Below are 57,671 nucleotides of genomic sequence, written 5' to 3' on the forward strand. Positions count from 1 at the left end.
CCTGGCTGAGGTTGCGTACGACCAGCAGCGACCACTTGTCGCCGACGATGTCGAGCACCTCGCGGGTCCGGCACGGGTCCTCGCACTGGACCGGCTCGGAGTCGCTACGGGCTGTACTCATGGTCACCTCCAGGGAACCGGGGCACCGAAATGTGCCTTATTGATCTCGGCGCGACGGCGGCCCACGATGACAGTGGTTCTCAAAGAGTACCGAGGCACGAAGAGGAACCACCAGATCGCCGCGTTCCCGCGCCTCAGCGCCCCCCCCAAGAGGAAGATGAGACCCGCCATGACTACTTTTCTGCTGATACACGGCGCTTGGCACAGCGGCCGCGCCTGGGACCGGGTCGTCCCGCTGCTGGAGTCGGCCGGGCATCGCGTCTTCGCGCCTTCGCTGACCGGTTACGGCGACACAACGCACCTGCTCAGCCCCGAGGTGGGACTCGAAACGCACGTCGAGGACGTGGTCGGGCTGATCCGCGAGGAGGACCTGACCGATGTCGTCCTCGTGGGGCACAGCTACGCGGGGCTCGTTATCTCGTCCGTGGTCAACGACGTCCCCGAGCGGATCGCGCACCTGGTGTATCTGGACGCGATGGTCCCGGAGCACGGCGAGGCCGGCGTCGACGTCCAGCCCATCACCCAGAAGCTGATCGACCAGGCCGCGGAGTCCGGCAACGGCTGGCGCATCCCCCCGCTGCCCGAGATGCCGCCGCCCACCGGCCTGTTCGGGGTCACCGACCCGGCGGACGTCGCGTGGTTGCGCACGCTGCTCTCCGACCAGCCGGTGGGCTGCCTTCAGCAGCCGGTCCGGCTGGACAACCCGGCTGCGGCGTCGGTTCCGCGCACGCACATCCACTGCGTCGGAGGCGCGGTACCGGAAGGCATCACGCGGCGGCCCGTACCCCCGATACAGCCCAACGGCTCCCCGGCACGGGTGTGGACACTGCCGACCGGGCACGACTGCATGATCACCATGCCGGCGGAGCTGACCGAACTGCTGCTCAAGACCGCCCGCTGACAGCGCGCCGGGGGGGTGGGAACAGGCTCGTCGCCCGCGCGGCCTTTTCTGGCCGACGGAGCGAGGTGACGGAACGGGGTGGCGGTACGGGATGACGGAACGGGGGGGGGACGATTGTCAGCGCTCGCGTGCGGTCGAGCCGGTCCAGCTGGCCAGAAGGTCGAGTGCCTGACGTTCGGGTGAGTCGGGCTCGGGCGAGTAGATGGTGAGACAGAGCCCGGGGTCAGCGGGCAGATGGAGGGCTTCGTAGGGCAGGGCCAGGTTCCCGAGGAGCGGGTGGTGGAGTTGCTTCACGCCGGAGCGGTGGAACTTCACGTCGTGCCTGGCCCAGCGCTGGGCGAACTCGTCGCTCTTGGTGGAGAGCTCTCCGATCAGGTCCGTCAGGCCCTTGTCGCGCGGCGAGCGGCCGGTCTCGGTGCGCAGGAGGGCGACTGAGTCGTTGGCTGCTTTCTCCCACTCGGGCCAGAAATCGGCGGAACCGGGATCGAGGAACAGGAACCGCGCGGTGTTGACCGGACCACGCTGCGCGAACAACGGGGAATCGTAGACCGGGGCGTACAGGGCCTGGCCGAGAGAGTTGGCGGCGAGGATGTCGAACCGCCCGTTGCGGATGTACGCCGGCAGGCCGGTCATCGCGTCGAGCATCCTCAGGACCACCGGTCGGATTCGCGCAGTCGCAGCGGGCGGCCGACGCCCGGATGCCGTGAGCGGCCGACGCCCGGACGCAGTGGCCGCGCGGGCCAGGTCGTAGAGGTAGGCCCGCTCGGCATCGTCGAGCTGAAGCGCGTGGGACAAGGAGTCCAGCACCGAGTCCGAAGCGCCGCTCAAATTCCCGCGTTCGAGGCGGATGTAGTAGTCGATGCTCACCCCGGCCAGCAGCGCCACCTCCTCCCGGCGCAACCCGGTCACTCGTCGTTTGACGCCGAAGACGGGCAGTCCTGCCTGCTGGGGCGTAATGCGGGCGCGACGGGTACTGAGGAACTTCCGCACCGCGTCGGCCTGCTCATGTCTCTCGCTGTCGGTCACATCTCCACCGTAGGTCGTGCGGGCGGTGTGCTGGGAGGTACTGCCATTACCTGGAAGAGCAGTTACTCCCACCCGCGCACGAATACGGATTTCATGGCAGGGGGCGGCAAGGCAGAGAGACCCTGCACAGCTTCCCTCAATCACGACACCAACGCCTCAGTGCATCAATGCATCAACGCACCAACACATTAGGGAACTCAAAATGACGATAAGGCGAGTAGCCACCGGCCATGACGCGGAGGGCAAGGCTGTTTTCGCCAGCGACATGGAAATTGAGCACGACGGGGGCGGTGGCCCTATTTACCAGATTTGGGGCGGCGACTACAAAGGCGTGCACTTCCCCGACGCCGGTTCGGAGCCTGTCTGTGAAGACGAGTACTTCCCGAGGACGGGCGGGTTTCGTTATGTAATGATCACGCTGGCGCCGAATGGCGCAGACCCGTTGCCACTGCCGGAGCCGGCGCCGGGGACATTCACCCCGCGGCGGCAAATGCGTCACGGCTTCGACGGTGATTTCCCCGAAGGCGGCGGGATGCACAAGACGGCCAGCGTCGACCTCATGGTGGTCCTGTCCGGAGAGCTCACCCTCGAACTCGACGACGGCGTCAGCAAGACCCTGAAGGCAGGCGACACGATCATCCAGAACGGGACGAAGCACCGGTGGATCAATAATGGTGACGTGCCGGCGGTCTTCGCGGCCGTTATTGTCGGCGTCGACCACGACGACTTCGCCCAGTAATTCAGAACTGGTCGCTGGAGTGTCGCGGACCGGACACTCCAGCAACGGCCCGTGGAGCGACGGACCCGACCGGACCCGACGCGGCCGCCCCCGGCGCCCCCGACCGCCCGCGTTCTACTTGAGCGCCAGCCAGGCCACCGCCGCCACGATCACCACCGCGACGATCACCCCCACGATCACTCCGACGCGCGGGCCGGAGGAGGAGGGAGGGGTCACAGCGGCCGCGGGAGCGGCCGCTCGGCGCTGGGGCTCTTCGTCGACGAAGGCGCGGAACATCTGGGTGCTGCCGGCCGGGTCGTAGTTGCCCTGGCCCTCGGGGCCCTGCTGCTGGGGGTTAGCCATAGGGCAGGACACTAGCGAAGATGTGTGCGCCTCGACACCTCGGGGCTGCCCATGGGTGCCCCATCACCCCTGCCCCCAGAGGGTGTTCGCCCCGCCTTCTGCCCCTATATCCATCTCCGTACCCACCCTCACCACCCGCCCCCACCTGCGGTTTTACGAGGTTCGCACCGCACCTTGGGGTACTGCCTACGCGTCCTTTCCCACTCCTTTACCCCAGCGGGGCCGATTTCGTTTGCCTTCAGCAACCAAATGATTCTATGGTTGCCCTAAGCAACTGATCGTTCGGAGGTGGTGCCCGTGGCCGCTCAAGAGCAGTACGAGGAGCTGGCACGGCAACTCGGCACCGTCGACGCGATCAAGCGAGACCTGGGCCGGATGCTCCCGCTGAACTGCTCACCCGCCTCGGCCGTCCTGCTCTCCCTGCTCAACCGGTACGGCGAGATGCGGATGAGCAAGCTGGCCGAGCTGCTCGCGATCGACATGTCGGTGACCAGCCGGCACGTCGCGTACGTCGCCGAGCGCGGCTGGATCGAACGGCACCCCGACCCGCTGGACAAGCGGTCGCGGCTGCTGCGCATCAGCCCCAGCGGCGCCGAGCTGCTGAACCAGGTGTCCACCCTCTACACCGAGACGCTCGCCGCGTGCCTCAAGGACTGGTCCGACGACGACGTCGGCAGCCTCATCGACTTGCTGACGCGGCTGCGCGAGGCGTTCGGCGACTGCCGGGCGCGCGCACCGCACCCCCACGGCGCGGATTCCACTGCCCGTACACCTGCTTAGCGACGCGTGACAACGCGTAGCGACGCGTAAAGAACCGAAGGAACCACATGGCTTCGACCACACCAGCCGGTGTGCGGGGCGGCCACGCCAAGCACGGAGGCGGCCACCAGCCGGCCCCCGGCTCCGACGCAGAGCCCATGACCCACCGGCAGATCATGGAGGCGCTGTCCGGGCTGCTGCTCGGCATGTTCGTCGCGATCCTGTCGTCGACGATCGTCTCCAACGCGCTGCCCCGGATCATCCACGATCTGAACGGCAGCCAGTCCTCGTACACCTGGGTCGTCACGGCCTCGCTGCTCGCGATGACCGCGACCACCCCGCTCTGGGGCAAGCTCTCGGACCTCTTCAGCAAGAAGCTGCTGGTCCAGATAGCCCTGGTGATCTACGTCGGCGGCTCGGTGGTGGCCGGGCTCTCGCAGAACGCCGGCATGCTGATCGCCTGTCGCGTGGTCCAGGGCATCGGCGTCGGCGGCCTCTCCGCCCTCGCCCAGATCGTGATGGCCGCGATGATCTCCCCGCGCGAGCGCGGCCGCTACAGCGGCTACCTCGGCGCGACCTTCGCCGTCGCCACCGTCGGCGGCCCGCTGCTCGGCGGCGTCATCACCGACACCAGCTGGCTCGGCTGGCGCTGGTGCTTCTACGTCGGCGTGCCGTTCGCGATCATCGCGCTGATCGTTCTCCAGAAGACCCTGAAGCTCCCGGTCCTCAAGCGGGACGTCAAGGTCGACTGGTTCGGCGCGTTCTTCGTCGCCGCCTCCGTCACGCTGCTGCTGGTCTGGGTGACCCTGGCCGGCAAGAACTACGACTGGGTCTCCTGGCAGACCTTCGTCATGGTCGGCGGCGCGATCGTGCTCGCCCTGATCTTCGTCTACGTCGAGTCGAAGGCGAAGGAGCCGATCATCCCGTTGCGGCTGTTCCGCAACAAGACGATCACCCTCGCCTCCCTCGCGTCGCTGTTCGTCGGCATCTCGATGTTCACCGGCACGGTCTTCTTCTCCCAGTACTTCCAGCTGGCGCGCGGCAAGACCCCCACGATGTCCGGCGTCATGACCATCCCGATGATCGCGGGCCTGTTCATCGCCTCCACCGTCTCCGGCCAGGTGATCACCAAGACCGGCCGGTGGAAGTACTGGCTGGTCTCCGGCGGCGTGCTGCTCACCGCGGGCCTCGGCCTGCTCGGCACCATGCGGTACGACACCCCGTACTGGCACCTGGCCATCTACATGGCGCTCATGGGCCTCGGCATCGGCATGATGATGCAGAACCTGGTCCTCGCCACGCAGAACCAGGTCGCCCCGCAGGACCTCGGCTCCGCCAGCTCCGTCGTCACCTTCTTCCGCTCCCTCGGCGGCGCGGTCGGCGTCTCGGCGCTCGGCGCGGTGCTCGGCACCCGGGTCACCCACTACGTCCAGGAGGGCGTCGCGGACCTCGGTCCCAAGGGCGCGGCCCTGGGCCACGGCGGCACCGGCGGCGGGGGCATACCCGACCTGTCCCAGCTGCCCGCGCCCTTCCGCACCATCATGGAGAGCGCGTACGGGCACGGCGTCGGCGACGTCTTCCTCTACGCGGCGCCGTGCGCGCTGCTCGCCTTCGTCCTCACCCTGTTCATCAAGGAGGTCGCGCTGCGCAGCAAGTCCGGCACCGAGCGCGCGCTCTCCGGTGACGACTCGGCGCCGGCGACGGCCCCCGCCGCGGTCGCGGCGGCGAGCTCCGCCGACTCCTTCGAGAGCACCGCCGAGCTGGAGCCCGCCCTCGTCGGCGCGCCGAGCACGGCCGACGGCGACCAGGCACTGGCCCCGGCCATGGCCCCCGCCCCCTCCCCCGAGCCGCAGCACCTCGCGGCGTTCGCCTCCACCGGCGACGGCCCGCCCCCCGGCTCCACCGCGATCCGCGGGTTCGTGAAGAACGCCGACGGCCAGCCCGTCGCCCGTTCCGCGGTCACGCTGATCTCGCTGAACGGCAGCCAGCTGGGCCGCGCCGTGGCCCAGGGCGACGGCTCGTACACCCTGTACGCGCCGGGCTCCGGCTCGTACGTCCTGATCGCGGCGGCCGACGGCCACCAGCCGCAGGCGTCCACCGTCGTCGTCGGCGACGAGCCGCTCGGCTACGACATCCTGCTCTCCGGCACCAGCGGCCTCGCGGGCCTCGTCCGCGCCGCCGTGACCGGCGCGCCGGTGGACGCGGCGATGGTCGTCGTCACCGACGTGCGGGGCGAGGTGCTCGCCACCGGCAAGACCGGGCCGCAGGGCGACTTCACCTTCGACGAGCTGGCCCCCGGCACGTTCACCATCGCCGTGAACGCGCCCGGCCACCGGCCCGCCGCCCTCCCCGTCGAGGTCGGCCACCAGGGCGTCACCCGCATGGAGATCGAGCTCCAAGCCGGCGCCCGCGTGCAGGGCACCGTACGGGCCGGGGCCGACCGGCGCCCGATGCGGGACGCGCGGGTCACGCTGGTCGACGCGGCCGGCAACGTGGTCGCCACCGCCACCACCGGCGAGGACGGCGCGTACGCCTTCACCGACCTGGACGCGGGCGACTACACCGTCATCGCGAGCGGCTACCCGCCGGTCGCGGGGGCGCTGAACGTCGCCGGGCACGGCGTCGACGGGTACGACGTCGAGCTCGCCCACCCCGGCGACTGACGGCGCCGCGCAAGACCCCGGGGGCCGGGGCGCGGTTCGAGCGGAGACGCGCCCCGGCCCCCGGACGGGACCGGCACGGACGGTCCCAAGAACCCCGGCGGCGGCCGGCCGACAGGCAGGGGACGGCCTGCGGCCGCCGCCGGGATTCCACAGCAGACCGACGGCGTCCGGTGCCGCGGGCCCCATGGCCCCACGGCACATCCCACGTCACACCCCACGACATCCCCCCACACGTCCCCACACGTACGACGAGCGAGAAATCGGGAGCGGGAACGGCAATGACCACCACTGGGGCAGGACTGCGGGCGCGCGTGCGCACCCGCGACGGCTGGGCGGTGCAGCACGCGGTGCTCACCATGACCGACATGCAGGGCGCGCAGGTGCTGCGCGCCCAGGCCGACGACGACGGCGCGGTCCACTCGGACCAGCCGCTGCCGCCCGGCCCGTACACGGTCATCGCGACCGCCGTCGGCTACGCCCCGGCCGCCTCGACCGCCATCGTCACCGCCTCGGGGCGCGCCGACGTCGGCACCGTGGTCCTCGCCCGGCTGGGCGGCGTGGAGCTGCCGCCGCCCGGGGCGTGGACGATCGACCCGATGCACTCCTCGGTGGGCGCGGTCGCGCAGCACCTGGGGATCTCCAGCGTGCGCGGGCGGTTCACGGAGTTCGCGGGGCGCATCGAGATCGCCGAGAATGTCGCGGACACCGCCAAGTCGGCCGTGGAGGCCGTCATCCGGGCCGACTCCATCGACACCGGCAACGCCATGCGGGACGGCCATCTGAAGTCCGCCGACTTCCTGAACGTGGAGGCGTATCCGGAGATCACCTACCGCTCCACGGGGCTGGAGCCGGCCGGCGCCGACCGCTGGACGGTCCACGGCGAACTGGCCCTGCACGGCGTGGTGCGGCCCGTGGACCTCGATCTCACCTACCTCGGCACCGGCCCGGACCCGTGGGGCGGCACCCGCGCCGCGTTCCGCGCCACCGCCGAACTGCGCCGCGAGGACTTCGCGATGAACTACAACCAGGTCGTCGCGGCGGGCATCGCGGCGATCGGCACCACGCTGCGGGTCGAGCTGGACATCCAGGCGGTGCAGGGGACGGAGCTGCCGGGGCTGTAGGACCGGTGGTAACAGGGAAGGGGCGTACGGACTTCCGTACGCCCCTTCCCATTCCCGCGTCCTACGACCCCGCGTCCTGCCCGCTCCTGCGCAGCGCGCGGTCCCGCAGCACCTCGATGCCCGCGATGGCGCAGTCCAGCGCCACTTCGAAGTCGCGGGCGCGCATGGCCTCGACGTCGGTGCCGGGGCGGGAGTCCATGAGCCGCTTGGACTCCTCGAACTCCGACCGCCCGTCGACGACGGCCATCACCTCGGCGAAGTACTCGTCCTGGGTCAGCCCCGCCTCGCGGCAGCGGGCGGCGAAGCGGCCCTCGATGGTGCCGTAGCCGTAGACGAACTGGTAGACGAGGGCCAGGACGCCGGGGATCTCCTCCACCGGAAGCCCGCTGCTGATCGCGACGCGCTGCGCGGCGGTGGCGAACTTCATCGCGTGCGGGCCGATGTTGAGGTACTCGCCGATCAGCCGGGAGACCCAGGGGTGGCGCACGAGCATGTCGCGGTTGGTGGCGGCGAGCTGGCGCAGCTGTTCGCGCCAGTCGGCGTCCGTGTCCTCCGGGGGCAGCACCAGTTCGGCGGCGGCGGCGTCGACGGCGAACTCCAGGAGGTCGTCCTTGGTGTCGACGTACCAGTAGACGGACATGGCGGTGACGCCCAGCTCCGCCGCCAGCCGCCGCATCGAGAACTTCGTCAGGCCCTCGGCGTCGAGCAGCCGGACGGTGGCGGCGACGATCCGGTCGTGGTCGAGCCCGGCGGTCTGCTCGGCGGCGGCGCCGGCCGGTCCGGAGTGTTCCGCCCGGCGTTTGGGAGCGGGCCGTTCGTTCAGCCACACACTGGCCCGGATGGTGCGGGTGCGGCCGCTCGCCATGGCGCGCTCTCCTTCTGCGATGCGCTGGTGGTACGTATCCGATGCTAAGGCCCGGACCGGACGAAGCCGCCCGCGCGGTCCGGGCCCGGCGACACTCGCCGCCGCCGTCCGGCCGGGCCCGGCGGCGCTCAGCCGCCGACCGGTACGCCCTCCTCCGCTTCCTGCTCCGGCGGCGCCGCGTCGGCGCGCTCGGCCCGGCGCAGCAGCAGCGCGGCCAGCACGCCGCCGACGAGCACGGCGGCGGCGCCCGCCAACTGGCTTGTCTGGACGCCGGTTGAGAAGGCGTCGGACACGGCGGAGCGGTCCGCGCCCGTACGGGCGGCGGCGAGCGCGGCGGGCAGCGAGCCCGCCCCGGCGGCGACGGCGGGCACCAGCGCGGCGAACCGGGAGTTGAGGACCGCGCCCAGCACGGCTACGCCCAAACCATTGCCGAACTCGGTCAAGGTGCCGTTGACGCCCGCGCCGACGCCCGCCTTCTCCGGCGGGATGGCGGACATGATCGCGTTGGCCATGGCGGGCATCGCGAGCGCGATCCCCGCGCCCATCAGGACCAGGCCGAGCAGCATCCCGCCGTAGCCGTGCGCGCCGAGGACGGCGACGGCGGCGAGGCCGCCGGCCAGCAGGCCCATGCCGCCGACGATGGTCAGCGGCGTGCCGAGCCGGGGCAGCAGCCGCGCGCCGACCCCGGTGAGGTTGAGGGCGACGATGACGATCGCGAGCGGCGTCATGCGCAGCCCGGTCTCCAACGGGCTGTAGCCGAGCACGAATTGCAGGTGCTGGGTGAGCAGGAAGAACGAGCCGCCCATGCCGAAGGCGACCAGGATGCCGCCCGCCACGGCCCCGACGAAGCGGCGGTTGCGGAAGAAGTGCATGTCCAGCATGGGGTGCGGGGCGCGGCGCTCCCAGAGCACGAAGACGCCGAGGCCGACGACGCCGATGAGGGCGGAGAGCAGCACGGACGACGAGGTCCAGCCGTCCACGGGACCGGAGATGATCGCGTAGACGACGCCGGTCATGCCGATGGTGGAGAGCAGGGCGCCGAGCAGGTCGGGCCGGTCGCCCGCCGGGTTCTTCGACTCGGGTACGAGCTTGAGGACCGCGATCAGTCCGAGGAGCGCGACGGGGATGTTGACCAGGAAGATCGAGCCCCACCAGAAGTGGTCGAGCAGCGCGCCGCCGATCAGCGGCCCGGCGGCGAAACCGAGCGAGCTGACGGCGCCCCACAGGCCGATGGCCTTGGTGCGCTCGGCGTCGTCGAAGACCTGGACGATGACGGCGAGGGTGGTGGTCATCAGCAGCGCGCCGCCGACGCCCATGCCCGCGCGGGCGGCGATCAGCTCGCCGGTGGTCTGCGAGAGGGCGGCGGCCAACGAGCCGACGCCGAACAGGGCGAGCCCGGCGGCCAGCAGCTTCTTGCGTCCGTAGCGGTCGGCGGCGCTGCCCGCGGTGAGCAGCAGCCCGGACTGCACGAGCGAGTACGCGTTGATCATCCACTGGATGTCGGAGGTCGCGGCGCCCATCTCGGTGGTGAGGGAGGGGATGGCGACGTTGAGGACGGTGTTGTCCAGGAGGACCGTGAGCTGGGCTAGACAGATGACGCCGAGAATCAGCCACCTCTGGGGGTGGCCCGACCCGGCGGATGGCCGGATGGCGGCAGGCGCGGACAACTGAGCTCCTTGTACGGCGTATGACTGGGATTCGATTTACACCGTACAACAGCGATTCATACGCCGTACAAGTGATTTTTTACGGGCACGGGGCGACCGGCATTCCGCTTACCGTGGAAACGGCCGCCCCACCCGGCTTTCCCGCCGGCCACCGTGCTTCTACTTCTCCTTCGCAGCCGACGGCCGTGCTTCTACTTCTCCTTCACCGCCGGCCGCCGCCCTTCTACTTCTCCTTCGCCCCCTGCCCGGAAGCCCCCTGCCCGGAAGCCTTCTGCCCGGAAGCCTTCTGCCCGGAAGCCTTCTGCCCGGAAGCCCCCTGCCCGGACCCCTTCTGGGACTTCGGCTTCGTCAGGTCGTAGAGCGTGCTCTTGCCCGCCTTGACCTTCTCGAAATTCGCCTTCACCCAGGAAGTGATCGCGGGGCCGTAGCCCTCCTGCCGCTGGCCGCCCAGCCGCTCCGCCTCGGCGAAGTAATGGATCTTCCCCTGCCGGACGGCTTCCTTGAACGCCTCCAGCGTCGGCGACGGATCGCTGCCGTTGAACCCGCCGATCGACATCACCGGCTTTCCGCTGGCGAGCTGATAACTCGCCGCGTTCTGCGAGCCGACCGTGGCCAGCGCCCAGGTGTAGTCGTCGGCGTCCGCCTTCACCGCGGCCTTCGCCTTGGGGTCGATGTCCTGGCCGTCGAGCAGCCCGCCCACGCCCACGAGCACGGGCCCCTTGCCGCGCCGCTCGCCGCCGGCCCCGCCGCCCTGCGGACCTCCCTGCGCACCTCCCTGCGGCCCGCCCTGCGAGCCCCCTTGCTGCCCGGCCTGCTGCCCGCCGGGGGCCTTCTTGGGCTTCTGGCCGGCGCCGAAGAAGACACCGCCGGTGCCCTTCTTGCCGCGGATCACCATCCCCATCCCCGGCATCCCGGAGGCCGGACCCGCCGTCACGATCGACCCGCCGTGCGGGGTGCCGACCGTGTTGAACACGTACGCGACGGGCCCGCCCAGCGACGCGGCGATGCCCGCGCCCGCCGCCCACCACGCCAGCCGCCGCCCGAGCCGCGCCACGAGCAGCAGCGCGAGCGCCGCCGCCACGCCGCCGATCAGCACGGACCAGCGCAGCCACGGCAGCCAGTGCGCGGTACGCCCGAGGAGCACGTACGACCAGCCGGCCGTCACCGCCGCCGTCACGCTGAGCACCACCGCGGCGGCCCGGCTCGAACGCCGCCGCCACAGCACCACCGTGCCCATCGCGACGAGCGCGCCGATATACGGGGCCAGGGCGACGTTGTAGTACTGGTGGAAGATCCCCGACATGAAGCTGAACGTCAGGAACGTCATCACCAGCGCCCCGCCCCAGGCGAGGAACGCCGCCCGCTGCCCGGAGGGCAGGGCCGTGCCCTTGCGCCGCCCGCGCCAGGCCAGCCACACCCCGGCGACCAGCAGGATGAACGCCGCGGGCAGCAGCCAGGCGATCTGACCGCCCATGTCGGACCCGAAGAGCCGGTCGAAGCCCGTCAGGCCCCAGCCGCCGCCACCGCCGCCCCTGCCGCCGCCCACACTCCCGGACTCGTCCCCGGTGATGCGGCCGAAGCCGTTGTAGCCGAAGGTCAGCCCGAGGAAGCTATTGTCCTGCGAGCCGCCGATGTACGGGCGCGAGGACTTCGGCCACAGTTCGACGATCGCCACCCACCAGCCCGCCGAGACCAGCATCGCCAGCCCCGCCCACAGGAGTTGGGCCAGCCGCGTGCGCATCCGGACCGGCGCGCACAGCGCGTACAGCAGGGCCAGCGGCGGCACGATCAGCCACGCCTGGAGCGTCTTCGTCAGGAAGCCCAGCCCGAAGCAGACCCCGGCCAGCACCAGCCACCTCGTACGGCCGTCGTCCAGCCCCCGCAGCACGCAGTACACCGCGCAGACCATCAGCAGGCACAGCAGCGCGTCGGGGTTGTTGAAGCGGAACATCAGCACCGCTACGGGCGTGAGCGCGCAGATCGCACCGGCCAGCAGCCCGGCCGCCGGCCCGAAGTGCCGCTTCACGGCTGCGTACAGCACGCCCACGGTCGCGACGCCCATCAGCGCCTCGGGCACCAGCACCGACCAGGAGCTGAGCCCGAAGAGCCGTACGGACAGAGCCATCGGCCACAGCGCGCCCGGCGGCTTGTCCACGGTGATGGAGTTCGCCGCGTCGGACGAGCCGAAGAACATCGCCTTCCAGCTCTCGCTCGCCGCCTGCACGGCGGCCGAGTAGAACTGGTTGGCGTAGCCGGACGCCCCCAGGTCCCAGACGTAGAGCACGGCGGTCACGGCCAGCAGCGCCAGCAGACCGGGCCGCGCCCAGGCCGGGTCCTCCAGGCTGCCGCGCCAGACGCGGCCCGGCAGCCCGCGCAGCCGGGCGTACGGACCGGAGTCCGGCCCGTCCGCCGCCGGTACGGGGCCGGGGCGGCCGGTACGTCCGTGGCGCGGCTCGCCCGGCAGGCGCGTCGGCGGCATGGGGGCGTCGGGGTGGTGGGTGGTCATCGGGTGCTCCTCGGGCTCGTGCTCGGGGCGTAGTCGCGGCCGAAGCGGTTACCGCCGCCCGCGGAAACGCCGTTCGCGGGCACGCCGTTCGTGGCCGGCCCGCCCGTAGGCCCGACGCTCGTAGGCCCGCCGCGCGCACGCACGCCGCCCGCGGACGCGCCGCCCGCAGGCGTTCCGCGCACCGCCGCCGCTGACGGCCCGTCAACGATTGCGCCACCCTCACGCCCCGCCGGGAAGACCCAGGCGCGGAACAGCAGGAAGCGCAGCACCGTGGCCGCGAGGTTGGCGGCGACCAGGACCGCCAGTTCGGCGCCGTGCGAGGGGCCGCCCGCGCCGGAACCGCCCGCCGCCGCCTCCAGGGCCGCCAGCGAACCGCTCGTCAGGGCGAGCCCGATGCCGAAGACGACGAGGCCCTGCGCCTGGTGGCGCACGGCCCGTTCCCGGCCGCGCACGCCGAAGGTCAGCCGCCGGTTGGCGGCCGTATTGGCGAGGGCGGAGACCAGCAGGGCCAGCCCATTGGCGACCTGCGCGCCGACGCCGAGCCGGAAGAGCGAGTACAGCCCCAGGTAGAACAGGGTGCTCAGCACGCCCACCACGCAGAACCCGACGAGCTGCCGCGCCAGCCCGCCCGGCACGCCGCTCAGCTCGCGGTCGCGCGGGTCCGTGCCGAACGGGCGGCTGAGCCGGTCCAGCGGCAGCGCCCCGGTGGCCAGCGCCCGCCCGACCCGCCACACGCCCTTGAGGTCCTCCGTGGCCGTACGGACGATGCGCACCGTGCTGTTCGGGTCGTCCACCCAGTCCACGGGCACCTCGTGGATGCGCAGCCCCGCGCGCTCCGCCAGCACCAGGAGTTCCGTGTCGAAGAACCAGCCGGAGTCCTCGACCATCGGCAGCAGCCGGTCCGCGACATCCTTGCGGATCGCCTTGAACCCGCACTGCGCGTCCGAGAACCGGGCGGCCAGGCTGGAGCGCAGGATCAGGTTGTACGCGCGCGAGATGAACTCCCGCTTCGGGCCCCGCACCACCCGCGAACTGCGCGCGAGCCGGGAGCCGATCGCGAGGTCCGAGTGGCCGGAGATCAGCGGCGCCACCAGCGGCAGCAGCGCGTTCAGGTCGGTGGAGAGGTCCACGTCCATATAGGCGAGGACCGGGGCGTCGGAGTGCGACCAGACCGTGCGCAGCGCCCGCCCCCGGCCCTTGCGCTCCAGCCGGACGGCGGTGACCTCCTCCAGCGCGTCGTCGAGCCGGGCCGACACCTCGGGGGTGCGGTCGGTGCTCGCGTTGTCCGCGATGGTGATCCGGAAGCCGTACGGGAAGGTCGCCGAGAGGTGGTCGTGGAGCCTGCGCACACAGGGTTCGAGATCGGTCTCCTCGTTGTAGACGGGGATCACGACATCGAGCACGGTCGCCGTGAGCCCGAGGAGCAGATGCTCCCGGGCCGGCAACGCGTCGATCGGGGGATGAGTCATATTGCGACTCTCGACAAGCCCCCTGTATCAGGGGTGTGTTCAGCCTGTGGAACGACTGTGAGCGGAGGCGCTCTCCTTCACCGACCCGCCCTCTTCGGCCACGCCGCCGTCTCCCGCCGGACCGCCGTCTTCCACCGTCCCGGCCCCCTCGGCCGGACCGCCGTCTTCCGCCGACCCGCCCTCCTCGGCCGGCCCGCCCTCTCCCACCGGCCCGCTCCGCTCGCCGCTCCCGGCGGCGGCCGGCAGATGCACGGCGAAGACCGTACGCCCGGGAACGCTGTCCATCGTCACCCGCCCGCCGTGCGCCTCCACCACCGCCTGCACGATGGCGAGGCCCAGCCCGGTGCTCCCGGCGTTCCGGGAGCGCGAGGCGTCGCCGCGCGCGAACCGCTCGAAGACGTGCGGGCGCAGCTCCGCCGGAATCCCCGGCCCGTCGTCCTCGACGGACAGCACGAGCCGCTGACCGCGCCGCTCGACGCGGGCGGTGACCGTGGTGCCGGGGGGCGTATGCGTACGGGCGTTGGCGAACAGGTTCACCAGCACCTGGTGCAACCGGGCGGACTCGCCCTGGAGCAGCGCGGGCCGGTCGGGCAGTTCGAGCACCCAGGCGTGGTCCGGTCCGGCCGCCCGCGCGTCGCTCACGGCGTCGACCACGAGCGGAGAGAGGTCGAGCTCCGTGCGCGAGAGCGGGCGGCCGGCGTCCAGGCGCGCGAGCAGCAGCAGGTCCTCGACGAGACCGGACATCCGGTGCGCCTCGGACTCGATGCGGCCCAGCGCGTGCCGCGTGTCGGGGCCGGTCTCCTCCCGTCCCCTGCGCGTGAGTTCGGCGTAACCGCGGATGGAGGCGAGCGGAGTACGCAGTTCATGGCTGGCGTCCGCCACGAACTGTCTGACCCGCGTCTCGCTCTCCTGCCGCGCGGCGAGCGCCGAACCGACGTGCCCCAGCATACGGTTGAGCGCCGCGCCCACCTGACCCACCTCCGTGTGCGGGTCGGCCTCCGCCGCCGGTACGCGCTCGTGCAGAGCCACCTCACCGCTGTGCAGGGGGGTTTCGGAGACGCGGGTGGCGGTGGCGGCCACCCGGCGCAGCGGGCGCAGGGCGATCCGTACGATCGCGGTGCCGGCGAGGGCGGCGGCGACGAGCCCGGCGGCGGTGACGCAGATCTCGGCGACGATGAGGGTGCTGAGCGTGTCGCGGGCCTCACGCGTCGGGATGCCGACGAGGTACGTGCCGTTGACGCCGCTGGCGGACTTCACGCGGTACTCGCCCTGCCCGGGGATGTCGGCGGTGTGCGGCCGCCCGTCCCAGCTGATCGAGGTGAGCGCGCCGATCTGCGCGGCGGTGAGCGCTTTGCGCCCGACGGGCGGCGCGGTGCGCTTGGCGGACCTCTGCTGCACGCTGATGGCGGACTCGACGACGGAGCCGCTGTTGTCGAGGACCGCGCCTATGGTGCCGAGCGGCTGGCCGCCGCTGGAGACGAAGCGCAGCGAGTCGTCGGTGATCAGTACGGGCATCCGCGGATCGCGGGGCGGCCCGGCGGCCCGCCCCGCGACCTCGGCGAGGCGGGCGTCCAACTGGTCGTACAGGGAGGTGCGCAGCGCGATGGTGGTGACGGTGGCGATGACCGCGCAGACGACGGCGACCAGGGCGACGGCGGAGACGACGAGCCGCGTGCGCAGCGACCAGGTGCGGTGGGGGGACCGGGTGCGGCGGGCCGCCCCGGGTCCGGCGCGGCGTGGCAGCCGGAGCTTCACGGGCGCACGGCCTCAGCGGGCCTCGGCGGCGGGCTTGATGAGATAGCCCGCGCCCCGCCGCGTGTGGATCATCGGCTCCCGGCCGGCGTCGATCTTCCGGCGGAGGTAGGAGATGTACAGCTCGACGACGTTGGCCTGGCCGCCGAAGTCGTACGACCAGACCCGGTCGAGGATCTGCGGCTTGCTGAGCACCCGGCGCGGGTTGCGCATCAGGAACCGCAGCAGCTCGAACTCGGTCGCGGTCAGATGGATCTCCCGCCCGCCGCGCGCCACTTCGTGGCTGTCCTCGTCGAGCACCAGGTCGCCGACGGCCAGCACGGAGTCGCTGCGCTGGGCGGCGGCGCCGGAGCGGCGCAGCAGGCCGCGCAGCCGCGCGACGACCTCCTCCAGGCTGAACGGCTTGGTGACGTAGTCGTCGCCGCCCGCCGTGAGCCCCGCGATCCGGTCCTCGACCGAGTCCTTGGCGGTCAGGAACAGCACGGGCACCTCGGGCCGCTCGCGCCGCAGCCGCCCCAGCACCGAGAGCCCGTCCATGTCGGGCAGCATCATGTCGAGCACCACGGCGTCCGGCCGGAAGTCGCAGGCCGTACGGACGGCCCCGGCGCCGTCCGCGGCGGTGCGCACGTCCCAGCCCTCGTAGCGCAGCGCCATCGACAGCAGGTCGGAGAGCGCGCTCTCGTCGTCGACGACGAGCACCCGTACGGGGCTTCCGTCGTTTCGCAGCAGCTCGGTACGCCCCTTGGGCGAGGTCGCGGTCATGCTTCCGATCTTGGGGCGGCGGTCTGAGAGACCCCTTTCACCTGTCTGTGAATCGCCTGAGAATCCGCCGGGGCCCGTGCGGCGGGCGGGCCGGGAAATAATCGGGATCGCTCGCCCGGTTCCCCTGCCATGACTTCCACCACGCCCACCACAGCGACGGAATCCATCACCGGCCTCGGCCGGATCGGCGTCTGGAGCGCCGCGCTGCACTCCGAGGACCCGGACCGGCGCCGGGAGATCGCCGAGGCCGCGGCGGAGCTGGACGGTCTCGGCTACGGCACGATCTGGGTCGGCGGCAGCCCCTCCCCCGACGACATCGCCGCCGTGCTGGCGGCCACGTCCCGCGCCACGGTCGGCAGCAGCATCCTGAGCATCTGGCAGCACGAGGCCGCGGACGTGGCGGCCCGGCACGCGGAGCTCGGCGCGGCCCACGGCGACCGCTTCGTACTCGGCCTCGGGGTCAGCCACGCGGAGTTCGGCGACCGCGAGAACCGCCCGTTCGCCGGCCGCCCGTACTCCGCGATGGCCGCCTACCTCGACGCGCTCGACGCCGCGCCCCGGCCCGTACCGGCCGCCCGCCGCGCGCTGGCCGCCCTCGGCCCGAAGATGCTGCGGCTCGCCCGCGACCGCTCGCTCGGCGCGCTGCCCTACCTGACCACCGTCGAACAGGTCACCGAAGCCCGTACGGCCCTGGGCCCCGACGCCCTGCTCGCCCCCGAGCTCAAGGTCGTCCTCGACCCCGACATCGAACGCGCCCGCGCCACCGCCCGCGGCTACCTCACCGGCTACCTCGGCCTGGTCAACTACACCAACAACTTCCGCCGACTCGGTTTCGGCGACGACGACTTCACCGGCGGCGGCAGCGACCGCCTCCTCGACGCCGTCTTCGCCCTCGGCGACGCCCCGGCCATCCGCGACCGCGTGGACGCCTTCCTCGCCGCGGGCGCGAACCACCTGGCGATCCAGGTGGTGACCGAAGACACCCGAGGCGCCCTCCCCCGCCCGGAATGGCGAGCCCTGGCGGAAACCCTCCTGTAGGCCGCGGTCACGGCGTCCCCGCACCCCGGCGGCGGCTCGCACACGCAGGCGCAACTGCGCGAGACGCCTGTGGCACCCTGTCGCCCTGAGAAACGCCAAGGGCCCGGCACTGATAAGTGCCGGGCCCTTGGCCTTCAAGTAGCGGGGACAGGATTTGAACCTGCGACCTCTGGGTTATGAGCCCAGCGAGCTACCGAGCTGCTCCACCCCGCGTCGGTGAAATGAACACTACGCGATGATCGCGGCAGAGGGAAATCAAAGCTCCGCGCAGAGCGTTGAGGCGTCCAGGAACAGCAAGATCAGCACAATCGGCACGACCGCCACGACCGCCACATCCTGGAGGACTGGGTGACGAACTACACGGAGCATGTGGACGAGGCAGCGGGCTCCATCCGCCTGGCGTACGAGCAGGCGGGGCCGGCTTCCGACGCGGTGCCCATGCTCTTCGTGCACGGCGCGTCCTGCGACCGCTCGCACTTCGAGCCGCAGTACACGCACTTCGCCGCCGAGCGCCCGGTGGCGGCGCTGGACCTGCGGGGCCACGGGGAGAGCGACCGCCCCGATCCGTCGATCCCCGGCGCGTACGGCGTCGAGCCCTTCGCCGACGACGTACTGGCCGTGTCGGCCGCGGCGGGCTTCGACCGCCCGATCGTGGTGGGCCACAGCCTCGGCGGCCTCGTCGCCCTGGCCTGCGCGACCCGCCCCGACGCCGTACGGGCCGTCGTACTGGTCGACCCGGCCCCGATCTACGACGACCACCTCAAGGCGTTCTTCGCCCGCACCATCGACGACTTGGCGGCCGACGAGGACGGCTCCTGGCGCAGGGAGTTCACGTCCGGGATGCTCCCGCCGGGCGACACCTACCGCCGGGACGACATCGTCGACGGCTTCTCCTCCGTACCCGCCGCCATAGCCGCCCGGAACTGGCGGGCCGTCGTCGACTTCAACGGCCCGCAGACCCTGTCCAAGGTCCACGTCCCTGTCCTGGCCGTCTACGCCCGCGACCCGGAACCGGAACTCCGCACCCACCCCAACGTCACCACCGGCCAGACCGTCGGCTCCGGCCACTTCAACCAGCTCCAGGTCCCAGCCCAGGTGAACGCCATGATCACCCGCTTCATAGAGATCACAACGATGTAGCCGCCACGGCCCGCGCCCCCGCGCCCCCAGGGAGCAACCCCGCCCGTCAATCCCCGTCGGCCGCTGTCAGCGATTCGGTGATGAGGGCCTCCACGAGCCAGCTGTGGGATGCCCCCAAGGTCGGTTCGCTGCTGGCGGTGACGACGGACAGGTGCTGCCAGTACTTGCGGAACACGGGGACGGTGGTGCGGAACTCCGCCGCGATGGAGGCACGGTAGGCGGGGGTGTCCTCGGTGCCGCGGCCGCGGGCGCAAGCGGAGGCGAAGGTGCTCAGCGCCGAACAGCGCTGCGGCGGCAGACCGGCCGCGACGATGGGGGTGGCCTGTTCGGAGGCGTCGAGGAGCTCGGCGTACAGCGACGCCTTGTCGTCGACGTAGGGCGCGGCCCAGTAGAGCAGGAACTGCGGCTCCGTCACGAGAGCGTGGAGCTCGGCGTAGGCGAGAACGGTCTCGGGCGTGGGGGCGCTCGGCGGCTCGGGGATGCTCTGAGCGGTGATGGCCTCGGTCAGCCGCCTGGGCACGGACGCGGGCACGATGTGCCCCCAGGCCCGGGAGATGTCCGCCGCGGCCTGCGGCAGGCTGTGCACGCGGGCCAGCAGCCGGAGCCGCCGCAGCCGTTTGGCGCCGGGGCAGTCGTCCAACGCCCGCAACACGGCCTCCCGCCAGCGGAGTTCCCCCAGCCGGGTCCGGGTATCGCTGAGCTGCTCGGCCAGCAGATCATCGAGAGGCAGCTCCCCGTCGGCGACCTTGATGATGGACTCGATCGGAAGGTTCAGGGCGCGCAGATGCCGGATGAACCGCAGCTGTTCGAGCGCCTCGGGCAGATACCTGCGGTGACCGCCCTGACTACGGCCGGCGAGCGGCAGCAACCCGACATCGGAGTAGTAGCGAACCGTCTTCACCGACAGCCCCGCCCGGGCCGCCAGCTCCCCAATCGACCAAGTGTCCTGCATCACAGTCCCTTGAATCTCCCCTACACCGGAGCATCTAGCGTAGGAATCGCCGGGCCGAGGAGAACAGATGTCGGACGGGCGCAGCCGTCGGGCGGCCAGTTCGACGGCGGTAGAGGTATGTCTCCACGCCACGGCCCCGGGGCCCCTGGGACCGGTGCGCAACAGGGGAGCGCACCGTCCCCAGGGCCCCCACGACCACACCCTCCACCCCCGCAGCCGACCGCCCCCGCCCCCGGCCAGCCGCCCCCACCAACGCCAAAGGCCCCACCGATCTCCCAGGCGGGGCCTTCGACCTGCTGTGCGCTCGGCAGGATTCGAACCTGCAACCTTCTGATCCGTAGCTCTATGTGAGCCGGTCGGTGGAGGTCATACCGGTCGCTTCGGAGCTTCTCGCAGCCCCAACTGGCCACACCAGACAGCCTCTTCATGCGACGGGGGAACCATGTGTGCGGGCAGTGAAGTCACGCTAGGCTACTGGCGTCTGACCCGACGTCGCCCCAGCCGCCGGTGGCCCCGTGCTGCCGGATGCCTCCTTACACCGAGGAGGTGACTCATGACGACGAAGGGACAGATATGGCTAGTCAGCGAACGTCGGACGAGTCGCATGGGGAAGAGGGTCCGCAACCGCACCCACTTTGGGCTCGGGTTTTACTCGCCACCCTCGCGGCCGTGACGGCAGTCGCGGGCTGCGTGGAGACGCTAATGCGATAGCCAGTGAGAGCGGTCGCCGGCGAAATCGGGCTGCAAGCGAGCCCGGCCGCCTACCGGTCGGCCGGCCCCGCTCTTAACTCCACGCACGGGCCTGGTCGCGGTAGCCGCCGCTGCCAGGCCCTTTGCATGCAGTCAGCACACGGATCAACCTCAATTGTCCGAGGGCTTTCACCGTGCAGCAAATATAGCGGACTTACCCCCGCGAGCGCGGGGAGCTGATGCGACTAAATCAGCAGGTCACTTATGCACCACACGAAGCTAGTTAGCTCCTAGGTATGCCCACTGCCTAGACCATGCGCGCCAGTACCCCCACGCATGGGAACACAGAACGCGGCACCAGTAGCCCATATAGCCCGGCAAAACACCCCCGCTAACGCGGGGAGCACAGTTGAGTCCTCTCATGCACAACACGAAGCTAGGGACCACCCCCGCGTATGCGGGGAGCCAACGCCAAGAGCGTACGAGTTCCACGGTCATCTATCGAGCGGAAGCACGACACGGTCGATCAAGCAACCTTGGGCAAGGGCATTCCCGGACCTTCGGCTTCGGGTCTCGACCCGCGGCAGCCGTTAGACGGTGTGGATTCAGTTGCCGCAGCCCGCCCAGCTCCCACCCCGTCCACATACGACCGGCACACGCGAACGGCGCCCCTCCCATCCCGGAATCGGAGCGCCCCCGCCGGAGGCATCTGTTCTGAGGTCAAGCGGCTCTCCACCACTCTTGCGCGGCTGGGCGGACCGGCCCGGAGCGAGGCGGAGATAGGAGCGGCGGGGGGGGAGCCGGGCCGCGCGCGGTGAGCGGAGCGAGCCGCCTTGAACTTGTAGAGAAAGTTGTAACTCACCGGGTCGGGGATGGACTGCTGATGGTCTCGTATGGGGCGGGGCGGCTGGTGAACTGTTCCGCGCATGGTGGGAGTTGCTTGGACTCGCGGTCGGCCAGCGGTAGGAAGATGACGGGGCGGACGTACCACCCGATGCGGGTGTCCTTCTGTGTGAGGGAGAACGTCGCGGCCTCGTCCTGCTTCAAGGTGCGTTCCATGTCCAGGTAGCCGCCCAGGACCCATTCCCCCGCGTCTCGGTTGGCTCCTGCGTCGAGAGCTGAGGCGATAGTTCGCACGGTGTTGTGAATCCAGTGGGTTGCCTGACCGGGGCTGTCGGACGCGATGGAGGCCAGTACCGCCGGGTGTTCGCCCGTCGACGGGGAGAGGATCGTGCATTCGCACCAGTAGCCGTGGTGCAGGGGGATGTTCAACATGGTGCTGTTCCTGCCAGGGGGGTTCGGCCGTGGTCGTTGCCGGTGATGTCGAGTCGAGCCGCGAGGGTCATGACGATGCTCAGGCCCCGGCCGTGGGTGGCCTCATCGCCGGCATGGGTGACGCGGGGCTCCTCGGGGTGTCCGCCGTCGTCCGTGACCGAGATCGCGACGAATAGCGGGGTTACGGCCAAGGTGATCTGAAGCGTTCGGGCCTCGCTGCCGCTGACCATGTGGGTCAGGGCGTTGGTGCTCAGTTCGCTCACGATGAGTTCGGCGGCGGCGGCGCAGGGGGTGGTCGCTGAGGATGTCGCGTATCCAGCGGCGGCTGCGGGCTACCTCTTCCCCGGAACTTGGGCGCACTCTGCTCGTATACTCGTCCATACAAGCTACTCCGTGCTGGTAGGCGACTATGGATAGCGGTTTTGTGCTAGACGAGTCGCACGCCGCCGTGGGCGCGGACGGCCGGCGGGGACGTGTTGTCGAGCGCGTCCAGGACGCGGATCGCGTATGCCTCGTCGGCAAGCTCGGCGACCTCATCGCGGGCGGCCCAGCGCAAGGCGCGGGTCTCCGCTCCGGTGGTCGGGGTGCCATCTATCGCCTCACAGCGGAAGACCATGGAGACGATCAGGCCGGTCATGTTCTTGTAGACGCCGGTGAGGGTCGCGGGAAGCGCGATCTTGAGGCCGGTCTCTTCAAGGACTTCGCGTTGCAGGGCGTCGGGGATCGATTCCTCGCGTTCGAGCACGCCGCCGGGCGGTTCCCACTTACCGTTGTCCCGCCGCTGGATCAGCAACGCGCGGCCCGCTTCGTCGACGATCACCCCGGCGACGCTCACGGAGTGCGGACGATCAGTGCTCACGTTCCTCGGCCCTCTCGGCTGGCTAGGCTTCCCACCGTAGCAACACAGGCCAGCTACTTGTCTAGATATCTAAAGGAGTACACATGCCTCCTCTCGCCTCAGGACTCCTGGGCGCGCTGGACCCGACCAGTGATCGCGCGGTGTTCCGGCAGATCGCCGACCAGCTGCGCGAAGCGATCGACAAGCAGCGCTTCCGGGAGGGCGACAAGCTGCCCTCGGAGACTGAGCTGGTCGAGCACTTCGGGGTGTCCCGGATGACCGTCCGCAACGCGTTCTCCCTCCTTCAAGGAGAAGGGCTCGCGGTCTCCGAACACGGGAAAGGCGTCTTCGTGCGGCCCCGGCCTCCGGTGCGGCGGCTGGCCTCGGACCGCTTCGCGCGCCGCCATCGCGATCAGGGAAAGTCGGCCTTCACCGTGGAGGCGGAAGCCGCGGGAAGCCGCCCCGAGGTCGACGGCCTGGAGGTGAAGGAGGAACGGCCCTCGCAGGACATCGCGGCCCGACTCGGCTCGCCCCGCAAGGTCTTCGCCCGGCGGCGCCGCTACCTGCTCGACGGCCGGCCGGTCGAGTTCGCGACCTCCTACCTCCCGCTCGACCTGGCACGGAACACCCCGATCGCCGAACCCAACCCCGGCCCCGGCGGCATCTACGCCCGGCTGGAGGAGATGGGCCACCGCCTGGACCACTTCGAGGAAGAGATCCGCGCCCGGATGCCCTCGCCCACCGAGGTGCGGACGCTGCACCTCGCCTCGGGCGTGCCGGTGATCCATCTGGTGCGTACGGCCTTCAACACCGATGGCCGGGCCGTCGAGGTCTGCGACACCGTAATGGCGGCGGACGCGTACGTCCTCGCCTACCAGCTCCCCGCCACCTGACCGACACGACTCCGGATGCCGCGCCGCCCGGCGCCCCCGGACTCGTACACACCAACCCGCAGGCCCGTGCAGACGAGTTGGCGAGTGATGCGGCCGCCGGGCACCACGGGCCCCGGCTGGCTCCCAAGCACAACTCCGTCCAAGCCCGGGGCGTTCGCGCCGTCTCTCACCGATGCCTTACGCGACCCCACGATGACGACAGTACGAGCGGCGTACCCGCCTCGGTCCGATCCCGCTCGGCTGTGGAGGTCAGCGTTGATGTCCCCACCAACGCCAAAGGCCCCGCCGATTTTCTCGGCGGGGCCTTCGATCTGCTGTGCGCTCGGCAGGATTCGAACCTGCAACCTTCTGATCCGTAGTCAGATGCTCTATCCGTTAAGCTACGAGCGCTTGGCTTTCCGGCGGTTTTTTCTGGCCGGTCGGCGTTGCGGGAACAACATTACATGACCTGCGCCGAGAGGCGAAATCCGATTCCCGCACCGCCGCTGACCTGGGCATATGACTCTCGGTGCGGTTACTCGGGCCAGGCGGAGTCCTCGATGACCCGGACGAAGTCGGGGCGGGTGTAGCCGTCGACGAAGTGGGCCAGGACGTCGGCTTTCACGTTGCCGAAGGTGGTCTGGGGGCGGTGGGCGATGCCGTCGGTGAAGGCGCGGAGGATGCGGCGCTTGAAGTCGGGGCGGGGGTGGGCGGCGACGATGGCCTCCCGTACGTCCTCGGGGAGGTCGGCGTAGCCGATGCCCAGGACGTCGAGCTCGACACCGGCCGTGACCAGGGCGATCTCCGGGGCCATGTGGTGCGGGATCTCCGGGGTGGTGTGCAGGGCGATGCCCTCCCAGACCAGGCGGGTGCGCTCCTCCGGCACCCCGTGGGAGGCCAGGAAGCGGCGCGCCTCGTCCGCGCCGTCGATCTCGAAGCGCTGCTGCGACGCCCGGAACTTCTCGGTCAGCCCCAGATCGTGGAAGAGCGCCCCGACGTACAGCAGCTCCGGGTCGTAGGAGAGGCCGTGCGTACGGCCGTGGTGGGCGCCGAAGAGGTAGACGCGCCGTGAGTGGTGGTAGATCAGGTCGTCCGTCGCGTCCCGGACCAGTTCCGTCGCCTCCCGGACCAGCCGGCTGTCCGGGATGGTGATGTCTCCGATGCTCTCGGGGGTGCTGTCCGGAGTGCTCGGGGTGGTGGGGTCGGTGGGCATTGCGGCTCCCTTCGTCCGTGGAGTTCCCAGCCTCCCCTCGGACCCGCCCCTTCCGCGCGGCGAGATCAGGACGGGAACGGGGGGCGGGGGCGGAGAACGCGAAAGCCCCGGCCGCGGTGCGGACGGGGCTTTCGAAGCGAGCGGAGGCTCCGGGATTTGAACCCGGGATGGGGGGTTACCCCAAACCGCATTAGCAGTGCGGCGCCATAGACCAGACTAGGCGAAGCCTCCAGCACCCCCGCGCCGGCGCGAGGTGGTGCGTGCAGATGATGACACAGGCCAGCGGCCCGTCACCAATCGGAGCCTACGCTACCGGGCGAGCGGCCGACTGGGCAAAGTCGCCGCGGGGAGCGCAACGCGCGGGCCGGAGGCGCGTTAGAGGGGGATAGGGGCCACAGGTACATGACACCGGCCCCGTTCGGTCCGTACCTCCCTGGAGTCCCACCATGTCGCTCCGCCGTCTCGTCGCCACCGCCGTCGCCCTGCTCCCGGCCGCCCTGCTCACCCTCCCCACAGCCGCCACAGCAGCCACGGCCGCCACCACCGCCTCGGCCCCCGCCGTCTCGGCCCCCGCCGCCTCCGCCGCCTCCGCAGTCTCGGCCGTCTCCGCCGTCGCCCGCGGGCCCCTCCGCCCGCTGCCCGTGCCCGCCCCCGCCCACGACGACCACCTCACCGTCACGGTCACCGGCACCAACGGCTCCGACGGCACGTACGAGCTCTACTGCCACCCCGCCGGCGGCACCCACCCGCACGCGAAGGCCGCCTGCGACCAGCTCGACGGGGCGACCGAGTGGGGCAAGGACACCTTCGCGCCCGTGCCGACCAACAGGATGTGCACGCAGATCTACGGCGGGCCGGAGCAGGCGCACGTGTCCGGCAGTTGGGCCGGGCGGCCCGTGAGCGCCGACTTCAAGCGGTCCAACGGGTGCGAGACCGCGCGCTGGAACAAGTTCTCCAGCGTGTTCCCCACGCAGCAGGGCTGACGGCCCGGCCGGACGGCCGGCGGGCGCCCGTTGCCGCGGGCGCCCGGCCCTCCCGCGCCACGCCCGTATCCGCCGCCGCACCCCGTCATCCCCCGACGCGCCCGCATCCACAGCCCGTAGACTTCCTGTCAGTGACACGGCGCGGGGCCGACGGCAGGATGGGGCCCGGGGGCGCCGGCGAAGTGCGGTAACCAGGGAGGAACGTCCGTCGTGAGCAGCAGGCCATCCCGAGGCGCTGCTCGCCTCGCAGCCATACTCGACGCCCTCCCCGACGCGCTGCTGCTCGTCAACTGCAACGGCACGGTCGTCAACGCCAACCACATCGCGCTGGAGACCTTCGAGGTCCCCGGCACCGGGCTGGTCGGCCGCGGACTCCTCGACCTGCTCCCCGACTTCGACTCCCGCCGCATCCCCGGCTCGATGCGGCGCGTGGACGAGCAAGGGAGCGAGGACGGGCGTACGAAGCCCACCCGGATGGTCGCGCGGCGTACGGACGGCACGACGTTCCCGGTCGAGGTGACCAGCGCGAATCTGGAGGACGGCCGGACCCCGTACGCCGACCACCACCCCTACACCGGCGACGAGCTGCTGATGCTCGTCGTACGCGACCTCACCGGCACCCTCGACACCGAGGCCGAACTCGCCCGCCAGCAGCGCCAGACGGAGATGATCCTGCGCGCCGCCGCGGAGGGCGTGGTGGGCGTGGACACGGCGGGCAAGGTCGTCCTCGTGAACCCCTCCGCCGCCCAGATACTCGGCTACCGCGCCAGCGACCTCGGCGGCCGGGAGCTGCACACCCTCATCCAGCACTCGCGCGCGGACGGGTCCCCCTTCCCGTACGAGGAGTCGGCGATCGCCGACACGCTGCGTTCCGGGCGCAAGCACCGGGTGCGCGCGCAGGTGCTGTGGGCGAAGGACGGCCGGTCGGTGCCGGTCGACCTGACGACCGCGCCCGTACGGGACGGGGACCAGCTCGTCGGCGCGGTGATGACGTTCACGGACCGGCGCGCGTACGACACGCTCGCCGAGCGCCACGCCCAGCTGCTGGCCGTCCTGGACGAGTCGCTGCGCGGGCCGCTGGAGCAACTCCGCGCCGAGCTGGGCACGCTGGCCGCCGACCCGGCCGGGCAGCTGTGGCCCGAGGCCAACCAGGTACTGCACCATCTGACCGCCGGTTACGCCCGGATGACCACGCTCGTCGACAACGTCCTCAGCTTCCAGCGGCTCGACTCGGGCGCCGAGCGGCTGGAGCGCGAGAAGGTCTCCCTCGACACGGTCGTGACGGCCGGCGTCGAGGGCGCGATCGAGCTGATCGGGCCGGGGCGCGCGCAGTTCGCCGTGCACGCCCCGCCGATAGACGCCGAGGTCGACGCGGAGCGGCTGGCGCAGGCGCTGGCCCACCTGATCGCGGACGTCGCGGGCGTCGACTCCACTGGCAATTCGCCGTCGCACGTGCCCGGAGGCGCGGGTTCCGGGGCCGCCGACTCGACGATCGTGGTCGCGGCGGCGCAGCGCGGCGAGGTCGTACGGATCGAGGTGCGCGGCCCGTATCCGGGCGGCGACCCGGTGCACGGGCCGATCGTGCGCGGCATCGTGCGCCGCCACGGCGGCGTGCTCCAGACGCACGAGGTGCCGGGCGCGGCGGGCGGCAGCGCGTACGTGCTGGAGGTGCCGATCTCCGCGAAGGGCGGCCCGGTGCCCGCCGGGTCCGAGCGCCTGGCGGACCGGGAGAACGCGACCACGGTGATGCCGGTGCCCGCACAGCGGGCGCGGGGGACCGAGGCGCGCAGTGGGGCGGATGGCGGCGCCTCGGAGGCCGAGGGGGGCGTGCAGCCGCCGCGCGCGCCCCAGGGACACGATGAACAGCAGTCCCAGGGCAGCGGGCGGCGTGGCCGCAGGGGCCCCGAGGCCGGCGGCGACGGGAACGACCCCGGCGGCCCGGACGACGCTCCCGGCGGCGGTGGCCGGCGTCGGCCGATCGGTCCGCAGCGCCCCGGCGGCGGCGCGGGGCAGCAGCCCGGCCGACAGCAGCCCGACGGCGCGGCCGGCGGAAGCGGCAATGGCGGCGGGATCGGAAACGGCGGCGGGAACGGGAACGGCCGCGGGAACGGGAACAGCGGCGGCAACGGGGAGGGTGGCGCGGGCGGTCCGATGCCGCCGCACGCCCAGCACGGGGAGCGTCCCGAACACCTCGTCGGCGGCCACCTCGCGGTCGAGGCCGGGCAGCGGCACGGGGCCCGTACGGACCCGGGCGGCGACGCGAACGGCGACGCGGGCAGCGACGCGGGCGGCAAGGCCATCGCGCGTACGACCGGTGGCGGAGCACACGGAGCACACGGAGCACACGGAGCGAATGGTTCCGGGCAGCAGGCCGGGGGCGGGCAGCCGTACCGTCCGCAGCGGCCCGGCAGCAGCGACCCGGCGTACGGGCCCGGACCGCAGGGCGGGCCCGGCGGGCAGGGTTACGGGCCGCAGGGACCAGGGCCGGGGCCGGGAGCCGGTCACGTGCAGCCGCCGGCTCAGCCGCAGGTGCAGGACCAGGCACAGCCGCAGCCGACCGGGCGGCGGCGGGCGCGGCGCAGCCCGCAGGAGGAGCAGCTCGGCGCGGGCGACGCCGAAGCGCAACCGCACGGACGGCCCAACCGGCACGGCCGGGGCGGGGGCTTCGATCCGTCGGCGGCCGGGGCGGCGGACGGCCCCACCGGTCACGGCCCCACCGGTCACGGCGCGCCCGGCGAGGGCGAGTACCCGCAGCCGACCGGCCGCCGCGCCCGCCGGGACGCGGCGCAGCAGGCACAGCAGGGGCAGGAGTCGCAGTCGCAGCAGGGGCAGCCCGGCGGGCGGGCCGTCTTCGCGCTGCCGCCCGCCGAGGCCGACCGCACTCCGCAGTCGGAGCTCCCCAGCGCCCTCGGGCCGACGCCGCCCGGCGGCCTCGCCCAGTACGACGCCGCCGACCAGTACGGGCCTGGGCCGGGCGGCCAGCCGGGTGCCGCGGGCCCGTACGGTCCCGAGCAGTACGACGCGGACCGGCAGCAGACGCCGTCCCAGCCCACGGGGCGGCGCGCCCGGCGTGCGCTGGCCGAGGCGTCCGAGCGGGCGGTTCCGGGGCAGGGCGAGAGCGAACCGGCTGCCCCGCGCGGCCCGTTCGCGCTGCCGCCGGCGGCAGCCGACCGCGCCCCGCAGCAGTTCCCGGAGGCGCAGCAGTTCCCGGCGGCGCATCCGGGGCAGGGCGGCCCGTACCCGGGCGGCGCGCTGCCGCAGGCGCGCTCGGCCGAGGACGAGGCCGGGACCGGAGCCGGGGCCGGGGCCGGAGCGCGCTCCGGGGGCGGTGAGGCGTCGGCCGCCATGGCCGGTGCGCCCGGCGCTCCGGGCGCGCAGGGCGGCCAGGGCCCGTGGGGCGCGGGCGGCGGCGAGCAGCCTTCGGGCCGGAGGCGGGCGCGGCGGCCGTTGGCCGAGGAACCGCAGGGCGACCGCGGCGACCGCGGCGATCAGGGCGAACGGAACGGCCACGGCCCGGACGCCGACGCGCCCTCGCTGCCCCGCCAGATGCACCCGCACCAGCCTCATCAGCCGCAACCACAGTCGCAATCGCAATCGCAGCCCCAGTCGCAACCGCAGCCACAGCCGCTGAGCGCCGAGGCCGCCTCCGACCACCACGCCCCCGGCCAGGGCCAGGGCCAGGGCCAGCAGCGCTCGATCAGCGTACGTACGCTCGGCCAGGGCACGCCGTTCGCGCGGCCGATGGACGGCGGGCAGCGGCAGCAGCCCGCGCAGGCCCCGACCCCCGCGGGCGGCACGTCCACCGGTTCGGGTTCGGGCCGCCGGCGCAAGCTCGGCACGCCGCCGGACACGGCCGACCGCGGCGTACCCGGTGCGGAGCCCACGGGCCCGCAGGGGCAACCCCACGGCCACACCCCGCCACAACCGCAACCTCAGCCCCAGGCTCATCCCCAGCAGCCGCATCAGCAGGCTCCTCAGCAGCCGCACCTCATGCACGCCCCCTCCGAAGGCCGCGCCTACGCCATCGGAGCGCCGGACGAGGGCGCGGCCGAGGGCCCCGAACCGCTGGACGGCCCGAACGGCGCCGTCGAGGTCCACGACGAGCAACCCCCGCCGATGGACGACGAGTTGCCGCCCGAGCCGCTGGACAACCCGCGCCGGCTGCTCGTATGGCCGGCCCCCGACGTCACGACGCAGCAGGCGCTGAGCGACCGCGGCTACCGGCCCGTCATCGTGCACTCCCGCGAGGAGGTGGACGCGCAGATCGCCGCCTACCCGGCGGCGCTGTTCGTGGACCCGCTGACCGGGCCGATCACCCGCAAGGCACTCCAGTCGCTGCGTCAGGCGGCGGTGGCCGCCGAGGTTCCAGTGCTGGTCACGGCCGGTCTGGGGCAGGCGACGCGGGAGGCCGCGTACGGCGCCGACCCGGCCGTGCTCCTGAAGGCGCTGGCCCCGCGCGACAGCGAGCAGCACCCGCCCCGCGTCCTGCTGATCGAGGAGCAGGAGCCGATCGCGGAGGCGCTGACGGGCACGCTGGAGCGGCGCGGCATGCAGGTGGGGCGCGCGGCGACGGACGCCGACGCGGTGGCGCTCGCGGCGCGCATGCGGCCGAACCTGGTGGTCATGGACCTGTTGCAGGTGCGCCGCCGACGCGCCGGGATCGTCGACTGGCTGCGCGGCAACGGCCTGCTCAACCGCACCCCCCTCGTCGTGTACACCTCCGCCGACCTCGACCCGGCCCAGTTGCCGAGGCTCGTGTCGGGCGAGACGGTGCTCTTCCTCGCGGAGCGCTCGACGAGCGCGGAGGTGCAGGGGCGGATCGTGGATCTGCTGGCGAAGATCGGCAACAACTGACGGAGCCCGGCCGGGCCGCCGCCGCGGGGCAGCCGCTGACGGCTGCTAGCCTCCGCCCCCGTGAACGACAGCTCGAACAGCGACGCGCATGACGTGAATGACGCATGTGACGCGTATGACGTGAATGACGTGTATGTGGGCAACGCGGGCAAGGACGCGGCGCTGGACCGGGGGTGGCTGCTCGGCCACTTCAAGGACGCCGACGACCCGCGGCACAGCGAGTCCGTAGAGATCAAGTGGGGCGTCCACCCGCGGGGCGACGAGCGGGCGCGCTGGGTACGCGGCGAGGAGCGTACGGCCCTGCTGGTTCTCGTCAGGGGCCGCTTCCGCGTGGAACTCCCTGGTCGAAGCGTTCTCCTGGCGGAGGAGGGGGACTACGTGGTGTGGGGGCGCGGGGTCGACCACTCCTGGTTCGCGGAGGAGGAGTCGGTGGTGCTGACGGTGCGCTGGCCGTCCGTACCGGGGTATGGGGCAGAGACGGAGACAACGGCGGAGTCGGAAACAGCGGCGGAGTCGGAAACAGCGGCGGAGGCAGAGGCGGTACGGGCGCGGCGGCGGGCCGAGAGCCTGTCCGGGGAGGCGTGACGCGACCACAGCCGGACAGGCTCACTGAGCCCTGAGCCCTGAGCCCTGGCTACGAGTCCAGCTCCGTGACCGGCAGTTCCCCCGCCGCGTGCTGCCGCCGGATCACCTTCTTGTCGAACTTCCCCACCGACGTCTTCGGCACCGCCTCCACCCGCACCCAGCGCTCAGGGAGCTGCCAGCGGGCGACGGACTCGGCGAGGAAATCGCGCAGTTCGGAGAATTCGGCCGTGGCGCCTTCCTTGAAGACGACGGTGGCCAGGGGCCGTTCGCCCCACTTCTCGTCCGGAACGGCGACGACGGCGGCCTCGGCGATGGCGGGGTGAGCCATGATCCGGTTCTCCAGCTCGACGGAGGAGATCCACTCGCCGCCGGACTTGATGACGTCCTTGGCGCGGTCGGTGAGGGTCAGATAGCCGTCCGGGGTGATCGTGCCGACGTCGCCCGTACGGAGCCAGCCGTCGGGGCTGAACTTGTCGTCGGGCCGGAAGGGCTCGCCGCCGGCGCCGCCGTAGTAGGCGCCCGCGATCCACGGCCCGCGCACCTCCAGCTCGCCGGCGGACTCGCCGTCCCAGGGCAGGAACCCGCCGTCGGGCCCGGCCAGCCGCGCCTCGACGGGGGCGGGCAGGCGGCCGGCGGTGACGCGGTACGGCCATGCCTCCTCGGCGGTGACGCCATGCGGCGGGAAGGCGACGGAGCCGAGCGGGGAGGTCTCCGTCATGCCCCACGCCTGCACGACGGTCAGCCCGTGGCGCTCCTCGAAGGCCCGCATCAGCGACGGCGGACACGCCGAACCGCCGCTGACCAGGGTCTTCAGGCTGGATACGTCGCGCGGCCGGGCGTCCAGCTCGGCGAGCAGCCCCTGCCAGATGGTGGGCACACCGGCGGTGAAGGTCGGCCGTTCGGCCTCGATCATCTCGGCGAGCGGCGCGGGCTGCAGAAAGCGGTCGGGCATCAGCATCGACGCGCCGGCCATGAAGGCGGCGTGCGGCAGCCCCCAGGCGTTTACGTGAAACATCGGCACGACCGGCAGGCAGACGGCGGCGGGGCTCAGCCCGAACGCGTCGGCGCCGTTGACCTGGAGGGAGTGCAGATACACGGAGCGGTGGCTGTAGACGACGCCCTTGGGCTCGCCGGTGGTGCCGGAGGTGTAGCAGAGGGCGGCGGCCTGCCGTTCGTCGAGGTCGGGCCAGTCGTACGTGGTCGGGCGGCCGGCGATCAGCTGCTCGTACTCGTGCACGGTGGCGGCGGCGCCGTCCAGCACGGAACGGTCGCCGGGGCCGCTCACGACCACGTGCCGTACGGCCGGCAGCCGCGGCAGCGCCGCGGCGAGCATCGGCAGGAGGCTGCCGTCCACGAGGATGACGGGGTCCGCGGCATGGTTCGCGATCCACACCAGCTGTTCCGGGGGCAGCCGCAGATTGAGGGTGTGGAGCACGGCGCCCATGGAGGGGATGGCGAGGTACGCCTCCAGATGCTCGCAGTTGTTCCACATGAGCGTGCCGACAACGTCCGACTCACGTACTCCGAGTTCGTCGCGAAGCGCGTGTGCGAGTTGGGCGGCGCGGTTGCCAATCTCGGCAAAGCTACGGCGCTGCGGTTCAGCCTCACCGGTCCATGTGGTGACCTGAGATGAACCATGGATCTGTCGGCCGTGCTCCAGAATCCGCGAGATCAACAGCGGTACATCTTGCATTGTGCCGTACACCGGTGGGCCTCCCCATGAGTTACGCGGCGGTAGCGCTTGGCCGCGATTCTCGGGGCATACCACGCGGTATGTCACTACCTCGGGGGAATCTGTGCCCATGTGTCGGGACGTGTCCACAGTTCAGCTGCGAGCCACAGTCCAGCCGTCACGGTGCCGAACGGTCCTGGGCAGATGTGGGCAGGCTTCCATGGATCAGGTTCCCACAGGGCGTGTACCTGCACCTCGACACCCTCGGCACCAGGGATCGGCTCGCCGTTCTCGTCCTTGCGCCGCAACTACGAACCTGTTCTCTGCGATCCTGCTCGGCGAGGAAGTCGATGGCCGACTGTACGTCGCCGCCGGGTGGCGGCACGACTCTCGCGCAGGCACCGCAGCATGACCGACGCCCAGCACAGCACCGCCGTACGCCAGTGGCCTGCCGACCTCGGTGTCGTCCCCGAATGGACGTTCATTGATCCGAGCGCGGCCAGCTTCTCAACCCAGCTGTGGCAGGACGGACACCCCGGCCTTGTGTGTGCCTCGAACGAAGTCGCCGACGGGATACGCAGTGTGTCGAGCCTGCTCGTGGCCGATCGCCTACGCGTACATGTGTCGTGCGAGGGACTGCTCGGGGAACTGCCCGGCTACAGCTGGGACCCCAAAGCCACCGAACGCGGCGAGGACGCCCCGCGGGGGGGGGTAGACGACCACTCAGCCGACGCAGTGCGCTATGCCATCCACTCGACAGCGCACAAGTGGCGGCCCCTGCTCATGACGGCCCCGGTTCAGGGGCGCTTCATGTAGGAATTGCTCAGGCCGATTCCTGCCAAGCAGAACGGAACCGCGGCAGACCAAAAGCCGCCATCATCGCGGGCCCACAACACACCTCCGACCAACGACACGAACAACACCAGCGAATAGAACCAGCGATAACGCCGAGTTGAACGTCGTTCCTTGTCTTCCTGAGCTGCGCTATACGCCCGCGCCGCGTCCTCCGCAGCCCACTCGGCCCGCGTCCTGGATCGCGCTTCCGCTTCGTAGGCGGCCTGGTCAGCGCTTGTAGATGAAGAGTTGAAAACCACGTCACCGTGGACACTCCCCGCCTGCACAACAGGCCCCTCAACGTTGCCACTCAACTCGTTGCGCACATCCCACCGTTCACTCATGGGACGCAAGATACGCCCGGTGCTTAAGTGATCACCACGGAGGAATCATGTCCCTGTCCGAGAACGGCGCCCCCGTGGCCCCCGCCGCGCCTCTCCGTGCCATACCGCGCGATGAAGATCAACGACGCTTGGTACAGCGGAAGCCACGAGCGGCTTGCCAAGGTCTACCGCCACCGGACGCAACGCCGCGATGACGACCGGCGCGGCCTGTGGGCGCGACACCACCAGCCCACCCGGGCAAGCCCGACGGCCGGTTGCACGTCCACCTCGCTGGCGACATCGCGAGTGCTTCGGCCTCGCTCGTCTTCTCCGAACCGCTCGCCCTGGCCGTGAACGACACGGCTACCCAAGCCCGCCTCGACGACCTCGCCGAGGCCAGCGGGTCGACGAATACGCTGCTGGAGGCCGCTGAGGTCTGCGCCGCTCTGGGCGGTGCGTACCTGCTCTGCACGTGGGATACCGAGTTGGTCGACCGACCGCTCCTCACCGTGATGCAGCCCGACCGCGCCGCGCCCGAGTTCGCGCACGGCATCCTTCGCGCCGTGACGTTCTGGCGCGAGCTGCACGGCAGCGACACTTCGACCGTGTGGCGCCACCTGGAGCGGCACGAGCGCGGATACATCCTGCACGCTCTCTACCAAGGCACGTCCGACTCGCTCGGTCGCCGCGTGCCGCTCACCGAGCACACCGACACGGCCGGCCTCGCCGACTCACTCGGCACCGAGGGCGATGCCATCGCGACGGGCATCGACGCGCTGACCGCGGTCTACGTGCCCAACCTGCCGAGCCGACTGCACCGCGGCAGTCCGTTCGGGCGCAGCGACTACGACGAACCGATCTACGACCTCATGGATTCGCTCGATGAGACGTGGACGTCGTGGATGCGCGACATCCGCCTCGCGCGGGCCCGACTGATCGTGCCGGATACGTACCTGCGCGACCACGGCCCCGGCCGCGGCGCGAGCTTCGACGACGACCGGGAAATCTGGCAGGGCCTCACCATCCCGCCCACCGAGCAGGGCGCCGGTATCACCCTGTCGCAGTTCGCCATCCGGGTCGCCGAGCACGAGAGCACCAGCGACCGGATCATGCGGCAAGCCGTACAGTCCGCCGGCTACGCCGCCGCCACATTCGGCATGGAGGACACCGGTGCAATCACCGCCACCGAGGTCAAGGCGCGGCAGCGCAAGAGCATGACCACCCGCAAGCAGAAGATTGGCTACTGGGCCCCCGAACTCGCCCAGATCTTGCACGTACAGCTCATGCTCGACCGGGTCCTGTTCTCGCGCGGCATCGTGCCGGAGCGGCCTCGTGTCACCTTCGGGGACGCGGTGAGCGACGACCCGACCAGCGTCGCGCAAACCCTGTCGCTGCTCACCCAGGCCCAGGCCGCGAGCGTCGACACCGGCGTACGCATCCTGCACCCGGACTGGCCCGACGACCGCGTGCAAGCTGAGGTCGACCGCATCCTCGTTGAGACCGGGCAAGCCGTGCCCGACCCGATGCAGGCCGGCGCCGCCGTCTGACCCCAACTGCTATCGGCTACGGCGTCCAAGCGTGGGCAACCCGCCGGATACCGTACGTACGCTCTGTGACGGGAAGCGCTCTTCGAATCCAAAGGACGCTGTTGCCCCTCCCAACATGTGCAGACGTTTCCGCATGACAATCGCCCGCGCTTCTTTGTATGCCTCCGCCCAACGTTGGTGAAACTGACAGTTCGCGGGCACCCTTCCTGTAACTCGTTGCCCCGGTCCTCTGACGAACGACACTTGCCCATCGCGGATGTACACGACAACCCTCTGCTTCGCGCGCACCGTACTCGGCACGTAGCGCAGAACATCGAGGTCCAAAGAGAACTCCAGATCCAATCTACGCCCGTCCGCTGGGTTGAAGTTGATGCTCTGCTTGCCGTCCTCCCGGCGCATGAGCCAACAGGGGATCGAGGGGGCTAGGCTTCTTCGGCGCTTCATGGATCAAGCCTGGGCAAGGGGCCAACTCCCGCCAAGATCTAAGTTGGCCACACCATGAAGGGGTGAACTATCCCTATTCATCCTGGAATGGTGGAGGATCTGTCGGCCGGAGTACTTGATCTGTACTCCGATGCCGAGGAACGCCTGCTCAGCATCGTGGCACGTCAGCTCGCCGCCGGGTACGACGCGGCAGGGTGGGCCACGGCCAAGCTCGCCGATGTGCAGGCGCTTCGCCGCGGCGCGCAAGGGGTCGTCGACGAACTCGCCAAGGCGACCCGGCTCGACGTGTTCGACGTGATCGCCGAGGCGTACAGCGTCGGGGTCCGGTCCGGACTCGCCGAGCTGGGCGCACTGCACGACGCCGACGCGCGCCGGATCGCCGAAACCACGCCGAACACGCGCGCAGTTGACCGTCTTGCGCACGAGACGATCGACCGCGTCACCGCCACGCACCGCGGCATTCTCCGCGGCGTCGAGGACGGATACCGACAGGTGGTCGCCGAAGTGTCCGCCACGCCGCTGCTCGGCGTCGACACCCGCCGCCAGGCAACGCAGACCGCCATGGAGCGGTTTGCCGACCGCGGACTCCGCTCGTTCGTCGACCGCTCCGACCGCGCCTGGTCAATGACGTCGTACGCCGTGATGGCTGTACGTACCGGCATCGGCCGGGCTGCGGTCGAGGCGCACGGCGACCGGCTGCGCGCCGCCGTCGTCGACCTGGTCATCGTCTCCAACGCCCCGCACGAATGCCCGTTGTGCAAGCCGTTCGAGAGCAAGGTGCTGTCCCTCGACGGGCCCGGCGGCGCCCGTACGGTCGAGGTCGAGGACGGCCGCACGGTGCGCGTGGACATCGTCGCCTCGCTCGACGAGGCGCGGGCCCGCGGGTTGCAGCACCCCAATTGCCGGCACAGCCTCTCGGCGTACCCGCCGGGCGTCACCCGCGCCCCCGTCGAACACTCGACGGACCCGGACGGGTACAAGGCCAGCCAGCGTCAGCGCGCGATCGAGCGCGGCATACGCAAGTGGAAGAACCGCGCCGCCGCCTCGACCACGCCCGAGGGCAAGGTGCGCGCCTGGCAGAAGAAGCAGCGCGACCACCTCGCCGACCACCCCGAACTCATCCGACGGCGCGAGCGCGAGCAGCTCGGCGCGGGCAACCTCCCCTCGACCGCACCGCGCCCGCCGCACGATGTCGTCGAGGCTGCGCGCGTGCGCTCCGGCGACGCGCGCACCCTGCCCGAGATGAGCGACGAGCAGCTCGGCGCAGCAATGCGCCCCGGTGTGCTCGGTGAGCGCGACCGCGGCCGGATCGCGGCCGAGGCTGACCGGCGCGGCCTCGACGACCTGCTCGCCCGCATCCGCCCCGGCGGCCGACTCAGCAAGGATCTGGCGCAGTTCAGCGACGACGAGCTCGCCCGCGTGTACGCGCACCTGCCCGACGGCGACACGTTGCGCGTCATGGCCGAGATGGACCGGCGCGACCTCGACGCCGCCATGCCCGGCGCCCGCCGGGACCTGATCGGCCTGTCCGAGCAGCAGCTCGCCGCGCGGGCCCGGCACGCCGACGGAGGCGAACTCGCCGCCCTCGCGGCCGAGGCCGACCGGTGCCAGCTCCTCGCCGAGGTGTTCCCCGGCGGACGCTTCGCCGCCGACCTGTCCCACCTCGGCGACGACATCCTCGGCTGGGCCATCCGCTACGGCACCGAGCACGATGTCGAGCGGATCGCCGACGAGCTCGACCGCCGGTACCCGCCCGCCCCGCCGCCCACCGCGGCCGGCGCGCACACCGTCGAGGGACAGCTCGCCGACCGGGCCACCCTCGACGAACAGCTCACCCCGGCCGCCGCCCCCGACGAGTGGGAGCACCTGGCTCTCGACGATCCGTACGCCAGCATGAGCGCCACCGAGCGATGGATCGCCGAGCGCGAACACGCCGCCGCATCTCAGCGCACCGCCTACACCCACGAGCAGGTCCGCGAGATGTACCACGAGCACATCTACGCACAGTGGTTACAGGCCGAGACCGAGCTGCGTGGCCACCTGCTCACCAGGGAGGCCGAGGCCGCGGGCGTCGACCCGCGCACCCTGTTAACCGGCCCGTTGCACGTCGCCTACGCGCGCGCCTCCGAAGACCTCAAACGCTGGTGGGCCGATCAACCCACGCACCACCCTTGCCGAGTACACCGAGCAGCTCACCGGCGTGCGCAACGATGCAGCAGATACCGCCCGCAAGAGCCGCAACGACCGGCATAACCGACTCTGAGAGGCCAGCCGTGGGGACCCGAGGCGATCTCGTCCGCGCGATCAATGCCGGCGCCGCAGCCGGCCGCGACCGCCAGCCTGTCACTGTCTGCCCGTACCCGCCGGGTGACCTACGCCGTAGCGCGTGGGTCCGCGGCTACGCCAAGGCGCGCCCCCTCGACGATGAGGCCGCCGAGTAGTCCCGCCCGATCAGAATAAAGCGCTACCAATTCAAATCGAAAACATCACATAGGGCAGGTAGTGATGTATCGCACGTTTCTAAATTTACTCGTATTACTATTCTGCCCATACGGACCGACTACAACCTCTGACCCCTTGGCAAAGTTTTCGTCGTAACCGTAGAGCCGACGACCACTCTTGTTCACATAAGAACGAACAGGACGCCCTGGACCCAAGTTGATGTCCCGGGTCGCGAGATCGATCTTATTACCGTTCACTCTAGGGCAAAAACGGCCACTACCCCCATCCTCACCAAGCGGGTTTCGGGAATTGAGCTCCCGCGTTTGGGATGGCATGCCGGAATCCGGATAGGCGCAGAACGCGTCCGGGCTACAGCCTGGATCTGTAGTGGGCATACCCTTCTTTTGCTTTACAGGGGTTGACGGAGATGCCAAGGATGTCGGGGGTGTGGGGTCCGACAGGCCCGGCGTATCATCCGTACGACCATCCCGCGGTTTCCCGGACGTCGCTCCATGCGACTTAGGCTCCGCCGAATCGAGAGGCAAGGGGAAAATGTTGATCTCCTGCTGCGAGATCGCCTTATTTCCCGCCCCCTTATCCTTCCCCTTTTCCTTGTCATCTCCGAAAAGGCCCAGGATGAGCGGCGTCGCCAGCCCGATAAACACCCCCACGGCCGCGAACCAAGCCAATTTATTCGACCTGCCCGACTGGCCCTGCGGCGGCTCCCCGTCAAGGGAATTCGGCGACTCTTCGCTCATCTTTGCCCTCTGCTTTACTAGCCATACCATAGGGCACCTAGACGTCGAATCGGTGACAGGGCCCCGCCTGGCTACACCACACTCACCCTAGCCATATCCAGCGAAGATCGCGAACCAAATAGGGACATCAGCAGTCACATTCTCAACACCTTTCCCTCGACTCACAGCCTTTACTTCCGCATAACTGCTATCTGCTATCAGGAAGATCCATGTCTGAATCTATTTCCTCGGCCGATCCTGGTGCGACGTCCGCTGAGATCAAATCTCCGGCCTCGGAAGTCTCCAAACTTCCGTCGCAGCCCGCTCCTTCTTCGACGCCTGAGCTGCATGGTGCTCTGCATCGGGGGGCCTCCCGGTAGCCGGTTACGCGCGAGTAGGTACCGCTGATTCTGGTGCCATACCAGCGGGTATGGCACTACCTCTCGGGAGTGCGGCCCGTCTCCTCCCGGACTGCCGGGTCCCGGCGCGCGCCACTCCGTCGCCCGGCACGCACCGCTCAGCACCTACCCCTAGCCGCCCAGCACCCGCCCCCCATCCGCCCCACCCGGCCGCAGGCGTCACCGGCACAGGGCCGTCTCCACCACGCTCTGGACGTTCGCGGGGCCGCGCTCGGTCGGCGGGCCGTCGGCCGTCGTGGCGACCGCGGCCGCGCGGCCGGCGTCCGTGGCGCCCGCCAGCGTGTGGTAGCCGGGGATGTCGCCGCCGTGGCCCCACATCAGGCCGCCGCAGCTCAGCGGGGTGCTGATCAGGCCGAGCCCGTACCGGGCGCCCGGCCACAGGCCCGGCGCCGGCACGGTGGTGCGCATCTGCGCCAACTGCGCGGGCTTGAGGAGCTTGCCGCCGAGGAGCGAGGAGAAGAAGCGGTTCAAGTCGCTGGGAGTGGTGATCAGTTGGCCGGCGGCCCAGGCCGCGGAGGGGTCCGTCTCCGTGATGTTCTCCAGCTTCGCCCCCGGCTTGGCGGCGAGGTAGCCCTCGGGGTGGGCGCCCCGAATGGTCTCGTCGCCCGCCCCCGGGAAGTAGGTGTGGCGCAGCCCGGCGCGCCGGATGACCCGGTGGTCGATCTCCTCGGCCAGCGGGCGGCCGGTGGTCTTCTCGATGATCAGGCCGGCCACGAGGTAGTTGGTGTTGCTGTACGACCAGCCCTTGCCGGGTTCGAAGTTCGCCTTGTGGGCCAGCGCGAGGTCGAGCATGGAGCGCGGCTGTACGTACAGGTGCCGGCCCTTGCCGTTCGGGGCCTCCATGAACTGGGTGTAGTCCGGCAGCCCGCTGGTGTGCTGCAACAGCTGGCGCACCGTGATGCGGCGGCCGTCGATGCCCTCGCCCCGTACGAGCTTCGGCAGGTACTTCTCGACCGGCGCCGACAGGTCGATCTTTCCCTCCCCGACCAGTTGCAGTACCACCGTGGCGGTGAACGGCTTGGTGTTGCTCCCCGCCCGTACCCGCCCGTCCACCGGCGCCTTCGCCCCGGTCCGCAGGTCCGCGACGCCCGCCGCGTAGTCGTGCGTACGGCCGTCCCGCCCGACCGTGGCGGCCAGGGCGGCGGGGTAGCCGTCCTCGTGCACCAGCCGGTCCAGGCCCTGCCGCACCCCGTCCCCCGGGCCGCGCGACTGCGCGCTCGCCACGGTCAGCGTGGTGCCCACGGCCAGCCCGGCTGCCACTACGGCCGCCAGCGCGCCCCTCTTCCGCCGCCTGGTCCACCACGACGTCGCGCGGACGCCGCCGGGCCGGGACCGCTGGGAGGTGGGTGAACTGTCGGTCATGGGGGCTCTCCTGGAAGGGATGGGGGACGTGCGGCGACGGGCCGCTGGGCCGGTGCGTCCAGCCTCCCGCCGCCACACCCGCCCGGACCATCCCCCCAGCCCGTCCATTCAGGGTGTACGTAGCCCCCTGCCGCACGGGCGTCCCGGACGTACCCGATGTACCCGACGTACCCACCGCACGTAACGCCCCTCGCGTCACATGCGTATCGCCAGCGTCACCACCGCACCCACACCCGCACTCACACCCGCATCCGCATCCGCATCCGCACCATTGCCCGTCGCATTCGCCGCGCTCACCACATCCGCCCCCTGGGCCCCTCCGGCTCCGCCGACCCCACCGGCCCCGCTCCCTATCACCAGCCGGTCGGTCACCATCCGCGCCAGCCACAGCCCCCGGCCCGTATGCGCGCCGTCGAGCCCCGGAAGGATTTCGGGGATGACGGACTCCGGGAAGCCGGGGCCGTCGTCGGCGATGCGGCACTCCAGCTCGCCGCGGCAGCGCCGCAGCGTCAGGCAGCCGCGGCCGCCGCCGTGCTCGACCGCGTTGGAGGCGATCTCGTTGACGGCCAGGACGAACTCGCCCCAGCGCGGTTCCGTGAGCCCCGCCCACGCCGCGCACTCGCCCACGGCCACCCGCAGGCCCGGCAGGTCCTCGCCGGTGAAGACGCACTCCAACAGCCACTCCTCGGCCCCGTCGCCGCCGGAGAGATCGTAAGGATCGGACCTCATGGCTGCCTCCCTTGAGCCGACCCCTCGCCCGGCCCTTCGGCCGCACCCCGCATCCGCCCGTCCGTCACCGGGCCCACCACCGGCACCCCCGCCCGCTTCTCCGCCTCGTCCAACACCTCCGCCAGCACCAGCCCGCGCAGGGAATCCGCGCCGAGCCTGCGCAGCGTACGAGCCTGAAAGGCATCGCACCGCACCTCCGTCCGCCTCCCTTCGACGGCCCCTCCCGCCGCGAGCAGCAGGTCGGCGGCGCATCCCACGCTGAGGAAGTGCAGATCCGTGAGGTCCACGACCAGCCGGCCGGCGGCCGGCGTACGCGCCATCGCCGCCTTCAGCGCGGCCGTGAACGCCGCGCGCGTCGCCAGATCCGCGTCCCCGGCCAGCCGCGCCACGCCGCCGGCGTACTCCGTGTGCAGCGATCCGAGGCGTTCCAGCAGGTTTCTGGGGTGCGCCCCGGCCATCGCGTCCAGCACCTCCCTGCTGAACACCCGGCGGTCGTACGCGCAGATCTCGCTGTACGGGGCGGTGTCGAACAGATGGTCCGCGTGCGTCTCGCGGTAGATCATCGTCTCGATGTCCGCGCCGAGGTCCGCCACCCAGTGCATGTCGATGTACGCACGAAACCCCTGGTAGCCGTCGCGTACAGCTCGCTCGGTCTCTCTCGTGATGCCCTCCCACTGGCGCTCCGGCGTGAACGTCCGGTGCGGGAGGATCAGCGACCGCATGCTGCTGAGCACGAGCTGGCCCCTCCTCCGCGCCGCCGCCGCGGCCGGGCCCCAGGAGTCCAGGCGGTCGAGGACCTCGCTATCGGGCACTCCGGGCGCCGGGAAGAGCATCACCCTCTCGCCCCGCGTCAGCCCCGTCCGTGCGAACGCGGCCAGCACGCCCCACGCGGTCTCGTCGTCCTCGTAGCTCACGAAGGCGTGGTCCCCGGGCCGCATCCGCTGCACGGGGATCACGCCGGTGCTTTCCGTGTCCCAGGCAGCCATCCGCCTTCGCCCTCTTCCGTAGGTGGCGCCGTCCGGCGGCCGATTACGCGGAGGTTACTCAGTGGGAATGGGATGACAGGCCGATGACCTCAAGAGCGCCTACAACTGTCCTGAAGCGGGTCGGAAGGCACCGGGAACGGTCCGTGTCTGTTCGTTATCGGTCGCCGAGCACCGCAAAATGCTCGGACCGTCGGCCGCAGCCCCGCCACTCACCCGCAGCCCCGGACGTCACGCCGCCTTCACCGGCTCCGGACGTCACGCCGCCTACACCAGCTCCCGACGTCACGCCGCCTACACCGACTCCGGGCGTCACGCCGCCTTCACCAGCTCCGGGTCCTCCCGCAGCTTCCCCAGCGCCCGCGACACCGCGCTCTTGACCGTGCCCACGGACACCCCGAGCAGCTCGGCCGTCTGCGCCTCCGTCAGGTCCTCGTAATACCGGAGGACGACCATCGCCCGCTGCCGCTCCGGCAGCTTGCGCACCGCCCGCCACATCGCGTCGCGCAGCACCTGCTGCTCGGCCGGGTCCGGCGCCGGCGCCGTCTCGCGCTCCGGCAGGTCGTCGCAGGAGAACTCGTCGACCCGCCGCTTGCGCCACTGCGAGGTCCGCGTGTTCACCAGGGCCCGCCGGACGTAGCCGTCCAGCGCCCGGTGGTCCTCGATGCGTTCCCAGGCCAGGTAGGTCTTGGCCAGCGCCGTCTGGAGAAGGTCCTCGGCGTCGCACGGGTTCGAGGTCAGCGAGCGGGCGGTGCGCAGCAGCACCGGTCCGCGGGCCCGTACGTACGACGAGAACGACGGGAACACGGCAGTGGATGCGCTCGTGCACACAGGCGTGGTCATGGCTCAACGCTAAAAGCGCACCGGTGCGCGGCGGATCGCCCGAAGGTGCCGAAGAACGATCCCTCTCAGGTCGTACTGGTCGGGGTTTCCCCACCTCCTCCAGGGGGAGAGCGATCAGGGTTCGTCAGGGTGCGCACCCCGAGCCTCCGGGCCCCGACCGCTCCCTCCGCCCGCTGGGCGGCGCCCGCGCCGCGTCACCGGCCCGTACGCCCCCGCCCTCGTCCCCGTCCGGTCCCCTGCCTTGGATGACGCGCGCAAGCCCCCATCGGATGACAGACGGACATCATTCGATGTCCGATACGAGATCCGGTTCGATGTCCTCCGACGCGATCACTTGATGACCGCCACCGGAGCGTCCACCGCGTTCCGGTCGATGCTCATCCGCCGGCCGCCGTGGGTCTCGGTCACGTCCCCCGCGTACTGGTGGATCCTGCGGTGCGGCTGCCAGGCGCCTCTGGCCAGCGACCGCTCCTTGTCGATCGACGGCCCCATGTGCCAGCGGGCGAACCACATCGCGTCGGGAAGGTCGTTCACCCCGGCCCGCCGCGCGGCCTCCAGGTGCCGTACGCCCGTGTCGGCGCTGCTGTAGTAGCCGGGCAGGTACCCGAGGGCGCGGACCGCGTTGCTCCAGCCCCGGATGAACGCGAGGGTCGAGCGGGCGCACCCCTTGTTGTGGAAGTTGTACGCCTCCATGTCCAGGTAGAGCGCGCTGCGCGCCGACATCGCCATCGCCTTTGCCCGGCGCACCGCGTCCCGCCCCTCGGCCTTGCCCTGCGTCCAGGGCCGGGAGCCGATGCGTACGTGCTTCTTGCGGGTGTTCGTGACGCACCGCGACTGCGAGCCGACGTACAGGGGCAGCACCTGCCAGCCCATGGCGCGGGCGCCGCGCACCCAGCCGGGGCCGAGGTACGGCTGGTTCGGGCAGGCCCGGCCGCGGCCCCCGAAGTAGATGCCGACGGCGCCGTACGGGGAGGAGCGCCACGCGCGCATCGTGCTCAGCGACGGGGCGTGGCAGGTGTCGAAGGCCCGGCCCTCGAAGACGGAGGCGCCCGCGGCGCGCGGGTCGCCCGTGGTCGTACGGGCGGGGGACGTCCTGCCCGTGCCCGTACGCTCCGTGCCGGCCCCCCTCTCCTCGTCGTCGGCCCCCGTGCCGATGTCGGCCGCGATGTCCGCGGCATCCGCGTCCGGCTCGGGGTCGGCGTAGGGGTCGTCGGCCGGTGCGCTGCGCACCGCGTGCCCCGCGGCGCCGCCCACCGCCGTGCCCGCGCCCTCCGCCGAGGCGGGCTGCACGCCCACGACTCCGGCGAGCGAGACGACCGTGGCCGTGAGCGCGGCCGCGTACCCGGTGAGGCTCTTCCGCAGCCGCGGCCGGCCCAGCCGGTCCACCCGGTCCACCCGGTCCCGTCGGTTCAGCCAATCCAGCCGGTTCAGCCGATCCAGCCGGTTCAGCCGGCTCTGTGACATCAGTCGGCTCCATGCGATCAGCCGGCTCTGTGAGATCAGTCGGCTCTGTGAGATCAGTCGGTTCATACGCCGAGTGAAAGTGCCGACACACGGTCACCGCGCGCCGAGACGCCGCGCGTTCAGCCGTCTGCCCCGAGAAGCAAGCCGGACGTGGGAACGCCCGTCCCCGCCGTGACCAGTGCGCGCGCCGCCCCCGGCACCTGATTGACCGAGGTGCCGCGGAGCTGGCGCACCGCCTCCGCGATGCCGTTCATGCCGTGCAGATACGCCTCGCCGAGCTGGCCGCCGTGCGTGTTGAGCGGCAGCTCGCCGGCGGCCACGAACTCCGCCCCCTCCCCCGGCCCGCAGAAGCCGAACTCCTCCAGCTGCATCAGCACGAACGGGGCGAAGTGGTCGTAGAGGATGCCCACGTCGATGTCGCCGGGCGCCAGTCCGCTCGTACGCCACAGCTGCCGCGCCACCACCCCCATCTCCGGCAGCCCGGTCAGCTCGTCGCGGTAGAAGCTGGTCATCTGCTCCTGGCCGCGGCCCGCACCCTGGGCGGCGGCGGTGATGACGGCAGGCGGGTTCGGCAGGTCGCGGGCGCGCTCGACGCTGGTCACCACGATCGCCTGGCCGCCGTCCGTCTCCTGGCAGCAGTCCAGCAGCCGCAGCGGTTCGACGATCCAGCGCGAGGCCGCGTGCTCGGCGAGCGTGATCGGTTTGCCGTAGAAGTACGCGGCCGGGTTCCGGGCGGCGTGCCGGCGGTCGACCACGGCGACCTGGCCGAAGACGTCGGGGGACAGCCCGTACGTATGCAGGTACCGCTGAGCGGTCATCGCGACCCAGGAGGCCGGGGTGAGCAGCCCGAACGGCAGCGCCCAGCCGAGCGCCGCGCCCTCCGCCGACGGCTCGCGCCGCTGCACCCCGGAGCCGAAGCGGCGACCGGACCGCTCGTTGAACGCCCGGTAGCTGACGACGACCTCCGCGACGCCCGACGCGATGGCGAGCGCCGCCTGCTGCACGGTCGCGCAGGCCGCGCCGCCGCCGTAGTGCACGCGCGAGAAGAAGGACAGCTCCCCGATGCCGGCGGCCTGCGCCACGGTGATCTCGGGGCTGGTGTCCATGGTGAAGGTGACCATCCCGTCCACGTCGGCCGCCGTCAGCCCGGCGTCCGCCAGGGCCGCCCGTACGGCCTCGGCGGCGAGGGTCAGCTCGCTGCGCCCGGAGTCCTTGGAGAACTCGGTCGCGCCGATACCGACGACAGCCGCCTTTCCGCCGAGCGTGTCGGCCCCGCGCGCGCTCATGCGGCACCCCCGTCGCGGTCACGGACGTCGCCGGAGCCGGGCAGGAGTACGGTCGCGGTGCCGGTGACGTGATGGCCGATCCCGTTCCGGCCGCGCACCGCCACCGACACGGCCTCCCCGGCCACCTCCGTCACCTCGCCGGTCAGCACCATCTCGTCCCCCGGATAGTTCGGCGCGCCGAGCCGGATCGCGACCTTCCGCAGGACGGCGTCCGGCCCGAAGAAGTCGGTGAGATAGCGGCCGACCAGGCCGTTGGTGGTGAGGATGTTCATGAAGATGTCCGGGGAGCCCTTCTCCTTCGCCGCCTCGGCGTCGTGGTGCACGTCCTGGTAGTCGCGGGACGCGATGGCGCCCGCGACGATGAGGGTGCGCGTGATGGGGATGCGCAGCTCGGGCAGCGGATCGCCGGAACGCACCTGCGGCCCCCTCTCTCGGCCCTCTCGGCTCTCTACGCTCCCCCGGCTCTCTCGACTCTCTACGCTCCCCCGGCTCCCCCGGCTCTCCCGGCTGTTCACGCCGCCTCCCGCTCGTCAGTCAGCGACTCGCCCAGTTCGGCGAGGAGTTCGGGGGCCGAGCCCAGATAGGCGTCGAGCTGGCGGCCCCAGAGGAAGTGCCGGTGCACGGGGTGGTCGAGGTCCGCGCCCATGCCGCCGTGCAGATGCTGCCCCGCGTGCACGACGCGCTTCCCCGCTTCCGCCGCCCACCACGCGGCGGTGAGCGCGTGCGTACGGGCGGGGAGGCCCTCGTCGTGGCGCCAGGCCGCTTCGTAGGCGGTCACCCGTATCGCCTCGGTGTCCATATAGGCGTCGGCGGCCCGCAGCATCACACCCTGGTTGGCGGCGAGCGGCCGCCCGAACTGCTCGCGCGCCGTGGTGTATTCGACCGCCCGCGCCAGCGACCCGGCGCACACCCCGGCCTGGAGCCCGGCGAAGGCGGTACGGGCCGCCGCCAGCACGGCCCCGCAGGCGTCCGCGTCGCCGAGCCGCTCGGCGGGGGTCGCGGCCAGGGTCAGCCGCCCGGCCGACCAGGGCGCGGTGAGCTCCACGGGCTCCACGGGCCGCGCCGCGCCCACCTCCGCCAGGAAGCATCCGGTCTCGCCGTCCGGCAGCCGGGCCGGTACGAGCACATGCGTCGCCTCGCGCAGCCAGGGCACGGCGGGGAAGACCCCGGTGAGCCGCCAGCCGCCCTCGGCGTCGCAGGAGGCGTCCCGTATCGCCGTCGCCGTACGCGGCGGGAACGCCCCGGTCGCCACGAGCGTCCCGTCCCGCAGCCCCGGCAGCAGCCGCGCCCGCTGCTCGTCCGTGCCGTGCGCGGCGACCGGCAGCAGCCCGTACGCGCAGGTCGCCGCGTACGGGACCTGCGCCGTCGTCCGCCCCTGCTCCTCCAGCAGCAGAACGAGCCCGAGCAGGCCGACCTCCTCCACGGCGCCCGGCAGCCCGGACGCGCACAGGGTCTTCCACAGCTCGGGGTCGCACCCCGTGCCGGCGGCCTTCAGCCGCTCGTGGGTCGACAGGTCGCCGAAGATCGACGCGGCCAGATCGCGCGCGGCCAGCTGCTCCGGCGTGGGGGTGAAGTCCATGTCAGGCCCCCTTTCCGGGCACGGCCGCGTCGCCGGGACTGTCCGAGGCGCCTTCATCGGAGACGCCCGTCGCCCGGAAGACCGGAAGGGTCAACTCCGCGTCCACCCGCAGGAACTCCAGCTCCACCGGCATCCCGATGCGCACCTTGTCGTACGGCACCCCGGTCACGTTGCTGATCATCCGCACCCCCTCCGCCAGCTCGATCAGCCCGACCGCGTACGGCGGATCGAAGGCCGGGAAGGGCGGGTGATGCATGACGACGTACGAGAACACGGTGCCCGCGCCGGACGCCTCGAACGGCGTCCACCTCGGCGAACCACAGCTCCCGCACCCCGGCAGCCAGGGAAAACGCGGCGTCGCGCAGGCATCGCAGCGCTGGATGAGCAGCTTGCCGTCCGCGACGCCCTCCCAGAACCCGGCGTTGTCGCGGTTGACGACGGGCCGGGGCCGCGGTGCCTGCGCTGCCCCCGCCCCCGCCCCCGTCCCCGTCCCCTTGCCCGGACGCTTCGCCGCCGGGGCGTACTTGAGGATGCGGAAACGGTGGTTCCCCACCGGCTCGCCGTCGACGCGCACGTCCATGCGCGTCGTGACGAAGTACCCCGTGCCCAGCTTGGTCGTCTTGCGCGGCGACACGGACTCGATCGTCGCGTCGAAGGTCACCCGGTCGCCGGGGCGCAGCGGGCGGACGTACTCCTGCTCGCAGTCGGTGGCGACGATCGAGGTGTAACCGGCGTCCTCCAGGAGCGCGAACAGCTCGTCGTACACGCCCGTCCGCCCGGCGTTCCCCGAGAGCCCGCCCATCGTCCAGACCTGCAACATCGTGGCCGGCGCGGTCGCGGGGTAGGCGGAGCTCGTGTCGCCCATCGCCTCGCACCAGTGCCTGATCATGGGCTCGTTGACCGGGTCCTTGCCGACGCCGGAGTTCGCGGCGGCCTGCCCTTCGTAGGCCCGCAGCCGCTCGTACAGCGGGTCCGTCTCTCCCGCGGAAACGGCCCCCGCGGCCGAACCCGAGCCCGTACGCGCCTCCGTACGCACGCCCCCGGCCGCCCCCGCGCTCCCGCCCGAACCCGAGCCCTTACCCGAGCCCGGCCCCGATTTCGCAGCCGTCACCGCTCGCCTCCCCGCCGCCCGCCGCGCGCATCCGCCCCCGAGCCCGCACCCGGCCCCGAGCCCGGCCCCGCTTTCGTACGGTCGGCCGGCCGCCGCTCCCGCCGGGCCGATCCCTTCCGCATGCCGAGCCGCATCATGGCGAGGATTTCGCGCTGCACCTCGCTCACTCCGCCGCCGAAGGTGTTGATCTGCGCGGCGCGGTTCATCCGCTCCAGTTCGCCGTCGGCGCCGGGGCCGCCCCCGCCGCCGAACGCGCCCGGCGACCCGGCCCGTATCAGCCCGGCCTCCCCGACCACCTCCTGGCACATCCGGTACACCTCCACCGTGCTCTCGGTCCCCAGGAACTTCACCCCGCTCGCGTCACCGGGGCTCAGCGTGCCCGCGCCGACGTCGTCGACGAGCCGCCAGTTGAGCAGCCGCGTCGCGGCCAGCCGGGCGTGCGCCTCCGCGAGGCGGGCCCGGACCCAGGGCTCGTCGGCGGGGCGGCGGCCGGTGTCGGGGTCGGTCGTACGGGCGTGGGCGAGGGCCGCCGCGTAGAAGTCCTCGGCCTGCGAACCGATGGCGGCCAGCGCGACGCGCTCGTGGTTGAGCTGGTTGGTGATCAGGCCCCAGCCGGCGTTCTCCTCGCCGACGAGGTTCGCGGCGGGCACCCGGACCGCGTCGTAGTAGGTCGCGGTGGTGGTGAGCCCGCCGACCGTCTCGATGGGGGTCCAGGAGAAGCCGGGGTCGTCGGTCGGCACAAGGATGATGGAGATGCCCTTGTGCTTCGCCGCCTCGGGGTCCGTACGGCAGGCGAGCCAGATCCAGTCCGCGTTCTGGGCGTTGCTGGTGAAGACCTTGGTGCCGTCGATGAGCCAGTCCTCGCCGTCCCGGACGGCCCTGGTCCGCAGCGAGGCGAGGTCGGTGCCCGCGTCCGGCTCGGTGTAGCCGATCGCGAAGACGGTCTCGCCCCGCAGGATGCGCGGCAGGAAGTACTCCTTCTGGCGCGGAGTCCCGTACTTCATCAGGGTCGGGCCGACGGTGTTGAGCGTGACCATCGAGACGGGCGCGCCCGCCCGGTACGCCTCGTCGAAGAAGACGAACTGCTCGTCCGGGCCGCGCCCTTGGCCGCCGTACTCCTTGGGCCAGCCGATGCCGAGCAGGCCGTCGGCGCCGATGCGCCGCAGCAGCCGGCGCTGCTCGGCGGGATCGTCGGGCGGGCCGCCGGAAGGCAGCAGGTCGCGGAAGTACGCGCGGAGTTCGGCGCGCAGCCGCTGCTGGGCGGGGGTGGGGGCGAGGTGCACGGGCGCGGACCTCCGCTGGGCGGGAATCAGGATTTCTGACTGTCCGTCAGATTCCTGACGCCTGTCAAGGTCCGTGCACCGGCGGGCCCCGCCCGCACACAAAACGGCTCCAGTGCACAAAGGCGGTCGCACAAAAAGGCGGCCGCGCGGAAGCACCGGAGTGCCGCCGCGCGACCGTCAGACCTCGACCGCTCTCTCGACTCTCATCGAGTCATCGGCTCACCACAGCTTGGTGAAATTGACGGTGGTGTTGTCCTGGTCGATCGCCGTGAAGGCGGAGCCGTTGACGCTCGCGTTGTTGTTCTGGTTGGACGCGCCGGCGCCCGTGGCGACCTGCTGGGTCGTGGTGGAGTTGCCGAGGTTGTTGCCCCCGACGCCGCTGCCCACGACACCGGCGACCGCCGAGTTCGAACCCTTGCCGGCAAGGGCGCCGTTGTCCGCGTGGGCGACACCGGTGAAGAACGCCGCGGCCAGCGGGAGAGCGGCGACAGCAGCGAGTACGCGGGTGGTGCGGGTGCTTGCCATGTCAATTCCTCCAGGAATGTGCAACTGCTGCTTGGTAGCGCCAGGCGGTTGGCCGACTGCCTCGGCGGGGTACGACGTCGCGACCCCAGAGTTGCCCACCGGGTCCCCGGCGGAACACCTCACACGGCCCAATTCGCTCGCAAGGGGAATGAACGCGCGTCAAACCTCAACTGCGCCCCCAACCCTTCGCACGCCCCTCCTGGCGCGCCCGCATCCCTAGTCCCACCTGCGGAAAAGCGTTCAGACGTACTTTCGGCCAATAGTGGGATGGAGCCATCGCACGCCCTGTCTTCAACGTCTCTTCAACGAACGCGCGTACGAGCGTGGCTGCGTGGCCTCCACCCCTCCACCGACCGCGCGGCCTCCACCGACCGCATGGTCTCTCCGCGCCGCGCGGCCCGCGTCGGCGGGCACGCCCGAGTTCGGGCCCGCACAAGGGCCGCCACGCGACAGCGCGCTGAAACGACGAGTGGCGCCCACCACAGTCGTGGTGGGCGCCACAAGCGCGAGGAGTGCGCGGTTTCGTGCCGTGAAGCAGGTGCTGCTTATCGACGAAGGCGCTGCCTATTCCGCTGGTATTACTTGTTGACGCAGGTGTTGCCAAAAGCGGGGTTGAGCAGACCGATGATGTTGATCGAGTTGCCGCAGACGTTCACGGGGAGGTGAATCGGCACCTGCAGCTGGTTCCCGGAGATGACACCCGGCGAACCGACGGCCCCGCCCGCGGCACCGGCGTCGGCAGAGGCGACCCCCGCGGCACCGGAAACAGCGGCTCCGGCGGCAGCCGTCAGGATGGCGGCCTTGGCGATACGCGACATGGCATTCCCTTTCCATACGTGTCACAACGTGTTGGTGAACAGCCTCGATGCTTAACACCTCAGATCTCCTCCAACAGGGCATCGCCACGCGGGTTTACCCCCAAAGGGATTAATGAAATGGGCGGCGGAGCGGCACGAACCAACGCCAGGCGATCAATGGTTCGCTTCCTCCCCCCGCCGATACCGCGTACGGACACCGGCCCGGCCCAGACCTGCCCCCGTCCACGCACGGTCATGCCGCCGTCCCGCTATCCGCACACCATCGGCCCAGAATTCGGCCGCCCGGACGACGATCCGACTTATCACGCCGGCGGACGGGATTCGGGCGGCCGGGATTTGGGCGGCCGGGATTCGGGGGGCCAGCATTCGGGGGGGGCCAGCATTCGGCGCGCGGGGCTGTCGCGGACGTGGCTCTTGCCGGCGGGCCCCTCAGGTTCCGGTCCGGCCGTCGGGTGTGAGAAGGGCCAGCAATTCCCCCGCTACGGTCATGGCGTCGGGCCCTGCGGCGAAGACGTAGTTGTCGGGGCGTACGGCCACGGCGGTCGCGCCCAGTTCGGCGAACCACCGCCGGAGCGTGCCGTCGGAGTCGGCCAGAACGTTATTCGAGGGCGCCGAGCCGATGCCGACGACGGTGACACCAGCACGTTCGAGCGCGTACAAGTCCAGCGCGGAAAGGGCCTGTTCGGCGGCGAGGAGACGGAATCCTCCGCCGATGAAGTCGTCGAGAAGCCCCGTCCTCCCGCCGTCGCCGACCCGCCCCTGCCGCGAGAGGGTGCCTCCGCCCCGGCCGAGCAGGCCGGGGCCGAGATCCGGCAGCTGGATGTGGTCGGGCTCACGCAACGCGGCGCGCCGGGCCAGAAGCCGCGCGTCGCGTTCGGCGGCCAGCACGGGGTCCCGCACGGTGTGCTGACGGCCCAGCTCGATGCTCGTCCCCATCACGGCGCGCACATGCGGTTCGCGTTCGCTCTGGTAGGTGTCGAGCACTTCGGGCCCCTGAATTCCGCGCATCAGCAGGTCGGCCTTGAAGGCGATATTGAGCGCGTCGCGTATCCCCGAACACATTCCCTGGCCCAGGAACGGCGGCATTTGATGGGCGGCGTCACCGGCGAGCAGCACCCGCCCGTACCGCCACCGCCGCGCGATAAGCGACCGGAAGGTGTACGTGGCAACGCGTAAGAGGTCGGCGTCGACGCGGGCGAGATAGGGGCGCACCCGCTCCCACACCTTGTCCTCCGAGCGTTCCCGACCGAAGGCATCCGTATCGTCAGCCGTGGAGGCGTCGAGATCGTCGGCCGTAGAGGCGTCGAGCATGGATTCGTCGAGCATGAAGGTGAACCGCTGCCGCTTGGGGCCAGTGGTGATGACGGTGGTCGGGCCGGCGGGGTCGCCGAGTTGCAGCATTCGGGGCAGGCCGAGTTCGGCCGCGGGGCGACGCAGCGCGAAATCGCAGACCAGCCAGGGTTCGGCGAAGCCGAGATCGTCCTGCTCGATGCCGAGGGCCTGCCGGACGAAGCTGTTGCCGCCGTCGCAGCCGATAACGTAACGGGCCTTGACGTCCGGCCCGTTGGCGGTTTTCACCTCGACTCGGGCGCGGTCCTGGGACAGTCCGACGACGGTGGTGCCGAGACGAATGTCCACGGTCGGCAGGGACGCGCACAGGGAATGCAGCGCGTTCTCCAGAGCCGGCTGGTCGAACATGTAGATGTCCGCCCAGCCGCTGTCGCCGACGGCCCGGCACTCCTGCCGGATCAGCAGTTCACCGGAGCCGTTCCGCCATTCGTACGCCTCTTGCGCGTACAGCGTGGGCAGCAGTTCCCCGGCCAGCCCCAACCCCGCCAGCGCGCGCATGATTTCGCCGTCGAAACCGGCGGCGCGGGGCAGCCCGTACGGACCGGGATAGCGTTCGAGGAGTACGACCGAATGCCCGGCCTTTCCCAGCAGCGCGGCGAGCGTCAGCCCGACCGGACCGCAGCCGACCACGGCGAAGTCTGCCGACGGTTCGGCCCCCTGGCCGGTATCTCGCTCATCGTCCCTGGTCACGGGACCAGCACCAGCTTGCCGGGGGCGTGCCCGTCGATCCCGGCCCGGTGCGCCCGCGCCGCCTCCTCCAGGGGGTGGACCGCGTCGATCAGCACCCGCAGCCCGCCCTGGCCCGCCCGCTCCGCCAGCCCGGCGCGGGCGGCGCGCCGGACGTCGACACCCGCGTCCTGCCCCGGTCCGTTGCCGATGACCTTGATGCCGGCGGCCGCGCGGCGGTCGGTGCCGGTGATCGAGGCGATGCGTCGCCGATCGGCCACCAATTGCACTGACGTGTCGAGGGCTTCGTCGGTGCCGACGCAGTCGACCGCGGCGGTGACGCCATCGGGCGCGGCGGCCCGTACGCGGTCCAGCAGCCCGGCCCCGTACCTCACGGGAATGGCCCCGAGGCCGCGGAGCAGCTCGTGGTTGCGTTCGGCGGCGGTGGCGAGCACCGTCGCGCCGAGGTCGGCGGCCAGTTGTACGGCCATCAGCCCCACCCCGCCGGAGCCGCCGTGCACGAGCACGGTGTCGCCCTCTTCCACGGCGGTGGCGTGCAGGGCGTGCGCCGCCGTGGTGCCGGCGAGCATCAGCGCCCCGGCTTCGCACCAGGGCAGACCGGGCGGTTTGGGGATCAGCGAGGTGACGGGCGCGGCGACGTAATCGGCGTAGGCGCCGGTGGCCGGGTAGACGATGACCTCGTCGCCGACCCGGGCCCCGCTCGCCTCCGGGCCCGTCGCCGTGACGACTCCCGCGCACTCCAACCCGAGTCGCGGAAGCGCGCCGGCGACACCGGCGGAGTCCTTGTGCTTGTCGTCCACGGTGTGGAAGGCACCGCTGTAGAGCTTCCAGTCGATGGGGTTGACCCCGGCCGCGCGTACGCGTACGACGACTCCGTCGGTGGCCGGGAGAGGCACGGGAGTCTGCGCGATCTCAAGAACTTCCGGTGTGCCGAAGGCAGTCGGTCGGACGGTCCTGGGCATGGCTGTCCACTCCTGTCGCTTCCTGCTGCTTCCTGCTGCCTCTTGCCGCCTCTTGCCGCTGAGCGGGCCAGTCGGCCGGTCGGCCGGTACTCGCCGTTGGTCCCGTAGGCACGCAACTGGTCGGTATTAGTCGGTGATTCAGTCTCAAACGCCGGTGGAATGATGTCCAGTGCATACTTTGCACTCAGGCATTGCGCCGGGCGCAATCACCAGGACGTACCGCAAGGACGTATGCCTCATGGCCGAGCAGTTGGACCTCAACCTGTTGCGCGTCTTCGACGCCTTGATGGACACCAGGAGCGTGACGGCGGCCGCCGCGCGCCTCCATCTGTCCACCCCGGCGACGAGCAGGGCCTTGGGGCGGCTGCGGCGGTCGATGAACGACCAGATCCTCGTACGCGCCGGCCGCGGCCTGGTCCCCACCCCGTTCGCCCAGCGCTCCGCCGCCAGGGTCAAGGCGCTCCTGGAGGAGGCGTCCGGGCTGCGCGCCGACCCCGCGGGCAACGACCCCGCCGCCTGGCAGCGCACCTTCGCCATCCGCGTCAACGACGGCCTCACCCCCGTCCTCGCGCCCCGCCTCACCCGCCTGGTCACCGCCGAGGCGCCCCAGGTGCGCCTGCGGTTCGTGGCCCAGAACTCCAAGGAGGCCGACCCACTGCGGGACGGCTCGCTCGACCTGGACGTGGGCGTGGCCGGTCCGCCCCCGCCCGACGTGCACGCGGAACCCCTCTTCGCCGACCACTTCGTCGCCCTGGTCGCCGCCGACTCCGACCTGGGCCGGGCCCCGCACCTGACGATCGACGAACTCTGCGCCCACCCGCACATCTCCGCCTCCCGCCGCGGCCTCGCCCGCGGCCCGCTGGACGAGGCGCTGCACCGGCTGGGCCGCGCCCGTACGGTCAGCGCGGTCGTACCGTCCTACGCGGTCGCGGTCCTCATGGCCCTGGAGGAGAACGTCATCTGCCTCGTCCCCCTCCTCCTGGCGCAGCACCTGGTCGAACGCCACGCCCCGTTCCGATGGCACACCATCCCCCTGGACCTCCCCTCGGCCCACGTCGAACTCCGCTGGCACCACCGCCTCGACGCCGATCCCGCCTCCCGCTGGCTGCGCGCCAAGGTGCGGGCGGCCGTCGAACCGCTGGTCACTCCGGGGGCGGGGGGCTGACCGTTCCACGGCGGTCCGGCACCGCGTCGGCCGGTCCTCCTCACCTCATCGCACCCCGGCTTCCGCCGCGTACGGCTCAGGAGGCGGCGTACGACTCAGGAGCCCGCGTACAGCTCACGAGCTCGCGTACGGCTCGGGAGCTCGCGTACGACTCAGGTGCCCACGTACAGCTCAGGAATGCCCGTACGCCTCAGAAGTCCCGTACGCCTCAGGAGTCCCGTGCGTCGGTCCGGCGGAGTCCGGCGTCCCACGCGCATAGGGCGGCCTGCACCCGGTTGCCCACTTCCAGAGCGGCCAGAATCCGGCTGACGTGGGATTTCACCGTGCTCTCCCGCATTCCCAGGACGGCGGCGATCTCCGCGTTGGACCCGCCGTCGGCCAGCAGCCCCAGCACATCCGCCTCGCGCGGGGTCAGCCGCTCGATCCGGGCCCTGGCGCCCTGCACCCGGCCGCCGGCCCCACGGTGGTAACGGTCGACGAGGCGGCGGGCCGCCGTCGGATGGAGCAGGGCCTGGCCCCCGGCTACGACATGGACGGCGCGGATGATCTCCGCGGGGTCGCTGTCCTTGAGGAGGAACCCCGAGGCGCCCGCGGCGAGCCCGTCGTACACGTACTGGTCCAGGTCGAAGGTGGTGAGCATGACGACCTCCGGCGGCCGGGGCAGCGCCCGCAGCCGTCGCGTGGCGTCGATCCCGTCCATCCGCGGCATGCGCACGTCCATGAGGGCCACGTCGATGCTCCACGCGGCGGCCAGGTCGAGGGCTTCCAGCCCGTCGCCGGCCTGCGCGACGACCTCGATGTCCGGTTCGTCGGCGAGGATGTCGGCGAGGGCGAGGCGGACCAGGCGGTCGTCGTCGACGATCAGCGTCCGGATCATCGCGAGTCCCGGGCGGGGCGGGCTGCGGCGTCGTGTTCGAGGGGGAGTTCGGCGGCGGTGCTCCAGCCGCCGGACCCGGCGGGCCCGTAGCGCAGCCTGCCGTTCAGGGCGGCGACGCGCTCGGCCAGTCCGATCAGGCCGTATCCGCTGGCGACGGCAGAGCCCTCGGTGGCCGCCCCCGGACCGTTGTCTTCGCCCGGACCGTTGCCTTCGCCCGGACCGTTGTCGACCTCGATGGTGGACAGGGGCGGGCCGTACCGCACGGTGACCCGGACCGGGGCGCCCGGCGCGTGTTTACGCGCGTTGGTGAGGGACTCCTGAACCAGGCGGTGCACGGCGAGCTGGTGGCTGGCCGGGAGGCCGTCGGCGCTGCCCCGGACGTCGGCCTCGATGCGCTGCCCCGCCGCGCGGGCCTCGTCGAGCAGCTCGGTCAACTCCCGTAGTCCGGGCGACCGGGCGGCGCCACCGCTCCCGGCGCGTACGCCCCTGGCGCGCTCGTCCCCGGCGCGTACGCCCCCGACGCGTACGCCTCCGGCGCGTCCGCCCCCGGCGCGCTCGTCCTCGGTGGGTTCGCGGAGCGCCCCGAGGACGTCGCGCAGGTCGTCGAGCGCCTGGGTGGAGGTGATGCGCAACTGGGCGATGCGTTCGGCGACGGGCTCGGGCAGGTCGTCGGCGCGGCGGCGCAGCGCGCCCGTGTAGAGGGCGATCAGGCTGAGCCGGTGCGCGAGGATGTCGTGCATCTCGGCGGCGATCCGGGCCCGTTCGTGCAACCTGGCCTGCTCCGCCCGCAGTTCCCGCTCGACGCGGAGCTGTTCGACCCGCGCGGTGAGGCTCGCGACGAGCCGACGCCGGCCGCTCACCCACAGGCCGAGGGCCAGGGCCGTGCCGAACGTCATGGCGGGCCCGTACGACCGTACGCTCCACAGGAGCGCGTCATCCTGCAGGAACCGGTTGCCGATCAGCGCGGCAGCCGCGGCCGCCGCGCCGACCGCGATCCGCCCCCGGGAGGCGAGGTGGAAGACGGCGATCAAGAGCGGTAGCGGTTCGCCGAGCCAGGCGGCGGCGATGGTGGTGACGCCCACGGCGATGGCGGGGAA

General features: G+C 71.5%; 48 protein-coding genes and 3 tRNA genes (2 of these 51 running past the window's edge). 16 read left to right on the top strand and 35 right to left on the bottom strand.

Annotated features, from left to right (window positions below; genetic code table 11):
- Positions 1–121: the 5' portion of a helix-turn-helix domain-containing protein gene (locus AB0I49_RS03325; protein ID WP_363225107.1), read on the bottom strand. Its footprint begins 257 nt before the window's first position; the window shows 121 of its 378 coding nt (coding positions 1–121); it begins with the start codon at positions 119–121; the stop codon falls past the left edge of the window.
- 168 nt (positions 122–289) lie between these two features.
- On the opposite strand from AB0I49_RS03325, the gene AB0I49_RS03330 reads away from it, so the two are divergent.
- Positions 290–1,021 (top strand): alpha/beta fold hydrolase, encoded by a 732-nt coding sequence (locus tag AB0I49_RS03330; RefSeq protein WP_363225108.1) that lies wholly within the window; start codon positions 290–292, stop codon positions 1,019–1,021.
- 117 nt (positions 1,022–1,138) lie between these two features.
- On the opposite strand, the gene AB0I49_RS03335 is transcribed toward AB0I49_RS03330, so the two are convergent.
- The gene (locus AB0I49_RS03335) at positions 1,139–2,047 is read right to left on the bottom strand and encodes a helix-turn-helix transcriptional regulator (protein ID WP_363225109.1); all 909 of its coding nucleotides are present in this window, start codon (positions 2,045–2,047) and stop codon (positions 1,139–1,141) included.
- Positions 2,048–2,249: 202 nt separating this feature from the next.
- On the opposite strand from AB0I49_RS03335, the gene AB0I49_RS03340 reads away from it, so the two are divergent.
- A complete protein-coding gene (locus tag AB0I49_RS03340) occupies positions 2,250–2,786 on the top strand; it encodes a cupin domain-containing protein (RefSeq protein ID WP_363225110.1) in 537 nt (178 codons plus the stop codon).
- Between the two features lie 114 nt (positions 2,787–2,900).
- On the opposite strand, the gene AB0I49_RS03345 is transcribed toward AB0I49_RS03340, so the two are convergent.
- On the bottom strand, positions 2,901–3,128 hold the full coding sequence (locus tag AB0I49_RS03345) for a hypothetical protein (protein WP_363225111.1): 228 nt from the start codon (positions 3,126–3,128) through the stop codon (positions 2,901–2,903).
- 297 nt (positions 3,129–3,425) lie between these two features.
- Here AB0I49_RS03345 and AB0I49_RS03350 point away from each other — a divergent pair, with 297 nt between their 5' ends.
- The 3 genes from AB0I49_RS03350 to AB0I49_RS03360 all read left to right on the top strand — a co-directional run bounded on the left by AB0I49_RS03350 (position 3,426) and on the right by AB0I49_RS03360 (position 7,671).
- On the top strand, positions 3,426–3,908 hold the full coding sequence (locus AB0I49_RS03350; RefSeq protein ID WP_363225112.1) for a MarR family transcriptional regulator: 483 nt from the start codon (positions 3,426–3,428) through the stop codon (positions 3,906–3,908).
- Between the two features lie 47 nt (positions 3,909–3,955).
- Positions 3,956–6,550, top strand: coding sequence for an MFS transporter (locus AB0I49_RS03355; RefSeq protein ID WP_363225113.1), 2,595 nt, complete (start codon positions 3,956–3,958; stop codon positions 6,548–6,550).
- Positions 6,551–6,828: 278 nt separating this feature from the next.
- Positions 6,829–7,671: a YceI family protein gene (locus AB0I49_RS03360; protein WP_363225114.1), complete on the top strand. Its 843-nt coding sequence runs from the start codon at positions 6,829–6,831 to the stop codon at positions 7,669–7,671.
- Between the two features lie 61 nt (positions 7,672–7,732).
- Here the strand turns inward: AB0I49_RS03360 and AB0I49_RS03365 are convergent, their stop codons facing one another.
- The 6 genes from AB0I49_RS03365 to AB0I49_RS03390 all read right to left on the bottom strand — a co-directional run bounded on the left by AB0I49_RS03365 (position 7,733) and on the right by AB0I49_RS03390 (position 16,692).
- Entirely contained in the window at positions 7,733–8,536 is an 804-nt protein-coding gene (locus AB0I49_RS03365; protein WP_363225115.1) for a TetR/AcrR family transcriptional regulator, read from the bottom strand.
- A gap of 128 nt (positions 8,537–8,664) precedes the next feature.
- Positions 8,665–10,203, bottom strand: a complete 1,539-nt coding sequence (locus AB0I49_RS03370) for an MFS transporter (RefSeq protein ID WP_363225116.1) — start codon at positions 10,201–10,203, stop codon at positions 8,665–8,667.
- 223 nt (positions 10,204–10,426) lie between these two features.
- Positions 10,427–12,709, bottom strand: a complete 2,283-nt coding sequence (locus AB0I49_RS03375) for a glycosyltransferase family 39 protein (RefSeq protein WP_363225117.1) — start codon at positions 12,707–12,709, stop codon at positions 10,427–10,429.
- On the bottom strand, positions 12,706–14,178 hold the full coding sequence (locus AB0I49_RS03380) for a bifunctional glycosyltransferase family 2/GtrA family protein (RefSeq protein WP_363225118.1): 1,473 nt from the start codon (positions 14,176–14,178) through the stop codon (positions 12,706–12,708). The genes AB0I49_RS03375 and AB0I49_RS03380 overlap by 4 nt, the downstream gene beginning before the upstream one ends.
- 39 nt (positions 14,179–14,217) lie before the next feature.
- Positions 14,218–15,921 (bottom strand): HAMP domain-containing sensor histidine kinase, encoded by a 1,704-nt coding sequence (locus tag AB0I49_RS03385; protein WP_363225431.1) that lies wholly within the window; start codon positions 15,919–15,921, stop codon positions 14,218–14,220.
- Positions 15,922–15,945: 24 nt separating this feature from the next.
- Positions 15,946–16,692, bottom strand: coding sequence for a response regulator transcription factor (locus AB0I49_RS03390; protein WP_363225119.1), 747 nt, complete (start codon positions 16,690–16,692; stop codon positions 15,946–15,948).
- A 129-nt stretch (positions 16,693–16,821) separates the two neighbouring features.
- Between AB0I49_RS03390 and AB0I49_RS03395 the strand changes: the two genes are divergently transcribed.
- Positions 16,822–17,730 (top strand): TIGR03620 family F420-dependent LLM class oxidoreductase, encoded by a 909-nt coding sequence (locus tag AB0I49_RS03395; RefSeq protein ID WP_363225120.1) that lies wholly within the window; start codon positions 16,822–16,824, stop codon positions 17,728–17,730.
- 139 nt (positions 17,731–17,869) lie between these two features.
- Here the strand turns inward: AB0I49_RS03395 and AB0I49_RS03400 are convergent.
- Positions 17,870–17,943, bottom strand: a tRNA-Met gene (locus tag AB0I49_RS03400).
- Between the two features lie 135 nt (positions 17,944–18,078).
- Here AB0I49_RS03400 and AB0I49_RS03405 point away from each other — a divergent pair.
- Positions 18,079–18,870, top strand: coding sequence for an alpha/beta hydrolase (locus tag AB0I49_RS03405; protein WP_363225121.1), 792 nt, complete (start codon positions 18,079–18,081; stop codon positions 18,868–18,870).
- Between the two features lie 46 nt (positions 18,871–18,916).
- On the opposite strand, the gene AB0I49_RS03410 is transcribed toward AB0I49_RS03405, so the two are convergent.
- The 4 genes from AB0I49_RS03410 to AB0I49_RS03425 all read right to left on the bottom strand — a co-directional run bounded on the left by AB0I49_RS03410 (position 18,917) and on the right by AB0I49_RS03425 (position 22,622).
- The gene (locus tag AB0I49_RS03410; RefSeq protein ID WP_363225122.1) at positions 18,917–19,822 is read right to left on the bottom strand and encodes a MerR family transcriptional regulator; all 906 of its coding nucleotides are present in this window, start codon (positions 19,820–19,822) and stop codon (positions 18,917–18,919) included.
- Positions 19,823–21,370: 1,548 nt separating this feature from the next.
- A complete protein-coding gene (locus AB0I49_RS03415) occupies positions 21,371–21,787 on the bottom strand; it encodes a hypothetical protein (RefSeq protein WP_363225123.1) in 417 nt (138 codons plus the stop codon).
- Positions 21,781–22,050 (bottom strand): ATP-binding protein, encoded by a 270-nt coding sequence (locus AB0I49_RS03420; RefSeq protein ID WP_363225124.1) that lies wholly within the window; start codon positions 22,048–22,050, stop codon positions 21,781–21,783. Before AB0I49_RS03420 ends, AB0I49_RS03415 begins: the two co-directional genes overlap by 7 nt.
- 164 nt (positions 22,051–22,214) lie before the next feature.
- Positions 22,215–22,622 carry an NUDIX hydrolase gene (locus AB0I49_RS03425; protein ID WP_363225432.1) on the bottom strand — a complete coding sequence of 136 codons (408 nt, stop codon included), beginning with the start codon at positions 22,620–22,622 and terminating at the stop codon, positions 22,215–22,217.
- A 107-nt stretch (positions 22,623–22,729) separates the two neighbouring features.
- Between AB0I49_RS03425 and AB0I49_RS03430 the strand changes: the two genes are divergently transcribed.
- Complete coding sequence (locus AB0I49_RS03430; RefSeq protein ID WP_363225125.1) at positions 22,730–23,518, top strand: GntR family transcriptional regulator; 789 nt, start codon at positions 22,730–22,732, stop codon at positions 23,516–23,518.
- Positions 23,519–23,835: 317 nt separating this feature from the next.
- On the opposite strand, the gene AB0I49_RS03435 is transcribed toward AB0I49_RS03430, so the two are convergent.
- The 3 genes from AB0I49_RS03435 to AB0I49_RS03445 form a co-directional block, all read right to left on the bottom strand.
- Positions 23,836–23,908 (bottom strand) — tRNA-Arg (locus tag AB0I49_RS03435).
- A 124-nt stretch (positions 23,909–24,032) separates the two neighbouring features.
- Complete coding sequence (locus AB0I49_RS03440; RefSeq protein ID WP_363225126.1) at positions 24,033–24,710, bottom strand: HD domain-containing protein; 678 nt, start codon at positions 24,708–24,710, stop codon at positions 24,033–24,035.
- Positions 24,711–24,851: 141 nt separating this feature from the next.
- A tRNA-Ser gene (locus AB0I49_RS03445) sits at positions 24,852–24,941 on the bottom strand.
- 215 nt (positions 24,942–25,156) lie between these two features.
- Here AB0I49_RS03445 and AB0I49_RS03450 point away from each other — a divergent pair.
- From AB0I49_RS03450 to AB0I49_RS03460, 3 genes are all read left to right on the top strand, one after another.
- On the top strand, positions 25,157–25,693 hold the full coding sequence (locus AB0I49_RS03450) for an SSI family serine proteinase inhibitor (RefSeq protein WP_363225127.1): 537 nt from the start codon (positions 25,157–25,159) through the stop codon (positions 25,691–25,693).
- 210 nt (positions 25,694–25,903) lie between these two features.
- On the top strand, positions 25,904–30,547 hold the full coding sequence (locus AB0I49_RS03455; protein WP_363225128.1) for a PAS domain-containing protein: 4,644 nt from the start codon (positions 25,904–25,906) through the stop codon (positions 30,545–30,547).
- Positions 30,548–30,667: 120 nt separating this feature from the next.
- Complete coding sequence (locus tag AB0I49_RS03460; RefSeq protein ID WP_363225129.1) at positions 30,668–31,132, top strand: signal peptidase I; 465 nt, start codon at positions 30,668–30,670, stop codon at positions 31,130–31,132.
- 49 nt (positions 31,133–31,181) lie between these two features.
- Here the strand turns inward: AB0I49_RS03460 and AB0I49_RS03465 are convergent, their stop codons facing one another.
- Positions 31,182–32,837, bottom strand: coding sequence for a long-chain fatty acid--CoA ligase (locus tag AB0I49_RS03465; protein WP_363225130.1), 1,656 nt, complete (start codon positions 32,835–32,837; stop codon positions 31,182–31,184).
- A 375-nt stretch (positions 32,838–33,212) separates the two neighbouring features.
- On the opposite strand from AB0I49_RS03465, the gene AB0I49_RS03470 reads away from it, so the two are divergent.
- Positions 33,213–33,620 (top strand): hypothetical protein, encoded by a 408-nt coding sequence (locus AB0I49_RS03470; protein WP_363225132.1) that lies wholly within the window; start codon positions 33,213–33,215, stop codon positions 33,618–33,620.
- Here the strand turns inward: AB0I49_RS03470 and AB0I49_RS03475 are convergent.
- Entirely contained in the window at positions 33,602–33,982 is a 381-nt protein-coding gene (locus AB0I49_RS03475; protein ID WP_363225133.1) for a hypothetical protein, read from the bottom strand. The genes AB0I49_RS03470 and AB0I49_RS03475 overlap by 19 nt on opposite strands.
- 209 nt (positions 33,983–34,191) lie before the next feature.
- Between AB0I49_RS03475 and AB0I49_RS03480 the strand changes: the two genes are divergently transcribed.
- The 3 genes from AB0I49_RS03480 to AB0I49_RS03490 all read left to right on the top strand — a co-directional run bounded on the left by AB0I49_RS03480 (position 34,192) and on the right by AB0I49_RS03490 (position 38,393).
- Positions 34,192–35,508, top strand: coding sequence for a phage capsid protein (locus AB0I49_RS03480; protein ID WP_363225134.1), 1,317 nt, complete (start codon positions 34,192–34,194; stop codon positions 35,506–35,508).
- A 531-nt stretch (positions 35,509–36,039) separates the two neighbouring features.
- Entirely contained in the window at positions 36,040–38,205 is a 2,166-nt protein-coding gene (locus tag AB0I49_RS03485) for a phage minor capsid protein (RefSeq protein WP_363225135.1), read from the top strand.
- On the top strand, positions 38,163–38,393 hold the full coding sequence (locus tag AB0I49_RS03490) for an Rmf/CrpP fold protein (RefSeq protein WP_363225136.1): 231 nt from the start codon (positions 38,163–38,165) through the stop codon (positions 38,391–38,393). Before AB0I49_RS03485 ends, AB0I49_RS03490 begins: the two co-directional genes overlap by 43 nt.
- A 1,316-nt stretch (positions 38,394–39,709) precedes the next feature.
- Here the strand turns inward: AB0I49_RS03490 and AB0I49_RS03495 are convergent.
- The 14 genes from AB0I49_RS03495 to AB0I49_RS03560 form a co-directional block, all read right to left on the bottom strand.
- On the bottom strand, positions 39,710–40,912 hold the full coding sequence (locus tag AB0I49_RS03495; protein ID WP_363225137.1) for a serine hydrolase domain-containing protein: 1,203 nt from the start codon (positions 40,910–40,912) through the stop codon (positions 39,710–39,712).
- 195 nt (positions 40,913–41,107) lie between these two features.
- Complete coding sequence (locus AB0I49_RS03500; RefSeq protein WP_363225138.1) at positions 41,108–41,641, bottom strand: ATP-binding protein; 534 nt, start codon at positions 41,639–41,641, stop codon at positions 41,108–41,110.
- Positions 41,638–42,627, bottom strand: a complete 990-nt coding sequence (locus AB0I49_RS03505; protein ID WP_363225139.1) for an MEDS domain-containing protein — start codon at positions 42,625–42,627, stop codon at positions 41,638–41,640. The genes AB0I49_RS03500 and AB0I49_RS03505 overlap by 4 nt, the downstream gene beginning before the upstream one ends.
- 309 nt (positions 42,628–42,936) lie before the next feature.
- A complete protein-coding gene (locus AB0I49_RS03510) occupies positions 42,937–43,467 on the bottom strand; it encodes a SigE family RNA polymerase sigma factor (protein ID WP_030892764.1) in 531 nt (176 codons plus the stop codon).
- A gap of 330 nt (positions 43,468–43,797) precedes the next feature.
- Positions 43,798–44,931, bottom strand: coding sequence for a glycoside hydrolase domain-containing protein (locus AB0I49_RS03515; protein WP_363225140.1), 1,134 nt, complete (start codon positions 44,929–44,931; stop codon positions 43,798–43,800).
- A gap of 119 nt (positions 44,932–45,050) precedes the next feature.
- A complete protein-coding gene (locus AB0I49_RS03520) occupies positions 45,051–46,217 on the bottom strand; it encodes a lipid-transfer protein (RefSeq protein WP_363225142.1) in 1,167 nt (388 codons plus the stop codon).
- Positions 46,214–46,633, bottom strand: coding sequence for a MaoC family dehydratase (locus tag AB0I49_RS03525; RefSeq protein WP_363225144.1), 420 nt, complete (start codon positions 46,631–46,633; stop codon positions 46,214–46,216). Before AB0I49_RS03525 ends, AB0I49_RS03520 begins: the two co-directional genes overlap by 4 nt.
- 95 nt (positions 46,634–46,728) lie before the next feature.
- Complete coding sequence (locus tag AB0I49_RS03530; RefSeq protein ID WP_363225145.1) at positions 46,729–47,796, bottom strand: acyl-CoA dehydrogenase family protein; 1,068 nt, start codon at positions 47,794–47,796, stop codon at positions 46,729–46,731.
- A 1-nt stretch (position 47,797) separates the two neighbouring features.
- Positions 47,798–48,763, bottom strand: coding sequence for an OB-fold domain-containing protein (locus AB0I49_RS03535; protein WP_363225433.1), 966 nt, complete (start codon positions 48,761–48,763; stop codon positions 47,798–47,800).
- Between the two features lie 140 nt (positions 48,764–48,903).
- Positions 48,904–50,190: an acyl-CoA dehydrogenase family protein gene (locus AB0I49_RS03540; protein ID WP_363225146.1), complete on the bottom strand. Its 1,287-nt coding sequence runs from the start codon at positions 50,188–50,190 to the stop codon at positions 48,904–48,906.
- 219 nt (positions 50,191–50,409) lie between these two features.
- A complete protein-coding gene (locus tag AB0I49_RS03545; protein WP_363225147.1) occupies positions 50,410–50,715 on the bottom strand; it encodes a hypothetical protein in 306 nt (101 codons plus the stop codon).
- 578 nt (positions 50,716–51,293) lie between these two features.
- A complete protein-coding gene (locus AB0I49_RS03550; protein WP_363225148.1) occupies positions 51,294–51,533 on the bottom strand; it encodes a chaplin in 240 nt (79 codons plus the stop codon).
- A 429-nt stretch (positions 51,534–51,962) separates the two neighbouring features.
- Entirely contained in the window at positions 51,963–53,573 is a 1,611-nt protein-coding gene (locus AB0I49_RS03555) for a bifunctional 3-(3-hydroxy-phenyl)propionate/3-hydroxycinnamic acid hydroxylase (protein ID WP_363225149.1), read from the bottom strand.
- Positions 53,570–54,532: an NADP-dependent oxidoreductase gene (locus tag AB0I49_RS03560; protein ID WP_363225150.1), complete on the bottom strand. Its 963-nt coding sequence runs from the start codon at positions 54,530–54,532 to the stop codon at positions 53,570–53,572. The genes AB0I49_RS03555 and AB0I49_RS03560 overlap by 4 nt, the downstream gene beginning before the upstream one ends.
- A 238-nt stretch (positions 54,533–54,770) precedes the next feature.
- Here AB0I49_RS03560 and AB0I49_RS03565 point away from each other — a divergent pair, with 238 nt between their 5' ends.
- Entirely contained in the window at positions 54,771–55,697 is a 927-nt protein-coding gene (locus AB0I49_RS03565) for a LysR family transcriptional regulator (RefSeq protein ID WP_363225151.1), read from the top strand.
- A 208-nt stretch (positions 55,698–55,905) separates the two neighbouring features.
- Here the strand turns inward: AB0I49_RS03565 and AB0I49_RS03570 are convergent, their stop codons facing one another.
- Together AB0I49_RS03570 and AB0I49_RS03575 are read right to left on the bottom strand one after the other, a co-directional pair.
- Positions 55,906–56,574, bottom strand: coding sequence for a response regulator transcription factor (locus AB0I49_RS03570; RefSeq protein ID WP_363225152.1), 669 nt, complete (start codon positions 56,572–56,574; stop codon positions 55,906–55,908).
- On the bottom strand, positions 56,571–57,671 hold the 3' portion of the coding sequence (locus AB0I49_RS03575) for a histidine kinase (protein WP_363225153.1). The gene runs 174 nt beyond the window's last position; the window shows 1,101 of its 1,275 coding nt (coding positions 175–1,275); the start codon falls outside the window, past its right edge — the gene reads right to left on this strand; the stop codon is at positions 56,571–56,573. Before AB0I49_RS03575 ends, AB0I49_RS03570 begins: the two co-directional genes overlap by 4 nt.

This window comes from Streptomyces sp. NPDC050617 (assembly GCF_040654795.1).
Lineage (GTDB): Bacteria > Actinomycetota > Actinomycetes > Streptomycetales > Streptomycetaceae > Streptomyces.

Bases quoted from the DNA above. Each gene is read 5' to 3' on its own strand.
- AB0I49_RS03330 (WP_363225108.1), top strand. From the start codon at position 290: ATGACTACTTTTCTGCTGATACACGGCGCTTGGCACAGCGGCCGCGCC.
- AB0I49_RS03340 (WP_363225110.1), top strand. From the start codon at position 2,250: ATGACGATAAGGCGAGTAGCCACCGGCCATGACGCGGAGGGCAAGGCT.
- AB0I49_RS03345 (WP_363225111.1), bottom strand. From the start codon at position 3,128: ATGGCTAACCCCCAGCAGCAGGGCCCCGAGGGCCAGGGCAACTACGAC.
- AB0I49_RS03355 (WP_363225113.1), top strand. From the start codon at position 3,956: ATGGCTTCGACCACACCAGCCGGTGTGCGGGGCGGCCACGCCAAGCAC.
- AB0I49_RS03360 (WP_363225114.1), top strand. From the start codon at position 6,829: ATGACCACCACTGGGGCAGGACTGCGGGCGCGCGTGCGCACCCGCGAC.
- AB0I49_RS03365 (WP_363225115.1), bottom strand. From the start codon at position 8,536: ATGGCGAGCGGCCGCACCCGCACCATCCGGGCCAGTGTGTGGCTGAAC.
- AB0I49_RS03375 (WP_363225117.1), bottom strand. From the start codon at position 12,709: ATGACCACCCACCACCCCGACGCCCCCATGCCGCCGACGCGCCTGCCG.
- AB0I49_RS03380 (WP_363225118.1), bottom strand. From the start codon at position 14,178: ATGACTCATCCCCCGATCGACGCGTTGCCGGCCCGGGAGCATCTGCTC.
- AB0I49_RS03390 (WP_363225119.1), bottom strand. From the start codon at position 16,692: ATGACCGCGACCTCGCCCAAGGGGCGTACCGAGCTGCTGCGAAACGAC.
- AB0I49_RS03395 (WP_363225120.1), top strand. From the start codon at position 16,822: ATGACTTCCACCACGCCCACCACAGCGACGGAATCCATCACCGGCCTC.
- AB0I49_RS03410 (WP_363225122.1), bottom strand. From the start codon at position 19,822: ATGCAGGACACTTGGTCGATTGGGGAGCTGGCGGCCCGGGCGGGGCTG.
- AB0I49_RS03415 (WP_363225123.1), bottom strand. From the start codon at position 21,787: ATGTTGAACATCCCCCTGCACCACGGCTACTGGTGCGAATGCACGATC.
- AB0I49_RS03430 (WP_363225125.1), top strand. From the start codon at position 22,730: ATGCCTCCTCTCGCCTCAGGACTCCTGGGCGCGCTGGACCCGACCAGT.
- AB0I49_RS03440 (WP_363225126.1), bottom strand. From the start codon at position 24,710: ATGCCCACCGACCCCACCACCCCGAGCACTCCGGACAGCACCCCCGAG.
- AB0I49_RS03450 (WP_363225127.1), top strand. From the start codon at position 25,157: ATGTCGCTCCGCCGTCTCGTCGCCACCGCCGTCGCCCTGCTCCCGGCC.
- AB0I49_RS03470 (WP_363225132.1), top strand. From the start codon at position 33,213: ATGACCGACGCCCAGCACAGCACCGCCGTACGCCAGTGGCCTGCCGAC.
- AB0I49_RS03475 (WP_363225133.1), bottom strand. From the start codon at position 33,982: ATGAGTGAACGGTGGGATGTGCGCAACGAGTTGAGTGGCAACGTTGAG.
- AB0I49_RS03485 (WP_363225135.1), top strand. From the start codon at position 36,040: ATGGTGGAGGATCTGTCGGCCGGAGTACTTGATCTGTACTCCGATGCC.
- AB0I49_RS03490 (WP_363225136.1), top strand. From the start codon at position 38,163: ATGCAGCAGATACCGCCCGCAAGAGCCGCAACGACCGGCATAACCGAC.
- AB0I49_RS03495 (WP_363225137.1), bottom strand. From the start codon at position 40,912: ATGACCGACAGTTCACCCACCTCCCAGCGGTCCCGGCCCGGCGGCGTC.
- AB0I49_RS03500 (WP_363225138.1), bottom strand. From the start codon at position 41,641: ATGAGGTCCGATCCTTACGATCTCTCCGGCGGCGACGGGGCCGAGGAG.
- AB0I49_RS03505 (WP_363225139.1), bottom strand. From the start codon at position 42,627: ATGGCTGCCTGGGACACGGAAAGCACCGGCGTGATCCCCGTGCAGCGG.
- AB0I49_RS03510 (WP_030892764.1), bottom strand. From the start codon at position 43,467: ATGACCACGCCTGTGTGCACGAGCGCATCCACTGCCGTGTTCCCGTCG.
- AB0I49_RS03515 (WP_363225140.1), bottom strand. From the start codon at position 44,931: ATGTCACAGAGCCGGCTGAACCGGCTGGATCGGCTGAACCGGCTGGAT.
- AB0I49_RS03520 (WP_363225142.1), bottom strand. From the start codon at position 46,217: ATGAGCGCGCGCGGGGCCGACACGCTCGGCGGAAAGGCGGCTGTCGTC.
- AB0I49_RS03530 (WP_363225145.1), bottom strand. From the start codon at position 47,796: ATGGACTTCACCCCCACGCCGGAGCAGCTGGCCGCGCGCGATCTGGCC.
- AB0I49_RS03545 (WP_363225147.1), bottom strand. From the start codon at position 50,715: ATGGCAAGCACCCGCACCACCCGCGTACTCGCTGCTGTCGCCGCTCTC.
- AB0I49_RS03550 (WP_363225148.1), bottom strand. From the start codon at position 51,533: ATGTCGCGTATCGCCAAGGCCGCCATCCTGACGGCTGCCGCCGGAGCC.
- AB0I49_RS03560 (WP_363225150.1), bottom strand. From the start codon at position 54,532: ATGCCCAGGACCGTCCGACCGACTGCCTTCGGCACACCGGAAGTTCTT.
- AB0I49_RS03565 (WP_363225151.1), top strand. From the start codon at position 54,771: ATGGCCGAGCAGTTGGACCTCAACCTGTTGCGCGTCTTCGACGCCTTG.
- AB0I49_RS03570 (WP_363225152.1), bottom strand. From the start codon at position 56,574: ATGATCCGGACGCTGATCGTCGACGACGACCGCCTGGTCCGCCTCGCC.